The sequence below is a fragment of the Vibrio sp. TRT 1302 genome, assembly GCF_050113875.1.
In the GTDB taxonomy this organism is placed as follows: domain Bacteria; phylum Pseudomonadota; class Gammaproteobacteria; order Enterobacterales; family Vibrionaceae; genus Vibrio.
The window spans coordinates 1-56797 of the sequence record NZ_JBNJOF010000002.1 but is presented as its reverse complement, the minus strand read 5'-3'; the positions used below and the strand labels follow the sequence as shown (position 1 = coordinate 56797).

The 56797-nt window shown below is 45.5% G+C and carries 61 protein-coding genes; 26 read left to right on the top strand and 35 right to left on the bottom strand.

All coding sequences use genetic code 11. The features are described 5' to 3' along the window. Positions 1 to 147: 147 nt before the first annotated feature. Together ACQEXP_RS03050 and ACQEXP_RS03045 are read left to right on the top strand one after the other, a co-directional pair. Positions 148 to 729 (top strand): TetR/AcrR family transcriptional regulator, encoded by a 582-nt coding sequence (locus tag ACQEXP_RS03050; protein WP_269375605.1) that lies wholly within the window; start codon positions 148 to 150, stop codon positions 727 to 729. Positions 730 to 1007: 278 nt separating this feature from the next. Next, complete coding sequence (locus tag ACQEXP_RS03045) at positions 1008 to 1565, top strand: carboxymuconolactone decarboxylase family protein (RefSeq protein WP_426968130.1); 558 nt, start codon at positions 1008 to 1010, stop codon at positions 1563 to 1565. A 67-nt stretch (positions 1566 to 1632) separates the two neighbouring features. Here the strand turns inward: ACQEXP_RS03045 and ACQEXP_RS03040 are convergent, their stop codons facing one another. The 6 genes from ACQEXP_RS03040 to ACQEXP_RS03015 are packed head-to-tail and all read right to left on the bottom strand — an operon-like array spanning position 1633 to position 6917. Continuing rightward, entirely contained in the window at positions 1633 to 2292 is a 660-nt protein-coding gene (locus tag ACQEXP_RS03040; RefSeq protein WP_426968548.1) for an HAD family hydrolase, read from the bottom strand. A gap of 2 nt (positions 2293 to 2294) precedes the next feature. Next, on the bottom strand, positions 2295 to 3314 hold the full coding sequence (locus ACQEXP_RS03035) for an ABC transporter ATP-binding protein (protein WP_269375607.1): 1020 nt from the start codon (positions 3312 to 3314) through the stop codon (positions 2295 to 2297). Next, on the bottom strand, positions 3314 to 4099 hold the full coding sequence (locus ACQEXP_RS03030) for an ABC transporter permease (RefSeq protein ID WP_426968127.1): 786 nt from the start codon (positions 4097 to 4099) through the stop codon (positions 3314 to 3316). The genes ACQEXP_RS03035 and ACQEXP_RS03030 overlap by 1 nt, the downstream gene beginning before the upstream one ends. After that, positions 4099 to 4998, bottom strand: coding sequence for an ABC transporter permease (locus tag ACQEXP_RS03025; RefSeq protein ID WP_426968125.1), 900 nt, complete (start codon positions 4996 to 4998; stop codon positions 4099 to 4101). Before ACQEXP_RS03025 ends, ACQEXP_RS03030 begins: the two co-directional genes overlap by 1 nt. Next, the gene (locus tag ACQEXP_RS03020; RefSeq protein ID WP_426968123.1) at positions 4995 to 5819 is read right to left on the bottom strand and encodes an alkaline phosphatase family protein; all 825 of its coding nucleotides are present in this window, start codon (positions 5817 to 5819) and stop codon (positions 4995 to 4997) included. The genes ACQEXP_RS03025 and ACQEXP_RS03020 overlap by 4 nt, the downstream gene beginning before the upstream one ends. Before the next feature lie 12 nt (positions 5820 to 5831). Further along, positions 5832 to 6917, bottom strand: coding sequence for an ABC transporter substrate-binding protein (locus ACQEXP_RS03015; RefSeq protein WP_269375612.1), 1086 nt, complete (start codon positions 6915 to 6917; stop codon positions 5832 to 5834). Positions 6918 to 7128: 211 nt separating this feature from the next. Here ACQEXP_RS03015 and ACQEXP_RS03010 point away from each other — a divergent pair, with 211 nt between their 5' ends. Continuing rightward, positions 7129 to 7857, top strand: coding sequence for a UTRA domain-containing protein (locus ACQEXP_RS03010; RefSeq protein WP_426968121.1), 729 nt, complete (start codon positions 7129 to 7131; stop codon positions 7855 to 7857). A 14-nt stretch (positions 7858 to 7871) separates the two neighbouring features. On the opposite strand, the gene ACQEXP_RS03005 is transcribed toward ACQEXP_RS03010, so the two are convergent. Both ACQEXP_RS03005 and ACQEXP_RS03000 read right to left on the bottom strand, forming a co-directional pair. Further along, entirely contained in the window at positions 7872 to 8240 is a 369-nt protein-coding gene (locus ACQEXP_RS03005) for a VOC family protein (RefSeq protein WP_426968119.1), read from the bottom strand. 102 nt (positions 8241 to 8342) lie between these two features. Continuing rightward, entirely contained in the window at positions 8343 to 8843 is a 501-nt protein-coding gene (locus ACQEXP_RS03000; RefSeq protein ID WP_426968117.1) for an opioid growth factor receptor-related protein, read from the bottom strand. Between the two features lie 255 nt (positions 8844 to 9098). On the opposite strand from ACQEXP_RS03000, the gene ACQEXP_RS02995 reads away from it, so the two are divergent. Continuing rightward, positions 9099 to 9542 carry a hypothetical protein gene (locus ACQEXP_RS02995; protein WP_426968115.1) on the top strand — a complete coding sequence of 148 codons (444 nt, stop codon included), beginning with the start codon at positions 9099 to 9101 and terminating at the stop codon, positions 9540 to 9542. A gap of 126 nt (positions 9543 to 9668) precedes the next feature. On the opposite strand, the gene ACQEXP_RS02990 is transcribed toward ACQEXP_RS02995, so the two are convergent. The 16 genes from ACQEXP_RS02990 to ACQEXP_RS02915 form a co-directional block, all read right to left on the bottom strand. Next, positions 9669 to 10151, bottom strand: coding sequence for a GNAT family N-acetyltransferase (locus ACQEXP_RS02990; protein ID WP_426968113.1), 483 nt, complete (start codon positions 10149 to 10151; stop codon positions 9669 to 9671). Positions 10152 to 10284: 133 nt separating this feature from the next. Continuing rightward, positions 10285 to 10881: a DJ-1/PfpI family protein gene (locus tag ACQEXP_RS02985; protein ID WP_426968111.1), complete on the bottom strand. Its 597-nt coding sequence runs from the start codon at positions 10879 to 10881 to the stop codon at positions 10285 to 10287. A 64-nt stretch (positions 10882 to 10945) separates the two neighbouring features. Further along, positions 10946 to 11443, bottom strand: a complete 498-nt coding sequence (locus tag ACQEXP_RS02980) for a DUF2867 domain-containing protein (protein ID WP_426968110.1) — start codon at positions 11441 to 11443, stop codon at positions 10946 to 10948. A 100-nt stretch (positions 11444 to 11543) separates the two neighbouring features. Then, positions 11544 to 11948, bottom strand: coding sequence for a hypothetical protein (locus tag ACQEXP_RS02975; protein WP_426968108.1), 405 nt, complete (start codon positions 11946 to 11948; stop codon positions 11544 to 11546). 152 nt (positions 11949 to 12100) lie between these two features. Next, positions 12101 to 12469, bottom strand: a complete 369-nt coding sequence (locus tag ACQEXP_RS02970; protein WP_426968106.1) for a VOC family protein — start codon at positions 12467 to 12469, stop codon at positions 12101 to 12103. A gap of 100 nt (positions 12470 to 12569) precedes the next feature. Further along, complete coding sequence (locus ACQEXP_RS02965) at positions 12570 to 12950, bottom strand: hypothetical protein (protein WP_426968104.1); 381 nt, start codon at positions 12948 to 12950, stop codon at positions 12570 to 12572. A 46-nt stretch (positions 12951 to 12996) separates the two neighbouring features. Further along, positions 12997 to 13425 (bottom strand): GFA family protein, encoded by a 429-nt coding sequence (locus ACQEXP_RS02960; protein WP_426968102.1) that lies wholly within the window; start codon positions 13423 to 13425, stop codon positions 12997 to 12999. Positions 13426 to 13528: 103 nt separating this feature from the next. Beyond that, positions 13529 to 13933 (bottom strand): hypothetical protein, encoded by a 405-nt coding sequence (locus tag ACQEXP_RS02955; RefSeq protein ID WP_426968100.1) that lies wholly within the window; start codon positions 13931 to 13933, stop codon positions 13529 to 13531. Between the two features lie 494 nt (positions 13934 to 14427). After that, positions 14428 to 14781, bottom strand: a complete 354-nt coding sequence (gene rplT, locus ACQEXP_RS02950) for a 50S ribosomal protein L20 (protein WP_004401084.1) — start codon at positions 14779 to 14781, stop codon at positions 14428 to 14430. A 41-nt stretch (positions 14782 to 14822) separates the two neighbouring features. Next, complete coding sequence (rpmI, locus tag ACQEXP_RS02945; RefSeq protein ID WP_005377932.1) at positions 14823 to 15017, bottom strand: 50S ribosomal protein L35; 195 nt, start codon at positions 15015 to 15017, stop codon at positions 14823 to 14825. Positions 15018 to 15121: 104 nt separating this feature from the next. Further along, complete coding sequence (infC, locus tag ACQEXP_RS02940; RefSeq protein WP_269375890.1) at positions 15122 to 15673, bottom strand: translation initiation factor IF-3; 552 nt, start codon at positions 15671 to 15673, stop codon at positions 15122 to 15124. 3 nt (positions 15674 to 15676) lie between these two features. Next, complete coding sequence (gene thrS, locus ACQEXP_RS02935) at positions 15677 to 17605, bottom strand: threonine--tRNA ligase (RefSeq protein ID WP_426968098.1); 1929 nt, start codon at positions 17603 to 17605, stop codon at positions 15677 to 15679. 208 nt (positions 17606 to 17813) lie between these two features. Next, the gene (locus ACQEXP_RS02930; protein WP_426968096.1) at positions 17814 to 19316 is read right to left on the bottom strand and encodes an NAD(P)H-hydrate dehydratase; all 1503 of its coding nucleotides are present in this window, start codon (positions 19314 to 19316) and stop codon (positions 17814 to 17816) included. 75 nt (positions 19317 to 19391) lie between these two features. Next, complete coding sequence (locus ACQEXP_RS02925; protein ID WP_138973241.1) at positions 19392 to 19829, bottom strand: PAS domain-containing protein; 438 nt, start codon at positions 19827 to 19829, stop codon at positions 19392 to 19394. Next, a complete protein-coding gene (locus ACQEXP_RS02920) occupies positions 19829 to 20833 on the bottom strand; it encodes a response regulator (protein WP_269375627.1) in 1005 nt (334 codons plus the stop codon). Before ACQEXP_RS02920 ends, ACQEXP_RS02925 begins: the two co-directional genes overlap by 1 nt. A 317-nt stretch (positions 20834 to 21150) precedes the next feature. Beyond that, complete coding sequence (locus tag ACQEXP_RS02915; protein ID WP_138973239.1) at positions 21151 to 21612, bottom strand: TetR family transcriptional regulator; 462 nt, start codon at positions 21610 to 21612, stop codon at positions 21151 to 21153. A gap of 501 nt (positions 21613 to 22113) precedes the next feature. On the opposite strand from ACQEXP_RS02915, the gene ACQEXP_RS02910 reads away from it, so the two are divergent. Together ACQEXP_RS02910 and ACQEXP_RS02905 are read left to right on the top strand one after the other, a co-directional pair. Next, positions 22114 to 22407: a YfcZ/YiiS family protein gene (locus ACQEXP_RS02910; RefSeq protein ID WP_269375628.1), complete on the top strand. Its 294-nt coding sequence runs from the start codon at positions 22114 to 22116 to the stop codon at positions 22405 to 22407. Between the two features lie 122 nt (positions 22408 to 22529). Next, positions 22530 to 23135, top strand: a complete 606-nt coding sequence (locus tag ACQEXP_RS02905; protein WP_426968093.1) for a hypothetical protein — start codon at positions 22530 to 22532, stop codon at positions 23133 to 23135. Positions 23136 to 23196: 61 nt separating this feature from the next. Here the strand turns inward: ACQEXP_RS02905 and ACQEXP_RS02900 are convergent, their stop codons facing one another. Next, positions 23197 to 24297 (bottom strand): 1-acyl-sn-glycerol-3-phosphate acyltransferase, encoded by a 1101-nt coding sequence (locus tag ACQEXP_RS02900; protein ID WP_269375630.1) that lies wholly within the window; start codon positions 24295 to 24297, stop codon positions 23197 to 23199. A gap of 188 nt (positions 24298 to 24485) precedes the next feature. On the opposite strand from ACQEXP_RS02900, the gene ACQEXP_RS02895 reads away from it, so the two are divergent. Together ACQEXP_RS02895 and ACQEXP_RS02890 are read left to right on the top strand one after the other, a co-directional pair. Beyond that, on the top strand, positions 24486 to 25088 hold the full coding sequence (locus ACQEXP_RS02895) for an AraC family transcriptional regulator (protein ID WP_426968091.1): 603 nt from the start codon (positions 24486 to 24488) through the stop codon (positions 25086 to 25088). A gap of 94 nt (positions 25089 to 25182) precedes the next feature. Beyond that, on the top strand, positions 25183 to 27051 hold the full coding sequence (locus ACQEXP_RS02890) for a methyl-accepting chemotaxis protein (RefSeq protein ID WP_269375632.1): 1869 nt from the start codon (positions 25183 to 25185) through the stop codon (positions 27049 to 27051). A gap of 49 nt (positions 27052 to 27100) precedes the next feature. On the opposite strand, the gene ACQEXP_RS02885 is transcribed toward ACQEXP_RS02890, so the two are convergent. Further along, a complete protein-coding gene (locus tag ACQEXP_RS02885) occupies positions 27101 to 28453 on the bottom strand; it encodes an alpha-amylase family protein (protein WP_426968089.1) in 1353 nt (450 codons plus the stop codon). 212 nt (positions 28454 to 28665) lie between these two features. On the opposite strand from ACQEXP_RS02885, the gene ACQEXP_RS02880 reads away from it, so the two are divergent. Beyond that, complete coding sequence (locus ACQEXP_RS02880) at positions 28666 to 29337, top strand: DsbA family oxidoreductase (protein ID WP_426968087.1); 672 nt, start codon at positions 28666 to 28668, stop codon at positions 29335 to 29337. A gap of 33 nt (positions 29338 to 29370) precedes the next feature. Here the strand turns inward: ACQEXP_RS02880 and ACQEXP_RS02875 are convergent, their stop codons facing one another. Continuing rightward, complete coding sequence (locus ACQEXP_RS02875) at positions 29371 to 30267, bottom strand: DUF808 domain-containing protein (protein WP_426968085.1); 897 nt, start codon at positions 30265 to 30267, stop codon at positions 29371 to 29373. A gap of 181 nt (positions 30268 to 30448) precedes the next feature. On the opposite strand from ACQEXP_RS02875, the gene ACQEXP_RS02870 reads away from it, so the two are divergent. Continuing rightward, entirely contained in the window at positions 30449 to 31378 is a 930-nt protein-coding gene (locus ACQEXP_RS02870; protein ID WP_426968084.1) for a M14 family metallopeptidase, read from the top strand. A gap of 103 nt (positions 31379 to 31481) precedes the next feature. On the opposite strand, the gene ACQEXP_RS02865 is transcribed toward ACQEXP_RS02870, so the two are convergent. Next, positions 31482 to 33269, bottom strand: coding sequence for a M28 family metallopeptidase (locus ACQEXP_RS02865; RefSeq protein ID WP_426968082.1), 1788 nt, complete (start codon positions 33267 to 33269; stop codon positions 31482 to 31484). Between the two features lie 447 nt (positions 33270 to 33716). Here ACQEXP_RS02865 and ACQEXP_RS02860 point away from each other — a divergent pair, with 447 nt between their 5' ends. The 7 genes from ACQEXP_RS02860 to ACQEXP_RS02830 are packed head-to-tail and all read left to right on the top strand — an operon-like array spanning position 33717 to position 39405. Further along, positions 33717 to 34319, top strand: a complete 603-nt coding sequence (locus ACQEXP_RS02860; RefSeq protein ID WP_426968080.1) for a DedA family protein — start codon at positions 33717 to 33719, stop codon at positions 34317 to 34319. After that, positions 34303 to 35433, top strand: a complete 1131-nt coding sequence (locus tag ACQEXP_RS02855; RefSeq protein WP_426968078.1) for a D-alanine--D-alanine ligase — start codon at positions 34303 to 34305, stop codon at positions 35431 to 35433. The genes ACQEXP_RS02860 and ACQEXP_RS02855 overlap by 17 nt, the downstream gene beginning before the upstream one ends. 26 nt (positions 35434 to 35459) lie before the next feature. Beyond that, on the top strand, positions 35460 to 36008 hold the full coding sequence (locus tag ACQEXP_RS02850) for a hypothetical protein (RefSeq protein WP_426968076.1): 549 nt from the start codon (positions 35460 to 35462) through the stop codon (positions 36006 to 36008). A gap of 2 nt (positions 36009 to 36010) precedes the next feature. After that, positions 36011 to 36757, top strand: coding sequence for an NRDE family protein (locus ACQEXP_RS02845; RefSeq protein WP_426968074.1), 747 nt, complete (start codon positions 36011 to 36013; stop codon positions 36755 to 36757). Next, positions 36754 to 37194, top strand: a complete 441-nt coding sequence (locus ACQEXP_RS02840; RefSeq protein ID WP_426968072.1) for a YHS domain-containing (seleno)protein — start codon at positions 36754 to 36756, stop codon at positions 37192 to 37194. Before ACQEXP_RS02845 ends, ACQEXP_RS02840 begins: the two co-directional genes overlap by 4 nt. An 11-nt stretch (positions 37195 to 37205) precedes the next feature. Then, entirely contained in the window at positions 37206 to 37658 is a 453-nt protein-coding gene (locus ACQEXP_RS02835) for a hypothetical protein (RefSeq protein ID WP_426968070.1), read from the top strand. Between the two features lies 1 nt (position 37659). Continuing rightward, entirely contained in the window at positions 37660 to 39405 is a 1746-nt protein-coding gene (locus ACQEXP_RS02830) for a lysophospholipid acyltransferase family protein (protein ID WP_426968068.1), read from the top strand. Between the two features lie 16 nt (positions 39406 to 39421). Here the strand turns inward: ACQEXP_RS02830 and ACQEXP_RS02825 are convergent, their stop codons facing one another. The 3 genes from ACQEXP_RS02825 to ACQEXP_RS02815 all read right to left on the bottom strand — a co-directional run bounded on the left by ACQEXP_RS02825 (position 39422) and on the right by ACQEXP_RS02815 (position 42424). Beyond that, positions 39422 to 40429 carry a DUF2955 domain-containing protein gene (locus ACQEXP_RS02825; protein WP_426968067.1) on the bottom strand — a complete coding sequence of 336 codons (1008 nt, stop codon included), beginning with the start codon at positions 40427 to 40429 and terminating at the stop codon, positions 39422 to 39424. Continuing rightward, positions 40419 to 41483, bottom strand: a complete 1065-nt coding sequence (locus ACQEXP_RS02820; RefSeq protein WP_426968065.1) for an HlyD family secretion protein — start codon at positions 41481 to 41483, stop codon at positions 40419 to 40421. The genes ACQEXP_RS02825 and ACQEXP_RS02820 overlap by 11 nt, the downstream gene beginning before the upstream one ends. A gap of 152 nt (positions 41484 to 41635) precedes the next feature. Continuing rightward, positions 41636 to 42424 carry a helix-turn-helix transcriptional regulator gene (locus ACQEXP_RS02815; protein WP_331418205.1) on the bottom strand — a complete coding sequence of 263 codons (789 nt, stop codon included), beginning with the start codon at positions 42422 to 42424 and terminating at the stop codon, positions 41636 to 41638. A 98-nt stretch (positions 42425 to 42522) separates the two neighbouring features. Between ACQEXP_RS02815 and ACQEXP_RS02810 the strand changes: the two genes are divergently transcribed. Continuing rightward, positions 42523 to 43422 carry a DMT family transporter gene (locus ACQEXP_RS02810; protein ID WP_426968063.1) on the top strand — a complete coding sequence of 300 codons (900 nt, stop codon included), beginning with the start codon at positions 42523 to 42525 and terminating at the stop codon, positions 43420 to 43422. Between the two features lie 136 nt (positions 43423 to 43558). Further along, positions 43559 to 44470 (top strand): diguanylate cyclase, encoded by a 912-nt coding sequence (locus tag ACQEXP_RS02805; protein WP_426968061.1) that lies wholly within the window; start codon positions 43559 to 43561, stop codon positions 44468 to 44470. 50 nt (positions 44471 to 44520) lie between these two features. On the opposite strand, the gene ACQEXP_RS02800 is transcribed toward ACQEXP_RS02805, so the two are convergent. Then, positions 44521 to 46338: an MOSC N-terminal beta barrel domain-containing protein gene (locus ACQEXP_RS02800; protein ID WP_426968059.1), complete on the bottom strand. Its 1818-nt coding sequence runs from the start codon at positions 46336 to 46338 to the stop codon at positions 44521 to 44523. A 247-nt stretch (positions 46339 to 46585) separates the two neighbouring features. Between ACQEXP_RS02800 and ACQEXP_RS02795 the strand changes: the two genes are divergently transcribed. Together ACQEXP_RS02795 and pyrC are read left to right on the top strand one after the other, a co-directional pair. Beyond that, positions 46586 to 46744, top strand: coding sequence for a YqaE/Pmp3 family membrane protein (locus ACQEXP_RS02795; RefSeq protein ID WP_138973221.1), 159 nt, complete (start codon positions 46586 to 46588; stop codon positions 46742 to 46744). A gap of 172 nt (positions 46745 to 46916) precedes the next feature. Further along, positions 46917 to 47945: a dihydroorotase gene (gene pyrC / locus ACQEXP_RS02790; RefSeq protein ID WP_269375651.1), complete on the top strand. Its 1029-nt coding sequence runs from the start codon at positions 46917 to 46919 to the stop codon at positions 47943 to 47945. Between the two features lie 58 nt (positions 47946 to 48003). On the opposite strand, the gene ACQEXP_RS02785 is transcribed toward pyrC, so the two are convergent. The 3 genes from ACQEXP_RS02785 to ACQEXP_RS02775 all read right to left on the bottom strand — a co-directional run bounded on the left by ACQEXP_RS02785 (position 48004) and on the right by ACQEXP_RS02775 (position 51684). Then, entirely contained in the window at positions 48004 to 49218 is a 1215-nt protein-coding gene (locus ACQEXP_RS02785; protein ID WP_426968057.1) for an iron-containing alcohol dehydrogenase, read from the bottom strand. Between the two features lie 280 nt (positions 49219 to 49498). Next, positions 49499 to 49699 carry a restriction endonuclease subunit S gene (locus tag ACQEXP_RS02780; protein WP_138973218.1) on the bottom strand — a complete coding sequence of 67 codons (201 nt, stop codon included), beginning with the start codon at positions 49697 to 49699 and terminating at the stop codon, positions 49499 to 49501. 71 nt (positions 49700 to 49770) lie between these two features. Next, complete coding sequence (locus ACQEXP_RS02775) at positions 49771 to 51684, bottom strand: methyl-accepting chemotaxis protein (RefSeq protein WP_426968055.1); 1914 nt, start codon at positions 51682 to 51684, stop codon at positions 49771 to 49773. Between the two features lie 389 nt (positions 51685 to 52073). Here ACQEXP_RS02775 and ACQEXP_RS02770 point away from each other — a divergent pair, with 389 nt between their 5' ends. From ACQEXP_RS02770 to ACQEXP_RS02750, 5 genes are all read left to right on the top strand, one after another. Next, the gene (locus tag ACQEXP_RS02770) at positions 52074 to 53030 is read left to right on the top strand and encodes an AAA family ATPase (protein ID WP_426968053.1); all 957 of its coding nucleotides are present in this window, start codon (positions 52074 to 52076) and stop codon (positions 53028 to 53030) included. 11 nt (positions 53031 to 53041) lie between these two features. Continuing rightward, positions 53042 to 53965 (top strand): DUF58 domain-containing protein, encoded by a 924-nt coding sequence (locus ACQEXP_RS02765; protein WP_426968051.1) that lies wholly within the window; start codon positions 53042 to 53044, stop codon positions 53963 to 53965. Next, on the top strand, positions 53962 to 54435 hold the full coding sequence (locus ACQEXP_RS02760) for a DUF4381 domain-containing protein (RefSeq protein ID WP_426968049.1): 474 nt from the start codon (positions 53962 to 53964) through the stop codon (positions 54433 to 54435). Before ACQEXP_RS02765 ends, ACQEXP_RS02760 begins: the two co-directional genes overlap by 4 nt. Beyond that, a complete protein-coding gene (locus ACQEXP_RS02755; protein WP_269375657.1) occupies positions 54428 to 55396 on the top strand; it encodes a vWA domain-containing protein in 969 nt (322 codons plus the stop codon). Before ACQEXP_RS02760 ends, ACQEXP_RS02755 begins: the two co-directional genes overlap by 8 nt. Beyond that, the coding region (locus tag ACQEXP_RS02750; protein WP_426968047.1) for a vWA domain-containing protein at positions 55389 to 56797 on the top strand (1409 nt) is incomplete at its 3' end. The genes ACQEXP_RS02755 and ACQEXP_RS02750, both read left to right, overlap by 8 nt.

Here is a 56797-nt window from a genome sequence, read left to right as displayed (position 1 = left end):
AATCTAAGGTGTAATACAACAATAACTTAACTTAGCCTATTGTATCCTAAACAACAACCGTGACACCAAGTGATCACCTACTCGTTTTGACCGATAGGTACAAGCAAGTTATTATTGCCCCTAGACAGTTTGATGTAGAGATAGACCATGCCTTGGGAAAAATCGTTTGATATTGATGAAGCCGTTGACCGTGCCACTGAGTTGTTTTGGCAAAAGGGTTATCAATCAACCTCCCTGTCCGATCTAATCGAAGCCACGGGTGTACAAAAAGGCAGTTTTTACAACGCTTTCGGCAACAAGAAAAAACTCTTCACGATGAGTGTGCTGAAATACGAGCGTGAACAACGTCGAGACATCCTCGTCGAGTTAGAGCAACTTGATAACCCGTTACAGGCGATAGAAACATTTTTTGATATGCTCATTCAACAGAGTAACAGCGACGCTAAAAAGAAAGGCTGTTTTCTGATTAACTTGGCTTTGGACTTACCCAACCAAGATGAAGACATTCAAGCTATCGTGAAAAAAGGGCTTAGTGACACTGAAGCATTTTTTGAAAGGCAGCTTATCCGTGGACTCAAAATGGGGATCATTCCTGAACAGGTTAATCCAAAACGTGAGGCTTCCGGCTTGATGGCATTGCTAGTTGGCTTAAGAGTCCTTGCTCGTGGTGCCTACGATGCAGAAAGTCTTACCACGATAAAAAATCAAGCTCTACGCCTTATTCAATAAGCTTAGGTGTTAACTGCGGCAGATACACATCTGCCGTTCTCCTTGTATAAACATCGAAACTCTCCCCTCTTTCCACTCCTATCCTTTCGCCCCTTACTCGTCCGTATTTCATCAATTCTGACACTCAATACATCGCAAAAAATTTGCCTCAAAAAGTATTGACCAATCAGTACAAACAAGATTAAGCTAATTTGTACCGATTGGTCAAGACTATTAGCAAGTCAGAAAAACTGACTGAGTCACTCCCATTCGCTATTCAAAATTAAAGGAGAAAGAGAATGAGTAATTTCACAATACACTCAATTGAATCAGCACCAGCAGCATCGGCACCTCTACTTAAAAAAGCCCAACAAGCATACGGATTCGTACCTAACCTGCTATCCACCATGGCAGAATCTCCAACCATGCTCACTGGGTATTTGCAGTTAACAGATATCTTAAATCAAGGTGAGTTGACGGAAACTGAACGCCAAATCGTTCTAATGACCAACAACCGCTTAAATGGTTGCAAATACTGCATGGCGGCGCACACTACGATTTCACAGATGCAAGGCATCAATGCTGAGGTTATTGAAGCACTGCGCAACAATACGCCAATTGGCGACCCAAAGCTTGAAGCACTTCGTACTTTTTCGGCGGTGATTAATGACTCGCGCGGTTGGCCGACAGAGTTGCAATTAGCGGAATTTTTTGCCGCTGGCTATAGCAAGGCGGCGTTGATGGAAGTGATTGTCGCAACAAGTCTAAAAGTGATGTCGAACTACACTAACCACATCGCAGAAACCCCTCTTGATAAGGCGTTTTCGGCGAACGCATGGTCAGAGTCTGCGGCGTAGAATCGGTTTAGCTCACGACCATTCGCGGTAGTTAGCGAATGGTCGTTACCAAGCAGCGAGTATTCGGCTAAGTCCAATTCAGCACTTGCCAATCTGTAGACCTTGCACGGGCTCTCAAACGCGGACATGGGTTGACCAGATAAGCGTGATCTGCGTATTCACATAGCGGTAAATCGTTGATTGAGTCGGTATAGAAATGAATGTTGGAGTAAGCCTCGGGTTGTGAATCCAACCATTGTTTTAATCGAGTTACCTTACCCTCTCGATAGCTTGGAACACCTCTAATCTCGGCAGTATAGCGTCCGCCATCTTCAATGAGATCAATACCCAACGCCACGTCAATTCCCAAGCGTCGCCCAACCGCCTGCACAAGAAACGTGACGCTGGCAGAGATGATCACCATCTGAATACCTTGTTCTTTAAGCTGATCAATTAAAACTTTGGACTGTTTGAATTGCTTGGTGAGAATGTGGCGTTCTATGCACTCTTCCACCAGCACATTCACTTGCTCTATGGGTATATCAACCAAAGGAGACATGGAAAACTGTAGGTAATCCTCCATATCCATTTTCCCTTGAGCATAAAGAGCCATTAATCTCTGATCCTGCTCGATAAAATTGGGACTGGTCGCGATGCCTTTCTCAACCATAAACTCGTTCCAGATCATCGCACAATCAGCATTGATCAAGGTTTCATCCATATCAAATACATACAACGGCTTTGACATCATTACGCTCTCACAGGTTGAATTTCATTGAGATTAAACAAGAGTTCTAGTTGGCTACCATTGGCCAGTAAACGCTCAGATGAACGATTGAGGAGATCAACGGTAAGCTCACACTGGTCGACCTCAACCTGATAGCGAATCACATTTCCCAACAACTGATGGTTTTTAATTGTCGCCTTTTGCGGAGCAGATACATGGTTGCCATATTTGCGCCCCTGCTCTTTGACATAGATGGATTCCGGACGTATCGCTACCTTCCAATCGGTCTCGATATTGAATAGTTGCTTCGCTTTCGTCGCTTCAACCAAATTGTAATGCCCCATAAAACTTGCCACAAACTCGTTGGCTGGATGGGTATAAATCTCTTCCGGAGACCCAGCCTGAACAATTTCGCCTTTGTTCATTAGGAAAATGCGATCTGACATGATCATCGCTTCTTCCTGATCATGAGTGACAAAAATTGTCGTTAAATTCATCTCTTTTTGAATATCACGGATCTGTTGACGCAGATGTTTACGTATCTTGGCATCCAGAGCGGAAAGAGGCTCATCAAGGAGTAAGATACGCGGCTTAACGACTAACGCCCTAGCAAGAGCGACTCGTTGACGTTGCCCTCCTGAAAGCTGGTGCGGATAGTGTTTCTCTTTACCTTTGAGATCAACCAGTTCGATGACCCTAGCGACTTGGCGTTGAATCTCTTGCTTTGCCAGTTTTTTCATCTGCAAACCAAAACCTATATTGCCTTCCACAGTCATATTGGGAAACAACGCATAGGACTGAAACACCATGCCAATACCACGCTGCTGAGGTACCTGATGAGTAATCTCCTCACCATCCACCCAAATCTCTCCCCCATCAACAGGATTCAATCCTGCAAGGCTTCGAAGCAAGGTCGATTTACCGCAACCGCTGGGGCCAAGCAGCGTAATAAATTCACCTTGCTCAATAGTGAATTCAATCTCTTCGAATACGGTATTGTCAGCAAAGCGTTTAGTCAGATTATTTGCGACGACATAACTCATTATTTGACTCCTCGGCTAAAACGACTTGCCAGCCAAGTCAGGATAAAAATAAACAGGAAATAGGTCATCACCAGGGCGCTGGTAAAGTGGCCGCTGGTTTGACGCATGTTATAAAGGTAAATCTGTAGCGTTTCGTAACGCGTACCAACCAAGATATTGGCGAACACAAACTCGCCCAATAAAAATGATAAGGAAAGAAACAGCGATGCCATCAATCCTTTCTTCAAGTTTGGCAGAATAATCAGCAAGAACGCTTTGACGGTACTCGCCCCCAGAAGATGCGCAGCGTCCATCAAATCGTGCAGGTTGATTGCTTCGAAGCTATTCGCAATCGCACGATACATAAATGGCAGCGCAATAGTGAAGTAAGTACCGATCAGAATCCAAGGCGTGCCCACAAGAGAAATTTCACTGTCTGCGTAAAGCTGGAGCAATCCCACAGACGACACCACCGGTGGTACCGCAAAGGGTAATAAGATCATGATATTCATAACCTTATCTAGTTTCGGAAAGTAATAAAACACCACAAATATCGCAGGTAGAATCAACACCACGCTCAAAAAAAGTGACGCGATACAAATGAACAACGAGCGTCCAAATGCCTGCAAAAATCGTGGGTCACTCAGCAAGTTGAGATACCAGTCGAGCGTGAAGCCATCAGGCAAAATGGTGGCGCCCCAGCGGGATGACACCGAATAGACGAATGTTGCCAAAATCGGTATCAGCATGATGCCCACAATTGAATACACTACTGTTTTGTGAAATCGAGTATTAACGTTATGCATCACGACTTCCTACCCGCATAGCTTTTTGCAATAAGCCATTGATTGATCATGGTGATCAGAGCAAGCAAGGCCATTAAAATCACAGAAATGGCAGCCGCTAAGTTCGGCTCAAGGAATAAGTCACCCGAGACTAAGCTGGCAATACGAATGGTGATCACGTTGTAATTGCCCGAAGTCAATGCGTATACGCTGGCATAGGCGCCAATCGCATTGGCAATCAGAATGATGAACGTGCCAAGCAGTGCCGGAGAAAGCACTGGTAACGCGATTCTTGCCCAATACTGGTCTGTACGAGCTCCTAGGAGTGCAGCGGCGGCTTGCCAGTCATCACTGAGCGCGTCAAAAGCGGGATATAGCAACAAAACAGCCAGAGGGATCTGAAAATAAACATATATAGCCAGCAAACCCCACTTACCATACAGGTCGAAATCACCTAATAAGCCATACTGCTTCAGCAGCAAGGTCAACGCACCATTGGTACCTAAGATGATGATAAACGCGAATGACAAAGGCACACCCGAAAAGTTACTGCTCATATTGGTAAACGCAATAACACTATCTCGAATTCTCCCTTCAACACGGCGTAGCGAAGAGACCAGCACGGTCGCAATTGCTAAGCCGACAACGCTCGACCAAACAGCTAACCAAAGACTGTTATTAAAAGCCTGAATCATAAACGCTGAATCAAGCACTTCAATATAGTTATCAAATGCAAATTCGCCATCATAAATAAAACTGTTGATCAGCACCCAAACCATAGGAGCCAACTGAAAGAGATAGAAAAATAGCGCAAAAGGCGCCAGCCACAATGCAGGTTTGATACGCTCAACCCATCGATGCCAATGTGGCTTCGCTGAACTTGACTCTTGTGTACGAGTCGGTAAAACAGAACTGCTCATAATGCTAACAATTCCTGAGGATATGGCTTAGTGTGTTCGAGATTGAGCAATTGGCAAACCATGCCACAGAGCTCTGTTTGCTTTATTTTCCCTTCTTGATGGGTGAATTTATCCCCTATCAAAAACAGCGGTACTTGGCGTTCTTGTGGCAAGATTCCCCCGTGCGACCGATCGTCGTTCATTCCATGGTCACTGGTGACGATGACTTGATAACCGTCTACTAGCCATTGCCCAATATAGTTAGACAAAATAATGTCTGCATGGCGTGCACAATTGCGGTACTGGCTCGAATCTAAGCCATATTGATGGCCCATATCATCAATGTTCATCGGATGAATCAGCAAAAAATCTGGCCTATACGCTCGGCGCAAATGTTCCGCATCAAGAAAGAGAGCGTCATCGGGATAGTGGTCCCAGTGGTAAAAGCAGCCGTGCTGAATATTCATCGTTTCATCGTGTGTAAAACGATCTCTCACTGGTTCGTAAGGGGCTCGGTTATAGAGCTCGCTCATCCAATGATACGCTGCGGCGGCTGTCACCTTGCCTTGCGATTTCGCGAGGCTAAAAATCGACTCATGGTTCGACAATCGCACCACATTGTTATTCACAATGCCACTGTCAACGGGGCGCACTCCAGTCAATATACATTCGTAAAGTGGACGGGATAGTGAAGGCAGCTCGCAAAGCACGGGATACAATGTTGCACACATTTGCGAGCCTGAGTGGTGTTGTTCTAGAAGGCCATTGAGGTAGCCCATACAGTCACGGGCTACCTGATAATTCAGTCCATCTAGAACGACAAGGATAACCTTATTGTTCATAGTGACAGACTCTTATTGTTGGTGAATTAACACACTTTCCTGCCATTGACGTGGCAATTTACGCGCAGATTTTTCCCAAGCATTGAAATCCTTTACGGGATGCACATTGCTGTATTGGTCATTAGAAATCAACTTATCTTGAACTGACTTAGGTAATACGACGTTAGAGCGAATTGGACGAGCATAACCTTGAGCTAGGTTGATCTGCCCTTGGTCACTGAAGATATACTCGCGAGCCAGCTTAGCCGCATTCGGATTTTTAGCGAATTTGTTGATGATGGTGGTGTATCCCGAAATGACAGAACCATCTTGAGGAATGTTAACGGTGAAGCGTTGACGATCAATCTTGTCACGGTAGTTAAGCGCATTGAAGTCCCACAAAATCGCCACTTCCACTTCGCCTTTCTCTAGGTTAGCGATACTTGGGTCGGTGAACGATAAGCGCCCTTGTTTTGCCAATTCACCAAAGAATTTCAGTGCTGGTTCTAAATTAGATTCATCGCCGCCATTGGCAAATGCTGCTGCAAGAACGGCATTGTTTGCCTGTGCTGCAACACCAACATCTCCGACAGTTACCTTGTAGTCCCCTTTCAACAGGTCATCCCAAGATTTCGGAGCGTTTTTGACGAGATTATTGTTAGAGATAAATGAGATGGTGCCAGTGTAAGCCAGTGCCCAATGACCCTCTTTATCTTTCGCCCAATCTGGAATATCGCTCCAGGTTGTCGGTTTATAAGCTTGAGTCACGCCCTTCTTCACTGCGACACGTGCAAATGCAAAACCAACATCGCCTATATCCGCGGTTGCATTTTTCTTCTCGGCTTCAAACTTAGCGATCTCTTGCGCCGAGCTCATATCCGTATCTTGATGTTTCAAACCGTAGTTTGATTTCAGGTCTACCCATGTGTCTTTCCAGTTTGCCCAACTATCTGGCATTCCCACGCTGTACACCGCGCCTTCTTTTTGTGCGGCTTGGATCAGTGATTCGAGATCCGCCTGTTTTGCCATGGCTGGCATCGAGAGTGATACTGCAATCAGAGCAGCAGGTACCATTTTCTTAGCAGAAATAGCAGTTGAACGACTTAGCAAAGTTTTCATTGTCTCCATCCTTCTGGACTAGGTCAGTAAGTTCGAAATTTATCCTAGGCAGTGAATGTGACGATTTGGCGCAACTATTTTGACAGTTTGAATGAATTTCTATGGCAGATATATTTCATTTGGGCGCAATTTGATCAATTAACGTATGTCATATTTCTGTTATCTGTCCGACTTACATTGTCTCTAGCGCAACACATGGACTAGATCAGCAATGAGAACAACAGTGGCCCCTCAATTAGGAACCCAACTAGCAAGAATTAAAACCAGCATAAGAGCGCAAATCGAGTCTGGAATCATGTCTGAAGGCCAAAAATTGCCCTCTGAAAGAGAACTTAGCGAGTTATTCTCAACCACGCGCATTACGATCAAAGATGCATTGATTGCACTCGAAACGGAAGGGCGAATCTATCGCGAAGAGCGTCGTGGTTGGTATGTTTCTCCTAAACGAATTCGCTATAACCCTCTGTCCCGATCTCATTTTCATCAAATGATTCGCGAACAAAACCGTATTGCAGAAACCAGACTGGTTAATGTACGAAGTGAAATAGCAGCAGGTGAATATGCTCAAGCTCTAGAGGTCAACACAATCACACCAATTCATATCATCGAAAGACTGAGATGCATTGATGGACGAGCGGTGCTATTTGTCGAGAACGTTTTAAAGGCATCTTTATTTGAAGACATATTAAACGAAAACCTGACTATGTCGTTGACAGGCATTTATCGTGATAAGTTCGGCTATGAGACTTTGCGCTCACGCTTTGACGTCATTCCCACCTCAGCTCAAGCTCATGTCGCCAAGGCCCTCAATCTAGCAGAAGGCCAACCCGTACTAAAAATCTGTCGCGTGAACTACAAGCAAGACGGAGAACTGATGGACTGCGAGCTAGAGTACTGGCGACCAGACGCGATGATGATCTGCATCGATAGTGTCGAGTGAACGCGGCACTGACTCTATTGATAGACGCTCACTTCGATTAGGTTCGAATCGGGATCAAGGAAATAAACCGACTGAATTGGCCCTTGAGCTCCAGACTTCTCTACTGGGCCTTCAATTATCTCAATCCCCTGCGCTTCGAGATGCCGAACCACTTCATCTAACGACCAGTGGCTTATCAAACACAAATCTCCTGATCCCACACGCGCCAAGTTCCTTGGCTCCTGCCCCAATAATTGCAGATTGATTTTTTGCTGACCAAACTTGACCGCTTTGCGACCATTTGCAAAAGTCAGTTCCTCCATCTGAAGGACTCGCTTGTAGAAGTCCACTGAACGTTCAATGTCCGTCACAGTCAAAACAATATGGTCTATATGACTAATCAAAAGATATCTCCTTGTTCTTGTGAATAAACTTAGTGCTTATGTCGGTACCTTGATAGCGATACACCCAAGACAAGCACGAACTTCAGTGGGATAGACAGATGCTTACTCTTTTAAAGCGTTGCGCCAATATTGAAGGGTGGTCTCCGATACAGTACCAACTTCATTGGCAGAGGCCACTATAAAATCACACAAACCTTTTGCAACAGCTTGGTTGCCAAGCAGATGCAAGCTTCGAATCGCACGGGTTAACCTCAATTGGTTATGATCATGGCTTTTAAGCCATACATGATTGCTCGCGTTTAACGGCTTGACCGATCTCACCTCATGCCCGCTCCTCTCCATGCCCCAAAAATCAAGCATTAAGTCGAGAGCCTGAAGGTGAGTTTGACGAAGTTGCTCAGAGTTAGCAAAAATATCTCTGTCTACTTGAGTAACCAAAGGCGCATGTCGATTGAACTTGGTTCCTTCATCTGTCGGGAACAAGACTTGAATATACTTATGATCATGTTCCAACCAGAAGTGATCATAAGCTAGCAACTGCTCAATACTACGACCAAACTTATCCGGAATTTCACCGGACATAAAACGGGCGATCTCACTCATATTAGCTCCTAATGCATAGCATAGACTTTACAGTCTCATTCTTATTTGAGAGTCAACGACACGAAGTTATAAGGGGCATTGTGCTGTATATATCAATCTGAGTTCAACCTAAAAATATCAAGCGCTAAGAGTTTCTTCTGATGACCTTAGGCGGCCCGCTGCACTCATTGGCCATATCTGCATCACAATAAGTTTTCACTTATCATAAGTCCATGTTATACCAATAGTAAGCGTCACATCGTAAGGGAGTACTTCATGAAAATCACACCAATTATCACACTCAGCGCTGTCATTGCGCTTACACCATCGCTCGCGCTCGCCGCTAAACCTGAATGGGCAGGCAAAGGAAAACCAAACCTTGAAGAAATTAAAACTCAGAAAGACATCAACAAAGCCGAGCTTCAATTAGAAGAGCACCAAAAAGGGCTCGAAGAGCTGATAAAAGAGAAAAAAAACAAAGCGAAGAAAGCCAAAAATAACAAGGATAAACAGAAACTTGAACGCGAGATTGAGCAACTGGAAGAGCAACAGGGTGAAGTTGATGATCTCAAACAAAAACTGAAGACGAAAAAATCTGGTCTCGAAAAGCAAAAAGAGAACAAAGCGAGTCAAGAGCAAAAAGAGCTCGGTAAAGGATCTGAGCAAGGTCAAGCAAAACGCGAAGAGAACAGTAAAAAGTGGTGGAAGTTCTGGGAATAACCCAGTAGTTCACGTCAGTTTGATCTGAGAAGTTTCAGGGCAAAGCGTTCGAGCTCTGAAGCTTCACTACTTAGAGTGCGAACCGACAGAGGAATAGCCAAATCCCACGTGTATACCCCACTTTGCCTAGAGTTTTCTCCACATTAATTGCGCATCTTGACCGTAGCTTTTGCAGACCTTTTCTGACACTGCTTTAAAACCTTGCCTTTGCCAAAATGGCCTTGAGTTCTGGACAGAAACCAACCTAATTTCTTTGAAATCTAAACGAGTAGCAACATCGATCAGATGTTTCATCAGTTTTGAACCAATGCCTCGACCAGATGAGGAGCTTGATATCGCCAGATCATGAAGAAACAAAATGTTCCCTTCAGTTTTTTGGGGTAAGGCGTTAAATAGCTTCGGCGGTTGCTCACTATTCCAAGAATGGGATAGCAAATAACCCACTAATCGTCCTTCTTCTCGGCAAATAAAGCAGCAGTTTGGGGTTCTGCGCCACTTATCCTGAAGTACCTCAACACTCTCTGGCTCAACAAGCAGATAAACCTCTGCTTGCAGCTCTAGTATTTCAGGCCATGCCGCTTCCGTAATGATTTCTATAGAATTATTCAATTCAAGAAGACTCTCTACCCAACGCGTATTCGCTGTACTTTCCTAAGCCGTCACCCCCGACCCTAGATACTTTTACCACTGTATCCGTTGAATCACCTCACAAGCGCAACTGACCACTCGAGACCGTTTATTTTTAAAGATACTCACTCACTACGGACATGCAGTGGGTAACGGTTTGCTCTTTTTCACCGACGGGCGCAACGTAGTGAATAGCACTCTCAACGGCTTCTCGGCCGCCAAGTTTGCCAATCACCCAAGCCGCCAAGTACTGTGAGGACAAACAGCCTCCAGCTGTCGCAATGTTGCCTTGCGCATAAAAAGGTTGTTCCAATACCTTTACGCCTGATTCCACAACCCAGGGTTTCGTTGTTAAGTCAGTGCAAGCGGGAACATCCTGAAGTAGGCCTAACACAGACATCAACAAAGTACCTGAACACTGGCCTCCAATGAATTGCCGCGTGGGGTCGAGTTGTAGGTTAGATAGTAACTCTCGGTCTTGAGCTAGATCTCGCGTTTTGATGCCACTGCCAAACAGTACGACATCAGCACGTCTAGCAAATTCGAGATCTTGTTGAGATTCTATCGTGACGCCATTCATCGATGTGACTGACTTCGTCGGGCTCGTTATTTGAACGGTCCAGCCCTTCTCTTTCATCCGATTCAATATCCCCAAAGCGATAAACGAATCCAATTCGTTAAATCCATCAAAAGTCAGTATTGCAATATCCATATTTCCCTCGAATTATTCGCTCTCTAGCGAGTAGAAAACTCAACGACCCAATTTGACCTGCTAATCACACCCTGTCTAGTGTCTTCAATGAACTTGGGACGATAAGTTTATGAACTGGAGCAACAAAAAACATATACACTCGGCCAAACACATTATGCACGTGCACTACCGTTGTGGCATGGACTCGAATCTTGTCGTCCACAGCCTCGATTAAGAAAGAGACTCTGACGTCAAGGTGCTTATCGCTATCCTCAAGGACTATTTCTTCGTCGCTAAGGCTTTGCAGAGTAAAAATACCAATCCGTTCACCTTTCTGAATGCTTGCAGGGTCAATGACATTCGCTGCATCTTGGAGACGGCCTAAATGCTTCAAGCCACACATAGAGACGACACGGTTTCTCAATGCCATTAGCATAGACACCCAGCTCGGCGTCTTTGTGGCAATTTCAAGATAGACATCTAACGCTGTCTGGCCGTGGTTGGGAAGTTCTCGACTAAAACTATCGGCAAAATAAGCACCGCTCGCGTATTCATATAACTCAGAATCTAAGGGAACTGTCATCTTCTTTATCCTTATTCCGCCATCAACTGCCAATTGGAGTCTTTTCTGTCTCGTCGATACCCGAATGACCGACAACTCAGAATTACTTTCTATGTAATGTCTAATCTTCTGTTATTGCCGCTGATTTGCGTTTTTGTGCATTGTAGGTAGGAAAGAATGCCATGAAAGCAACAAACCCAAGACCTACCAATATCTGTGCGAAGATATTTAAGCTTTGGACTGCATCCGTTTTATCAAAAAAAGTGGCACTATGAACGGACAAAATTCCAATAAAAAATGGTGACCATTTCTGCTCTGGTGGAAAACCTAATGCCCCCACTTTCATCGCCAAATGATGAAAATAGACCGCAGCCGTACATTGTAGGAACAATAAGCCCAAGCTGACCGAGATTATTAGGACGAAATACTGTTCTTCATTTGCAGCTAAATACCACCCCGCCAGCGCTTTGATGATAAATGCGGCAGCCACTCCACGCAAAAAATACTCGTTCGTTTTGTCTAACATTGGTCGTTCCTTTGCCAAGCAATCATAACCAAACTAACACAACATTATGCATATAAGGACTATTTCATTAGGTTACTTTGCAAAAGGCTATCTGAGTCGAATGAGCGCGAAGATACGCCACAACATAAAGAACAAAGAAGATGTGGCTTCAGTTAGATAAATACAGCTTCCAGTTTGTTTCCATCATAGTCACGCACAAAAGCAGCGTAGTAATTCTCACCGTATTCGGGACGCAAATTCGGCTTGCCTGCACACGAACCTCCAAGCGCCAACGCGCTAGCGTAAAATCGATCAACCGCCTCTCGACTTGGCGCATTAAAAGCAATATGAGTTCCATTCCCAGCAGACGCCCCCTCCTTGCATGGACAACCGACCCAAAACTCTAAATGCTCGCCATAAGCCGCTGCTACATTTTCGATATAGTGAGAGCGTTTAATAGACAAAGTAGAAAGCAGTGAATCATAAAAAGCGACAGACTCGGTCACATTCGAAACACCCACTGAGACATGGTTTAGAATCACTTTAAATTCCCTTTTTAAATAAATTACGCAATCTGTTAAGCCAATTAAAATGAAAGTGATCAAACGTTGTAAATCACTCTGCAATTTTTATTGTTTTTGCCTAAAACCGCGTAAATGGTTTAGCAAATATCTGAAATTCGTCTGAATAGACTATTTTACCGGGATTAACTGTTCTTATTTGAGAAACTACGACACCTTTGCTTTCCACCAGAAACACGAACTCACGTACTTTAGCTATGTGTTCAGAAGCAGATTCAATAAACCAACTAATATACACGTCAGATTTTTGAGATTTCTGCTTATTTAAATAGTCCAAGGGAGATTCAAGGTTTTCATCAAACCAGCCCATGATCTCTGCGATATAATCAAGTTCATAGTCATAGAAATCATCTTGCTTTTTCATGCCGCTAATGGCCTGAAATATTCCTTTTCTCTGACATGAATCTTCATCAATTTCATCGACAACAAATCTTATGTACATTTTTATGCCTTAAATCAAGGGAGGGTATTGCGCTCAGACACCAGGGCTAAGATTTATTTTGAAGCTTGTCGTTCAAAACACTCATCGTTGGCATTTCAATAAACTGCTCTCCTGAATCACCGATTTTATCCCAGCTTGCCTTGGAGCCAACAAAGAGGTGAGCGGAAACCACACTACGAGGACTTTCATCTAGCAAACCGGCTGGAATCCAGTATTGCTGACCATTTTCCATAAGGTGCGGCACTGTGCTACCACAGTGTTTGCAAAAATCGGAACGGTATCCAGATGGAAGCTTAAACGAACTTATACAATCAAGGCCCTTTATCCATTGAAATTGTTCTCGATTCAAAAATGTTGCAGTGTCAGATGCCGAACCGGATAATTTCCGACACAATGAGCAATGGCATTGGTAAAAATTTGGTAGCTCCCCGGTAATTGAAAACTCTACATCGCCACATAAACATGTCCCAATCATCCATTTATCCTCTTTTAACCTGACACCAGATTTAAATCCCTGTGTCGTAAATATTAAACCTGATTCAAACCGAGTATCTCAAACACTCTGAAACACTCGTTGATTAGCCGTTGGTTGGGCGACTTATGGTTGTAAATTCAAAAACTATCGGTATTAACTTGCCATGCTCGTTAACCCAAATGTTATTGGTGAATTGATACACTATACCGTCTACGTGCAACGAAAAAACACCCTGTTCTTTCGGCTGAAATGTAACGTTTGGAGTATCAGTAATGAGGAACGCACTTGGCAATTTCTCTGACGTATTCGACTTGACGAAAAAATAGTAACTAAATCCAGTAGTAGCACCACCGGCATTATTTCTGTAGCCTACCAAAGTCTGCGAATCAGACAAGGGGACTTTTATAACCTCTTGATCAAGTTCAACGCTAGGCTCAAGCAAGTAGCCAACTGATATTGCGATTAGAACACCAATCAATATTAGGCTAATAGCCTTTACTTTTTGCATATTCAATACCTAGTGCAATGTTCTCAGCCACTGATTACTTTAGAAGGCCTAGAGATTCACCTAACTCTACCCAATCATATGCAGCTATGTCGATCAACTGACTGGCAGCGTTCTTACGTCCTAAAAAAATATCTAACCAAGCTCTGCCATATGAACCTCACGAAATTCTATTTTTCTAAACCAGACTAATTGCTCGTTAATCAAATGACAAAACACCCTATTGGAATATGCATAAAGATCACTTTGCAACCCTCTGTGAAAAACTGGTCGCTAGTATTAAAAGCTTTTCCGTTTAAACAGAAACAAATAGAGAGCTGATTATGAAGAAATCGCACTCCCGAGAGACGCAAATCGTAATATCCTGCGCGGAGTGTATAGGTTGTAGAGAGAGGTGATTCGGCGTGATAAGCCCGTTATCGACCCTTTAAAGAATTGAAGGTAGAAAAAAGGGGAGCCTAAGCTCCCCTTTTCTTAATCCTAATCACTAACTCTAATTAAAGAGCAGCTTTCGCCTTTTCAACTAGAACTGCGAATGCAGCTTTGTCGAATACCGCGATGTCAGCAAGGATCTTACGGTCGATCTCGATAGATGCTTTCTTAAGACCGTTGATGAAACGGCTGTAAGATAGACCATTTTGACGAGATGCAGCGTTGATACGTGCAATCCATAGTTGACGGAATTGACGTTTCTTGTTGCGACGGTCACGGTAAGCGTATTGACCAGCTTTAGTAACTGCTTGGAAAGCTACGCGGTAAACACGTGAACGTGCACCGTAGTAACCTTTAGCTTGTTTTAGAACTTTCTTATGACGTGCACGAGCTTGTACACCACGTTTTACGCGAGGCATTATGCTTCTCCTAAACTAAACGATTAATAAACTAAAAAGAATTATGCGTATGGTAGCATACGAATTACTGCAGCCACTTCACACTTAGGAAGGATTGCATTTGGACGTAGCTGACGCTTGTTCTTAGTAGTACGCTTAGTCAGGATGTGACGTTTTGTAGCGTGCTTGTACTTAATACCACCAGCAGTTTTCTTAAAACGCTTAGCAGCACCTTTGTTGGTTTTCATCTTAGGCATGATGAATAACTCCGCATTGTTGAGTTGTATAAACAATAGTAATTAGGGCGAACGAACCCCGCCGTTTTAACAACGGCAGGGTTAATTACTTGCAAAGCCGTTAATTACTTCTTCTTAGGGGCAAGAACCATGATCATTTGACGACCTTCGATCTTCTTAGGGAAAGATTCTACTAAAGCGATTTCAGCAGTGTCTTCCTTCAGACGATTTAGAACGTCAACACCGATCTCTTGGTGTGCCATTTCTCGGCCACGGAAGCGAATTGTTACCTTCACTTTGTTGCCTTCTTCCAGGAAACGCGTCAGGTTGCGTAGTTTTACCTGATAGTCTCCAATATCAGTTCCAGGACGGAATTTTACTTCCTTAATCTGAACCTGTTTTTGCTTTTTCTTCTGCTCTTTAGCAGATTTGCTCTTCTCAAAGAGGAATTTACCGTAGTCCATTACACGACATACTGGTGGCTCAGCGTTTGGACTGATTTCTACCAGATCCATGCCTGCTTCTTCAGCTGCTGCTACTGCTTCTTGAATAGAAACGACACCAACTGATTCGCCATCAGCGCCAGTTAAACGAACTTCACGAACGCCACGAATTTCACCGTTTAAACGATGAGCATTTTGTTTGGCCGGTACTTGGCCGCGTCTTCCGCCTTTAATAGTTTATTCCTCCAGATTGAGCTTACGGGTAGAGATCTCGTCTTGGATGTAGGAAATAAAATCATCCACTTTAAACTTACCGAGGTCTTTACCTTTACGAGTACGTACTGCGATTTCACCGGCTTCCATTTCTTGGTCGCCACAAACAAGCATATACGGTACACGCTTCAAAGTATGTTCGCGGATTTTAAAGCCAATCTTCTCATTTCTCAAGTCCGCTTTAGCTCTAATTCCACATTTTTGTAGTTTTTGTGCCACTTCCTGAACATAATCTGACTGTTTGTCAGTGATATTCATGATTACAGCCTGTTCTGGCGATAACCAAGTTGGGAAGAAGCCGTAGTATTCTTCGATCAAAATACCGATGAATCGCTCTAGTGAGCCCAGAATCGCACGGTGAATCATCACTGGCACTTGGCGCTCGTTATTTTCATCCACGTAGGTAGCACCTAGACGACCCGGTAGGTTGAAGTCTAGCTGAACTGTACCACATTGCCATGCACGGTCTAGACAGTCATGCAGCGTGAATTCAATCTTAGGTCCGTAGAATGCACCCTCGCCTTCTTGAATTTCGTATGGAATATCCATCGCTTCAAGAGATTGCTTCAGCGCTTCTTCAGATTGATCCCAGATCTCATCCGAACCAACACGTTTTTCAGGGCGAGTAGATAGCTTAACTACGATGTTTTCGAAACCAAAAGTTTGGTATGTATCGTAAACCATCTTGATACAGCTAGTCACTTCTTCTTGAATCTGACTTTCAGTACAGAAGATGTGAGCATCATCCTGAGTAAAACCACGAACACGCATAATGCCGTGTAGCGCGCCTGATGGCTCGTTACGGTGACATGAACCAAACTCAGCCATGCGAAGTGGCAGATCACGGTATGATTTCAGACCTTGGTTAAAGATCTGAACATGACCAGGGCAGTTCATCGGCTTAAGTGCGTAGTCACGGTTTTCAGAAGATGTAGTGAACATCGCTTCTGCGTACTTGTCCCAGTGACCAGAACGTTCCCAAAGAACGCGATCCATGATAAGTGGACCTTTTACTTCTTGGTAACCGTACTCTGTTAGTTTCGAACGAACGAATACTTCTAGGTCACGGAAGATAGACCAACCATTGTGATGCCAGAACACCATGCCCGGTGCTTCTTGCTGCATGTGGAATAGGTCTAATTGCTTACCGATTTTACGGTGGTCGCGTTTCGCCGCTTCTTCTAAACGAGTTAGGTGAGCTTTAAGCGCTTTTTTATCGTGGAATGCAGTACCGTAGATACGTTGCAGCATCTTGTTGTCACTGTTACCACGCCAGTAAGCACCCGCTACGTTCAGTAGGGTAAAGTGCTGACAGAATCCCATGTGTGGAACGTGTGGACCACGACACATGTCGACATATTCTTCGTGATGGTATAGGCCTGGGCGGTCATCACGTGCAACGTTCTCGTCCAAGATTTCCATCTTGTATGTTTCACCGCGAGCTTCAAATGCATCGCGTGCTTCCTGCCAGCTGACCTTTTTCTTGATCACTTGGTACTTAGTCTTTGCCAAGTCTTGCATACGCTTTTCAATCTTTTCAAGATCTTCTTGCGTTAGTGAGTGCTCTAAGTCGATATCGTAGTAGAAACCGCTATCGATAGTCGGACCAATCGCCATTTTCGCTTCAGGGAAAAGTTGCTTGATCGCATGACCTAGCAAGTGAGCGCATGAGTGGCGTACGATTTCCAGACCATCAACTTCATCTTTTACTGTGATGATTTCTAGGCTTGCGTCTTGTTCAATAAGGTCACAAGCGTCAACACGATTACCATCTACACGTCCAGCAATGGTTGCTTTCGCAAGACCAGGACCGATAGATTGAGCAACATCAAGAGTAGAAACTGGGTTGTCAAATTGACGCTGACTGCCGTCAGGAAGAGTAATAATAGGCATTTAACTGTCCTTTACAGTGGTGTTGCACACCAAGCAACACGTGTATTTTAAACGTATCTTTAACTAGAAAAACAAGGTGTTAAAGACAAGAGAATTTGTCCTTTTATATGCAAATACGGATGCACAACTCAGGAACGAGCAAGCATTGTAACGGATTAGCGTGAAATAACAATCGAAGTCACAGAAATGGCTGAAAAAAGTTCGATTTTTAGTCAGAAAGCCAATGATTGAGGACTGTGCGAGAGTGCTGCACCACATCACTCGCCAACAAGCCGATTTGGCCTTCTTGGCGTGCCAGCTCATCTGCCGCAGCGCTATGGAGCAACACTGCCACTTTCGCGGCATCAACCAAGCTAAGACCTTGAGCAAGCATTGCAGCGATGATCCCTGTTAGTACGTCGCCCATTCCACCTGTTGCCATACCTGCATTGCCCGCATGACAGACAAAGATATCCGTCTCGTCGCAAACCAAGGTACCAGCGCCCTTTAGGACGACGACACCGCCAAACTTCGCTTGTAACTCACGCACCGCCGAGAATCGATCTTGCTCGACTTGCTTCACACTGCATTGCAGTAATCTTGCAGCTTCTCCAGGATGCGGTGTGATAACTCGTAACGGATCCCGATGGCAATCAAAAGCCAATAGGTTGAGTCCATCGGCATCGACGATTTTGGGTTTATCGACACAGACCGTTGCTCGATAAATTTCTTGCGCCCATTCATCCTTGCCTAAACCAGGGCCAATCGCAATGACATCAGCCTCTGATATTGCATGGTGCAAAGTATCGTATTGATGGTTCCAAGCTTGAGTCATCACCTCAGGACAGCTGACCTGAAGAGCGATGGTGGAATAGGCATGGCACAGTGCTCGAATCAGCCCTGCTCCATTACGTGCGGCGGCGCTCGCACATAATCTTATCGCACCAGCAAAACCTTCATTGCCCCCCAAACAAAGCAAACGCCCATGATGCCCCTTATGGGCTGTCGGTTTTCGACGCGGCAATACATCACGCATATCATCGATATCGAGCAGAGAGCTAGACGCTTTTTCACACTGAAGAAATTCCCCGTCTACCCCCAATCCTGCGAAGTGGATTTGCCCTGTTACCTCACGCGCCTGTCCTGTCACCAAACCCTGTTTTACACCGATAAACGTTATGGTGTGATTGGCGCGTATCGCTTTGCCGAGCACACGCCCCGTATCGCTACACAGACCTGACGGAATATCAATGGACAAGGTAGGCAGATTAAGATGATTTACCCGCTCAATCAGGTTCTGGAGTGGAAGACGCACATCGCCCGCTAACCCCGTCCCCAGTAAACCATCCACCACCACTTCAACATCTAGCCTTTCTAGGTCAAGAGACTCAAGAGAGGTGAACTCTCCGCCGCAGTTCAGCCACTCTTGCTTAGCCTTTAGCGCATCCCCCGCGAGCTTTGACTCGTTCCCGTAGAGCGCAACGGTGACGTTCATGCCATCAGCTTGAGCGAGTTTGGCCACAACGAAACCATCTCCACCATTATTGCCACTACCAACGAGAATCAACAAACGTGAGGCTTGAGGATAACGTTGCTTGAGCAAGTCATAAACCGAACCGCCCGCTCGTTGCATCAAGGTGTACATCTCTACGCCAGCGAGTTGTGCAGCACGTTGCTCGCCTCGTTTGACTTGTTGACCAGTAAAAAGTGAACTAGGGATAGAGAGTTTCATAGTGTGTATCTTGGCTGGAATCGACTCTATAGCTTAGACGACAACGCCAAGGAGTTCCTTGGCGTTGTTGGCAAATTATTGATTTATTGACACCAGAGCTTCAGCGGTCGCGTCTTGAATCGAAAGAAACAAGGATCGGATTTCCCCTGTTGGGGTTCGCATCGGATTAAGAGTGATGTTCTGGTACATAAAATCTGCTTGCTGAGTCACCGGACGTACGTTGCGGCACTTAAACAAGTAAGGGCGCTGTTGCCAAGTGATAAAGCTTCGACAACCTAAATCATAGACTGGTTTGGTTTTCAATCTGAACCACTCCTGAGGGATTTCAGGGAAGAGCTCAAACAAGGACTTACCTATCGCGTCATGTGCTTGTACACCACTATGATGAGTCATGAAGCCATTCCAAACCTGAACGTTATGATCTTTGTCGAGAACGACCAGTCCTAAGTCGACATTCTGTACCATATCGACCATCCAATGGAATTGCTCAAATTCTGCTGGAAGATTTAACATCAGAAGTCCTCCATCAAATAAGCGAGTTTGTTATCTAACAACGGCAAAGACTCGTCGACAAACATAAACAGCAAATCACAACGAATTGAAGTGCCATCAATGTTGTAGCTGACTTCAAATGTCATGGTTTTCTTAAACGATCCTGACGTGGAAGAAATGACTGAATCGATCGAAATATGCTGCCCCAGCAGGACGGGTGAGCTTTGGAAAAAACGCACTTCTGCTTGTTGGCCAAGGCCATTGAGAAATGAGCCCACGAGGATGTTTGACACATCCATAAGCAGTTCCAACTCTTCGAGCTCTTCACTATCAGCGGGAACTTTCATCAATTTCTTGAGATCAGAAACACTCGAATCACTAAGTAAAACTAACGCTTCTCCGGCAATCCCCTCACCACTAAAGCCTTGGCAAACACCAGAAACCTGATCGTTTTCGGCGAGATCCCGCAACGCCATGTGAAGTTCACTGACTTCAAAAATATTGACGTTGGGTAGCGGTAAGTGAACAAACACATCGAAATGTCGCGCAAGCGCATCAGCAGCACGACCAATCGCAACGTTAGCGACTTCCATATAGACATCTCGACGACGCAAAATGGGTAGCTCGATGGAAACGGGCGTCACAATCCGAGGTTGAGTAACGGGTTCAACCAACTGTTTAAGAACGCCGTTAAGGATATCTTTATCTATGGGCTTTTGGACAAATGCCTTAGCACCAAGAGACATCACTCGTTCTTTAGCTTTGGGCTGAATATCGCCAGATACCACCACTACGGAGATATCGATGTTTCGATTCGCAATTTCCTCTAACGTACCAAAACCATCCAACTCAGGCATGGTCAGGTCGAGAAACATCAATTTAAATTCTTGCTTTTCCAGCTGTTCCAGAGCATCTAAGCCGTGCACAGCAAAGGAAATGTCAGCATTTAGCGAAGCAGGCAGTGAGCGAGCCATTTGCTTTCTCGCTAAAGCGGAGTCATCGCATATAAGGACGGGAAAAGTCATGCGTACACCTACTCCTCTATTGGTTGTTGTAACAATCACAGTGTAGCAGACCACCGAGTTACCAAATACAGCGCATTGATGCTTTATTAGCCAAACAGTTACAAAAAAAATTAATTAGCAACATTTTAATGGTAGACCACGTGAAAATTGACGCTCTACAAATGCACTCACAATGCTAAAAATAGTTTTGCTGACTCCGTTGCGGGGTGACTAAATCTTGGCGCTCGATGAACAAACGTATCAAGTTAAGAGAGAGAAGAAGAGAAATGGCGATTTTAAGATCAAAAAAGCCTTCCGAAGAAGGCTTTGACTATTGGCTATTTAGCCATGCGAATGAGTGATTTACCAATTAACCACTCCAGTTCTTTCGCACTACCCTCACCGAATTGTGTTTCAGCCATCTTGTACAAGCGGTCAATGCCATTGCTTGCAAACTCGTGTGTGCTCTGAGATGTAACAATATGGTGGAAAAGTAAGCGAAGGATGGCACGAAACTCTTCATTATCCAACGCTGCGATCCAACTAGATGAAAAGGCATCCAACCCATTATCGAACTCTACGTGATCAACAAACATCTTGAAGATTCGACCATCTAGTGCGGCGGTGAAATCGGTCTTCTTCGGAAAATGGTGGCTGATGCCGGTTCTCGAAACACCAGTTTGCTGGCTCAGTGTGGTGTACGACATTTTGTCATAACCGAGACGCAAAAGCTGATCAACAACCGCATCCATGATTTTCTGAATCGTGATTTCGGTATCTTCTTTACTACGCTTTGGCATGTTCAGGCTCTTCTCTCTGTAAATCCGTCTAAACTCATATCGAGTCAATTATTGACGCCAAGTGACCAGCTTTCACTTCAACCCGTCATGTAACAATAGAAACCATGTCTCATATGAAACACAAAGATCAAACAACGGCTAAACCGCATGAACTACCTAATTGTTGTGCAAGCTAATTATTTATAGAGACACTTTGTGTGTTTCTATAACCCACAGGGCATTATTTTTTTTTAATATAATTGTGAGCTATCGATAATCTTACAAATTGTTAGTTCTGACAACGAATTGAATGGCATTCTGACAAAATAATGACACCTATTTTCGTCATTAATTGATCTACCTCACACTCAAACAAGAACTATTCTCGAACAAAAGATTAAAAATTACTCAACTGTCAACATATCATGCTGTGCTTTCACTGAAACCTGACACAGTGCTTTTTATGGATAAACATCAAATAACTCGCTAATATAGCCACATTATTTGTAGGAGGATGTCTAAATGAGCACCGAACAAGATCAAGTATGCGAGGCATGTGGCTGCGCAGGCGAAATGGGTTTCATCATTAAAGAAGGCGATGATGTTGCTGAAGTAACCATCTACGCAGCAGGTAAAACCCTTTTAGAAGCTGAGCTAAACAAGTACATTGAACTCGCTCAGCAAGTGTGCGCGAATGTAGAGCACGAAGTCACGCCAGTTGATGACGAGTCATCAGAGTTAACCGCTCGTTTTAAATTTGAAGTGAGTGCAGAGAAACTGATTTTTGAGTTAAAAACTCGATCGCTAGCACGATAATCAGTGATTTATTCTTTATAAAACGGGCGCTTGTGCCCGTTTTTTTGACTTTGCTTGTCATTGTCATTGACCTGCTCTAGCCTAGAACTCATAGTGAACTAAAAGTACCTAATCTACTGGCTATGATTCGCAACCCACTTTACTTAATCCCATTGCTCTGCTCGCTGTGTTTTGCTGCCTACGCACAACCACTCGACCAGTTCCGTATTCTCAATCATCTCGACAACTACGGTAATCTGGATTTGCGTAATAAACCCTATACCGAGCTTCCCGCAGGACTTGTTGTCCAAGGCAACCTCAACATCGCCAAAACCCAAATTCAACAGCTCCCGCAAGGAATGGATATCCAAGGCAGCTTAGATGCCTCCAACAGTGGATTAAAGAAATTGTCAAAAGGGATTAATATTCGTGGATTTGCTAACCTTATCGGCTCCCAAATTACTCGTTGGCCCAGCGGGGTGAAAGTCGGCGGCTATATTAATCTAACCGATACTCCCGTCACCTCTCTTCCTCCACGATTCAGAGTAAAAGGCGATCTCAGTGTCATACGTACGCCACTCGAATCACTCCCAGAGGGCTTAACAGTCGATGGGAATTTGTATATAGGCGGTTCGAAGATCACTCAGTTTCCTGAAACGATGACGGTTAAAGGGAATATTTTCCTAGGTGGCAATCGCATTACTAAGTGGCCAACAAACTTGACGCTGGGTGGAGCCGTTGCTCCCTAGCCTCGGCCAATAAAAAAGCCCCATGCAGAACATGAGGCTTTAAAAACTCAACGCTTAGCCACTATGGGCGGTTCTTGACTGGGTTGGCATAACTGGCAACCAAATAAGGCTGGGCGTCCTTTGGTAGTAAGTTCAACTTTTCGGCCAACGTCTTTTTGACCTGTTCATCCACTTGTTCATTGCCGGCAGCAAGCTCATTAATTGGGAATAGCTTGTAGTTAGCATGAATCTGACGATCAATTTCTTGAGCCAGTGCTTCAGGTGTTTCAAAATCCTGCTCAATCACATCACCAAATGCGACATGCACGTGTCCTTTATCGCCAACAATACCTTGGATAATGCTTTCAATATCTTCGAACTCGCCTTTTTCGTAGCTTCCTACAGAATCTTTGGCATGCAATTCAATGGCTTTAGCAATATCACATGGGTCGTTTTCGTAAGAGATAGAAACCGGAACAATTTTTAGCGTCTTAATGTAGTCAGGAAATGAGAGCTTGAGCTTTCGACCTTCGACGTGGAACATTTTTAAGATTGCTGGATCTGTAAAATCGTTACCGTCTTTTGCGCGGCCTTCTTTCTGAGCGATCCAGATTGAGTGACCAGTATCCAAAGAGTGTTTGATATACCCAGACAAAGTGCCGAGGGCCTTCATCATTTCGCGAGGACCTTTCGCTGAACGTTTAACAATAAAGCTTTTGTTGAGCTTCATCAGTTCAGTTGCACAAGGCTTTTTCAGCAGGTTGTCACCGATAGCAATACGGACTGTCTTATGACCATTCTTGAACAGACCATAGTTAACCAGAGCAGGATCCATGGCGATATCACGATGGTTAGAAACAAACAGGTAAGCCTGCTCTGTATCTAAATTATCCAGACCACTGTAAGTCACGCCTCGAGTTGTGGACTTGAGGGTCTGATCTAAATACTTCTTAACCTCAAGTTGTATGGTCTCAACCGAATTGAGCTTCGACCATTTCATCTTCAGGTATATCTTAACCACTGGCGACATTAAGGTTTTAAACCAACCAGCGTGGTTTGAAAAGCGGTGCTGTAAAATCGCACTGATGAATTCTTCATCGTTAACTAAGCGGTCAATTGCCGCGGGAATTTCATCGTCATTGTAAGGACGAATCTCAATAAAAGGGTCTGTGTTTGTCGTCATTATTCTGTTCGTTAGGTAAAAAGCCGCACTATTCTACGCTGAGAAATGGTTCTTAGCAGCTACAGTTCTCGCAGAATCGGCAAGGTCAGACCAGACTGTTTATCGGAAATTGGGCGATACCTTCCACAAAGTTGGCTTTTTTAACAATAAGCGTTAATCTTAGCGCCCCTTTACTGATGAGCGACACCATGCACTACGCAATCTCTTTCCAATCTGAGCTTTACGACTTCCTTGTTTCTACATCACGAAAAAAGCTGCTGAAACATCAGCTTATTTGCGTTGAGAAGGGCTTGGCATTGGTTAAACTCGGTAAGCAAGAATATGCAGTAGAAGCGGGACAATCTTTCTGGTTACCTTTCGACGCCCTGACATCGATAACTTATACGCCGAAAACCCTCGTTCGTTCTGTGCAAGTGTCGTCACGTGTCACGTCTCAGTTACCTATGCAAGGTGGATATGTTGAACTCAATGAGCTAATGACAGCCGTGCTTAATCGACTCGCAACACTCGTCGCCAATCGAGAGGCACAACTCGACTTGCTGGCGGTTTTACGCCAAGAACTCACCTCTTTAAAACCGGTTCTAAAAGAGAGCAAACTAAGCCAGAAAATCAATCACTGGAAAGTGAATCAAACTTCTTCATTAGCCAATGAACTCCAATTAGTTCTAACGGTTAGAGAGGCATGTAAGCAGATGAAGTCTGGTAAAAAACGCGAACAAGTGGTCTCTACGCTATTCGATGGTAACGAATCGTTGTTGACAGGATTAGAGAAAACCATTCTCGGTCTCTAACTGATAGAAAAGTTTTAGTTTTTTCTGGCTGAATACTCATTTCATAACTATAGATCTATAAATAAAGAGTTTATATATAGATGAGGATCATGAAATGAAATTTAGCCATAAGATTGTGGCCGCTTCGTCTGTCCTGCTTTTAGCGACTGTTACACTTCTGACTCTTCAGCAATACTACATTGTTCGAAGTGAAGTGAAATCTCAGGTTACTTCTAGCGTCACCGAAATCGTTAACGGTGTCCGAGACACGACCGCATCTGAAATTAATGCTCGTAAAGCGATAGCCTCCTATGCCACAAGTATGCTTGAGCTTGACCTTTCACCTGACGCTATTTCCGAGGTTATCACCCGACCCGTGATAAAAGAGACTTTCCTCCTTGCTGGGTTAGGGTTTGAAAGCGACGGTTCACACATAGGTAACGAAGCATCATGGGACCCTGGTGCTGGTTGGGATCCCCGTGTCAGACCATGGTATATCGACGCAAAAAACTCTGGAAAGCTCATCATTACCGCGCCATACGCAGACTCTGGCACAGGTGAAATACTGGTTTCGATCGCCACCCCAGTGCGAGATAAAGGTAAATTTATCGGTGCGATATTTTATGACGTGAGCTTGGCCGCACTCGCTGAACTGGTTAACAAGGTCGATCTCTTTAACGCGGGGTACGTGTTTATCGTCGCCGGTGATGGCACGACCATTGCCCACCCAACGACAGCGTTAAATGGTAAGCCTATGAAAGAGTTCTTAGGCGATACACCGATTAAAGACCAACCTCAAGAAACCATTATCGATGGAAAAGAGTACACACTCGACTTCGCCAAAGTGCCCGGTGAAGATTGGTATATTGGTGTAGTACTTGATGAAGAGATCGCCTACCAATCACTTGCTGACCTGAGAAACAGCTCCATCATCTACACCGTGATTGCATTGGTTATCAGTATCGTCATCCTGTTGGTTTTGATCAAAACATTGATGCGCCCTCTCGATTCGCTCAGCGATGCCATTCAGGACGTAGCTTCTGGTCAAGGGGATCTGACACAACGTCTTGATACCAATACTGACAAAGAGTTCTCTATCCTCGCCAGTGGGTTTAACGATTTTACCAGCCAGCTACAGCAACTGATTACTCAGTCTAAAGCGATCGGTTCTGAAATTTTACGTGGCTCAGAAATGACTTCTGTCGGCTTGCAAGAATCGGCTTCAGCGATGCAAGACCAACTTCACGAACTGGAACAGTTGGCCACTGCGATGCATGAAATGGCGACCACGTCAGGCGATGTCGCCAACAATGCTCAAGGGGCTGCCGCTGCGGCAAAAGAAGCTGATGATGCAACCAGTATCGGGACATCTGTTGTAAGTGAAACAACCAGTGCTATCGACAATCTTTCTCAGAAAATTGATGAGGCAGTCGAGGAAGTTAAAGTCCTAGAGTCTGCAACAGACAACATTGAAACCATACTCAAAGTCATTAATGACATCGCAGACCAAACAAACTTGCTGGCACTCAACGCAGCGATTGAAGCAGCTCGTGCAGGTGAATCAGGTCGTGGTTTTGCGGTCGTGGCTGATGAAGTTCGTACGCTCGCGCAACGAACTCAGGAATCAACCACGGAAATCCGTAACATGATTGAGCAGTTACAGGCAGGAGCAACGTCTGTATCGAATGCTATGAATATGAGTAAGACAACCGCTAGCACCGCTGTCGAGAGAGCTCAGGAGGCTAACAGAGCACTCGAAAGCATTCGCGATGCCATTCAGCGAATCAGTGACATGAATATTCAGATCGCTTCAGCCGCCGAAGAGCAAAGCTTAGTTGCCGAAGAGATAAACAACAACACAGTGAAGATTAAAGACTTGTCCACTCAGGTTGCAGAAGCCGCAAATAATGCCAACATTGCTATGCAGGCTCAGACCGAAAACATTCGCGAACAAGACAGTATTTTGAACAAATTTACCGTCTAATCTCTACCTAGAAAGAGTAAGGCGCACCGTAACTGGTGCGCCTTTTGTATTAATCCGTAACTAACATCCGCGCGCTTTGTGCCGGTACATCAATATGACAGATGCCAGCCTTGGAAACGAACTTCTGTTTTGTCAGTAGATCAACCCAAGTTGCGCTGCCGCTTAGCTCAACGGTTTTAGCTCTGACCGATTTATTGAGAATAACCGTACCTTCATCTCCTCGAGCGAAGACCAGTAGGTCATCACCAGCCTCAATCATGGTCATCGGTTTAGCGTGCATACGATTGTGGAAATCAATTGCTGCAAGCATCTGCGGATCATTCCATGTCTTAAGCCAACGCGGTTGCTTATCTTTGCCTTGAATGCCACTGGTATCCAGATCGGTATAAATAAGCGGAACACCACCATCTCGTCCCAACAGATAGCAATAAGCTAACCATTCTTGCGCTTGGGTCATCACCAAATTTGCAAACACATCGTTATTGGGTATGTCATGAGTAATTGCGAACGTGATCGCTCGCGTCTCAGAGAGTGCCTGGCCAAAACAGTACGGGTCGACTAGACTCTTCAGACTGCCCTTTGGCTGCAACGCGTCATACAAGGTTTGAAACAGTGGAAAATCGTAAGCCCCCAGCCGCGTCTGAGCCAGATATGGCTCAAGGAACAGCTCATACTCTGGCTTAGTTGCGCCGCCGCTAGTAATGATTTCGCCAAAGATATGTATGTCCTGACAAATTTCATCAGTCCATACCTGTTTGAGATGCTCTAGCGTCATATGTTTCGCAGCGTCAATGCGAAACCCCTTCACTCCGAGTTCCTTCAAAGCCTTTAAGTAAGACTGCTGCTGCAAGATGACATTAGGACACACACGTAACGTTGGTAAACCTGGGTCGCTAGGGCCACTCGTAATGCGTCCGTTTTGGACTTGCCAACGATCTTGCCAGTCTTCAATACCAAATGCCTCAACAAAATCATCATGGTCAAACAGTGGCGTAGAGAGGTCTCCAAACAAACGTTGATTTTGATAGTACTCTTTGTTGGCTTGGTAGTCGTCTAGGTCGGCAGTAGACGGATACTGTAAATCGTTACGCACTGACGATTCGTTCGCCATATGGTTGAATACCACATCCGCATAGATGCCAATCCCATGCTGTTCTAGGGCATTAAGCATCGACTTAAACTGTTGGTAATTGCCCAATTGATTATCGATAACACGATAGTCTTGAGGCTGATAGCGTTGCCACCACTTTGTCCCCTGCGTTTTTTTTAACGACTTCATTGGTGGGGAGACCAGAACATATTTATAGCCCGCTTGCTGAATTTGGCGAGCTCGTTGTTCAACTAGAGGATAAGGCCAGTCAAACGCATGCAAAATTACATCTGTCGCGTGAGCAGTTAACATCACGATTTCCTTAACAATATACCTAGTTCAAGTTAGGCGTCATCATTGATTTCGCTATCCTACCAAAACACGACAGTCCACGACTTCAGCCTCAAGCCATTTTTTAACGTAGTAGTAACTGGGCGTAGAGCTGTTCAAATTGCGAAGTAATGCTCAAATCTTATCATTAAGGTCACTATACTTATCGATAGCAGCAGTAGAAGGACGTTGAGATGAACAAAATTCGAATAGACATCGTTTCAGATGTCGTTTGCCCATGGTGTATTATCGGTTACAAACGACTTGAGCATGCTCTTGCCAATCTCAGTGAGAGTATTGAAGCTGAGATCCACTGGCACCCATTCGAATTGAATCCCGCAATGGGCACCGAAGGCCAAAACCTGCGTGAGCACTTACACGAAAAATATGGCACATCTGAAGAAGCCAGTATTGCGGCGCGAGAGACCCTTACTCAGCTTGGCCGAGAGGTGGGTTTTAAGTTTAACTTTTATGATGGGATGAAAATCTACAACACCCGTAAAGCGCATCAGTTATTGATGTGGTCACAGAGTGAGCATAAACAGTTCGAACTTGAAATGGCACTGTTTGAAGCCTATTTCTCAGATGCAAAAGATGTCAGCGATCCACAAGTGTTGATTGAATCTGCTCAGTCCGTAGGTCTAGATGCTGAGCTGGCGGGTAACATCATTAATGATGACAGTTGGGCGGAAGCCGTTGCCTCAACAGAACAGCAGTGGCTTGAAGCAGGGATTAACGCGGTTCCCGCAATTATCATTGATAGAAAGCATCTCATTTCAGGAGCACAAACCAGCGAACTGCTCACTTCGGCGCTAGAGCAAATCACCAAGGGCGAAAGCAATGAGGGTGATGAAATCGAACAATAGGGCTCGATTGTCGAGCCCTGTAGAAATCGATGACTAACGTTTTAGTTTCGATATCACGTGCCAGATGGCAACGACGACAAGACCAGAAACCACACCAATCAAGCCGTTAAGCAATGAAGGAAACAGCGCTTTTGCCAATGACAGATTTGGGATGTCCATGATAATGGGTTCTATCCAATGGTGAATGGCGGGAACGTTATGGACAACGATGCCACCGCCAACCAAAAACATCGCCGCAGTTCCTACCACCGCCAATGCTTTCATTAGCTTGGGGGCAAAAGTGATCAATCCGCGCCCCAGTGCGGAACGAAGCCCTCGCCCTTGCGAGCAACGCTCTAGGTAAAAACCCAGATCATCAAGCTTTACAATTCCAGCCACCAGCCCGTAGACACCTATCGTCATAATCACAGCGATTAAGCTAACAACCAAAATTTGAGTTGTCGTTGACTGTCCCTGAACCGTACCCAGTGCAATGACAATAATCTCCGCTGATAAAATAAAGTCGGTACGGATTGCTCCAGCGATCTTGTTACGTTCATACTCTTCGATAGAAAGCGTCGTTTCAATGGTTTTATCTTCACTTTCATGCGGCTGATGAGTGAACTTCTCAATGATCTTTTCTGCGCCCTCGTAACACAAAAACAAACCACCAATTAGCAGTAACGGCATAATAAGCCAAGGGATGAAAGCGCTGATTAGTAGCGCGGCTGGAACCAGTATCAGCTTGTTGCGAAACGAGCCTTTCGCAACACTCCAAACCACCGGAATTTCTCGCTCAGCCGCCACCCCAGACACCTGCTGGGCATTGAGCGCGAGGTCGTCTCCGAGCACGCCAGCCGTCTTTTTGGCAGCCACTTTAGACATCAAAGCAACGTCGTCTAAAACCGTCGCAATATCATCAAGTAACGTTAATAAACTTGCACCTGCCATTGTTTCTTCTCATAGTAAATTAGGTTCAATGTAACTAAATGTAACACCGCAACTCTAAAGCTCAAACTCAATTGACGTCAGCACACAGTCAATCTTTTTATTTCAGCGATAGAACATTTGCCTGTACGGTTACAGCACTCTATCCTAGGTGCAATTTTCCAATAACAATAAAGGCAAGGTAATGCGCAGTACTTACACTTATCCAATCGGAACCCCTGGGCAAAAATGGGGCGAAGCGGAAAAAATCGCATGGCGTCAACAGACCACTATTAAACGTGAATATCAGCAAGAAGTCGTCCCTAAGATTCTCGCTCTTAAAAACCAATTTGATGTCGAGCAATATGGTGCGCTCTCTTATGACCCTGAACGCTACCCGCTTTTTTGCATCAAAACTAAAAACTGGGACATATCGAAACCCGTTGTTTTGGTGACTGGGGGTGTACATGGCTACGAGACCAGTGGCGTACACGGTGCACTCCAATTCGCCGCAGATGAAATGGCCACTTACAGTCAGCACTTTAATATTATCGTCGCCCCTTGTGTCAGCCCGTGGGGTTACGAAACCATCAATCGTTGGAATCCATTAGCTATCGACCCTAACCGTTCATTCTATGCCGATAGCCCAGCGGAAGAATCCGCCAATCTGATGGCGCTAGTCGCCTCTATCCAAGGCAACATCCTAGTTCATATCGACCTGCATGAAACCACAGACAGCGATGAAGACGAGTTTCGCCCTGCTCTGGCAGCACGCGATGGTATTGAATACATTGAAGGTATGATTCCCGATGGTTTCTACACGGTCGGTGACACAGAAAACCCTCAATCAGAGTTTCAAGCGGCGGTTATCGAGTCCGTTGCGAAAGTCACGCACATCGCGCCTGCTGATGAGAAAGGAGAAATCATTGGTTCCGCTGTCGTTCAGCACGGGGTGATCAACTACCCTATGGTTAAGCTGGGTCTATGTGGCGGCGTGACAAACTGCGTTTATGGCACGACAACAGAAGTCTATCCAGACAGCCCGAAAGTCACCAATGAAGAGTGTAATGATGCACAAGTAGCCGCGATTCTCGGAGGATTAAATTACGTTCTTAGTCAAGGAACTAGCGTCTAATCCATGAGTTAATCCTAGAAGAACATTGCTTTCTACTAGGAATAAAAAAGCCGCACCTTAGGCTCGCGTGCGGCTTTGATTTTCTATCTAAGAACAAACTTGCTTATTGACGGTCTTGGTCAAAGTCACCGTGGAAGTGGTCATGATCTGAGACACTGTCCGCCGCTTTTAACTTCTCTCCTACGCGCAGCTTGTTCTGAGGAACCAACAATGCGTCCATAGTACGCAGCGCTGGAACGACGTCAGGCTGTTGTTCTGGGAATACCGGCTGGCTGAATGCATAGTAGGTTGTCACGTACGCCAACGACTGAGTATTCACGTACAGCGCTGTCTGACTGATGTTATTCAGGTCATCACAGGCTTGGTGGTAGCATTTGTCATAAGCCACATCAATCTCACCACCAAATTGCTCGACTTCTTCTGCTGATTTCACATTTTCCGCCCCCGTAAACAGGCCACCGAATGCCACACCCCAATCTGCAAATCCTGCGTAATCTGAACGCTTAGAAAGTGCTTGTGGAACAGTAGCATGTGATTTGCTGCTGAAGAAACGATTGAACGTAGACTCTACATCAGAAGTACCATACGGCGGTTTAAAATCGCCCGTGTAGGCATTGTCTGGGCTATCTTTGGTATCCGATAGGTCTCCGTCCATAACGCCAAAGATATAGTTTGGAGAACCGATCATATCAAAGTTCAAGTAGAGCTTAACCTTGTTCAACTCATAGTAACGCGCGTCCACCAGATCGACTTGCTCTGGAGTCAGTGGACTAACATCATCAAGACCTAGCTCAGCACGAATTTCTCGTTCAGCTTGATCACGGAGAGGGGCGAAAAGATCATTGGTGTAGTATTCCGAACCCACTAAACCGGCTTCCTCTGCGGCCCACCAAGCAAAGCGAACTTTGTTTTTCACAGGAGCATTCAGATTTGCCAGTGTGACGGCATATTCAAGTAACCCAGCTGTACCGGAACCATTATCGTTGATGCCGGGACCTTCAGGAACAGAATCAAGGTGAGCGCCTAGCATAACCACCTGATTCTCATCACCACCTTTCGTTTCGGCGATGATATTCTGCGTCAGAACAACATCATCTTGTACGTTAAGCTGAAGGCTAACAGGCACGTCAGTCGTCTTGCTCAAGTCGTACCACTGTTTGCCTAATTCGTAGCGCGCGCCAAAAGCAGGTATCGTCGCTGTACTGTCGTTACCCAAAGTGCCATTCACCACGCTGGTACGGCCTTCTCCATTGCCTTGGTTAAAGACAATCACGCCTTTTGCACCCGCATTTTGTGCATTGACTACCTTAGTACTAAAACTACACCCACCACGCTGGATAATGGCAATCTTGTCTGCAACGTCTCTGCCTACAAAGTCCGATGATTCACAGCCATCAGTATCATCATAGTCTGGTGAATCAAATCGAAAATCGGGCGTCACAAAGGCTGCTTGCGCGGTTAAAGTACCGTTCGATTTCCCCGAATAGGACATCACAGCAAAATCAGCATCAACGCCTTCCCCTGCTTCTCTGACGCCAATCAAGCGAGCACCGTTGACACTCAGCTGTGTTCCAGCCAATTCCTCCCAAGCTCTAAAATCAAACTCTTGGATAGAAACTTGGTAGTTGTGCTCCTTCATCGTATCAACAATATAGTCGAGTGATTCTGCATAGCCCTGTGTTCCAGCCGCTCGTGTAACAGAACTTCCATCACTGGTTTTCGATGCACGACCTTCCAACTCGACTAAGTGTTCCACCACATCGTCTCGGTCAATTTTACTGCTGACGTATTTCGCTGCTTTCTCAGGATCATCCCAATAACACCCTGATAGCAGGGTGGTGCTGATAACCGTCGCGAGCATTGTTTTTGTTGTTGTGATGCTTACTTGCATTTGTGACTCCTTATAATAAACCGCATCACATAGTTACCGAACAACAAAGGTTACAAAAATGTTAACAAGCAACTAATTATCAAAATATGAAGCAGCTTCATATATAAAGTTTTTATTAGATTTATTAGTTACATATGTAATGAATTACAATCACATATTGAGAATCAATATCATCTGCCGTGTCGGAATGACGCGCTAATTTCATCAGGATTTACTAAGCATCCTAGATAAATCTTTAGGTTAAAAGATCTCGGTTTAGTCAGATTAATCTCCAAGAGCGCCTAGTAAATATCATCTATTGATGAAATTTTTCTTAACTCATCCCTTTCTTTAGCAAAGTGGCATTTAGAAATTCTGTGAATGTTATGACCACTTTACCTAGAAATGACTTATCCAAGTTATTTCTAGTTGGCACTGTTTTGGGCAAAGGATTGATGGGGATCAGTTATGGCAGATATATCAAAGGCCGTTGAAGTCTGGTTGCTTCAAGGCAATCTATCTCTCTTGGCGCTATTCCTCGGTATCGTCCTACTTTCATATCTGCTAGAAGATCTTGCGATCGTTACTGCGGCAAGCTTGGCCGTCGAGCAAACACTGCCAACGTCAATTGCCCTGCTCGCTGTCTTTGTCGGCATTAGCTCAGGTGATCTTGGGCTCTATATGATCGGCCAAGTGGCACAAAGAGTTCGTTTTCTTCGCTATCGCTTATTCCGTTATCAGCGGGCGAGAAGTCTGCGACACATATTGCATCGACGAGCGTTCATGACTCTATTTTTGGTGCGATTCATTCCGGGATTACGAACCGTCGGATTCACATTGAGTGGGTTTCTTGGTGTACCCAAAACCAAATTCTTGTTCGCCGTACTCACAGCAACCGCTTTATGGACGGTGCTTATTTTCGGTTCTTTCTTCCAACTTGGTAACGCGCAGTGGTTTCAACAGCATCAGTCAGGCTGGGTACTCATTCCACTGGGGGTCTGCCTGATGGTGCTTGTAAACAAACTTCTAACCAAAACGCTATTAAGGGATACCTATGATAGAGCTCGCTAACCTTAACGTCATTCCGCAGGGAATGGTCAATGCGGGAATGCCCGTTTTAGAGCAACCAAAGCGAGTGATCTCGCCTTTTGAATTCCTACCCGCATGGTTTTTCTACACTCCCGTTGTACTCCAAAGCGCCGTGTTGAGTATGGCACATCGAGATTGGGCACTGCCGCTTATTGCCAACCCTGCGATTAAGTTGAGTGGCATGGTGGGAGAATCCAAACACGATATATTCACCTCGGCAGGCGAGACAGCGAATCATTGGATTTTGCCCTTTATTACCTTGACCAAATCCTCAAACCACACTGATGGCCTACTTAATGAGTCGTTACAGAAACTCGATGCGGCGAACCTAAGCTATCCACTAGTGGCTAAACCTGATCTAGGTTGCCGTGGTGTCGGTGTCAAGCTGATTCATTCCAATCAACAACTGAGAGACTACATCGAAAGCTTTCCTCTCTCAGGACGCTTTCTGCTTCAGAAGAAGTCACCTTACAGCGCGGAAGCTGGTGTTTTCTACGTCAGACAGCCCGGTGAAACCAAAGGCAGAGTTATTTCGATAACGTTGAAGTATTCACCGTATGTGGTTGGAGATGGTCAATCGACCCTACAGCAATTGATTGAGAAGTGTCCGAGAGCAGGTAAGTTGCAGCATCTCTACCTACCACGCCACAGTGAGCACCTCGACCGCGTCATTCCAGCTAACAACCAATTCCAATTGGCGTTTGCTGGTAGCCATTCTCGTGGCGCTATTTTTCGCGATGGTAATCAGTTCATTACGCCAGCACTTGAGCAACAACTAGATAAGATCCTCATTGGATTTGAGGGTTTCAATTACGGCCGTCTCGATATCAAGTTCAGGGATATTCACGCATTAATGAATGGGGAATGTTTCGACATCCTAGAGATCAATGGTGCCAGTAGCGAAGCTGCGCATATTTGGGATAGCGATGCCCGCCTAAAAGATATTTTTTCGACGCTATTAACTCAGTATCGCCTGCTCTATCAAATTGGCGCTAAGCAAAAAAAGCAGGGACACAAAACACCAAGTTTGGGCGCATTACTTCAAGCTTGGCGAGAAGAAAAGCTGCTAACACAGCGCTACCCAATGACGGATTAACTGAATTGCTAGTTTAGGAACAAACGATGAAAAATCTAACGACAAGCTCAGAGAGTGACGCACAGATACATCCTTCCCTTGCGGTAATGGGATGCATCGAAACGCTAAATCAAGGCTATGAATTTCTCGAAACCCTCAGCGACGATGACTATCTCTTTATTGCTCATCCGCATGTAAACAGTTCTATCGGTGAACACTTTCGCCATTGGCTCGATTTATTCCAGGCGATCAAACTTGAACCGACATCCATTGACTACAATGTTCGTCGACGAGGCCACACAGTAGAACGCAGCATAGCGATGGCTAAGCAGGAGATTAGTGAGTTAATTGAATGGCTGTTTGGATTGCCAACTAGTCAGCTCAATCAGGCGGTTAACGTTGAAACAGAAGTCCTGCTTTCACGAACAAGCGTTGAGGAGATTTCGTCTACGCTAGTGCGCGAGCTTACCTTTGCGGCTTTGCATGCAACCCATCACTTTGCCATGGCGAAAGTCGTCGCCTCACTGCGCGGTGTGCAATCCGATGATCATTTCGGTGTCGCACCAACCACCGCCACCTATCAGAGGGCACAATAACTATGTGCACACTATCTTGGGTTTACCACGGCAATACACACTATGAGGTTTGTTTCAACCGCGATGAACAACGAACTCGCCTGCCAGCTATCGAACCACAAAGTGTATTGATTGATGACGTTCACTGCTTAATGCCCATCGACCCTGTCGGTGGTGGCAGTTGGATCTCAACCAATGAGCATGGTTTAACCGTCTGCCTGCTCAACTTTTACCAAGGAAAGGTGCCAAACGGCAATTTGACCAGCCGCGGCTTGGTCATCAAACAACTTGCAAGTTGCTGTTCTAGTCACTCTGTTGATCACCGTCTTCTATCAATGCAACTAGGCTCCTTTGCCCCATTTACTTTGGTCTCTTTTGACACTCATCGGACTGCGAATGAAACGGTGCTTTGGACCTGGGATGGAGAAAGTTTAAGCCGTTCGCACGCGGTTGCTCCGATTGTGTCCGCGGCAGTGAGCTTTACCCAAGCGCATGACTACCGCCGAAGATTGTTTGAGCGTTTGGTTACCCGATTACCGATTGAGCTAGTGGGCCAAGAATTTCATCTAACCCACGACACCACCAGCCCTCATCTTTCGCCATTAATGGCAAGAAATGATGCCAGAACGGTAAGTTTTACTTCCGTTGTCGTGTCTTCTACCAAGCAAGAAATGCATTACCAATCTATCGACAACCTTCGCAATGTGGACTTCAACACCCGTCTTACTTGCCTAAAGCATGACACTGTCGAACAAGGAGTTTTTAAATGAAAAAGTTATTTGGTCTAGTTATTCTTTTACTGAGTTTTTCTTCATACGCCGCAGATGAGGTATCTACAGGCATCTTTAGCAACAAGGCTGTCAGTGGTTACGATACCGTGGCTTATTTTACTCAAGGTAAGCCCATTAAAGGGGACAGCAAATGGCAAACCCAATATAAAGGTGCAGATTGGTACTTCTCTTCACAAGCCAACCTAGACACTTTTATCGCCGATCCAGAAGCTTACGCTCCTCAATATGGCGGGTACTGCGCTTGGGCGGTATCAGCAAAAAATGACTTCGCACCCTCTGACCCAAATCAGTGGTCAATCGTCAATGGCAAGCTCTACCTTAACTACAACGCCGAAGTCAAAGCCTTATGGGATGCCGATCGTACCGGTCACATCTCAACGGCTGACCAAAACTGGCCAACCCTCATTAAACAGTAAGGCGGATTCCTATGACGTTCCCCCCTTTGCGACATATACCGGCAATATTTATCGCTTTTGTTTTCGTTCAGTCACTCTTTTTTAAGTTTTCGGGTTCTTACGAAACAGAGCATATTTTTGGCACGCTCGCTTCATGGTCAGGTATGGCATGGTTTGGGCTTTATGGTGGCTATCTGATCGGTTTTGCTGAACTGATTGCCTCCTTGCTCCTGTTCACTCGCCTACATGGTATCGGCGCAGCGATGGCGGCAGCGATAATGACCGGTGCGATTGCATTCCATCTGCTCACCCCTTTGGGTGTTCTCATGCCTGAGTATAACGCTATGGGCGAAGTGGTAGGCAATGATGGAGGCTTGTTGTTTGGCATGGCCTGCCTTGTTTGGCTTTCTAGCCTCTTCCTACTTCTACGCGATCTACAAGACCAAGGTAGCGTTACTCACCGCCTTGTTAACCGAGGAGCTTAGTATGATTGATAGTCCATTCCGATTACCCCGTAAAACACCATTTGGCATTGGCGAATCCGTCGTCGAATGGGCAACAGGCCTTTCGAAGCTTGATTCACTCTATCGGCAACAAGCGCTGCCAGAGGACAGTTTTGAATTTATGAACGAAGCCTTAGCTCGTATAGGAACTCAATATCAGGTGGATCACGGCAGCCTTGAAAATATTCCCACTCAAGGCCCCGTATTGATTGTAGCCAACCATCCATTTGGCGGTATTGAAGGCATCATCCTCGCATCTTTGGTTTCAAAAGTACGCAAAGATGTCAAAGTCCTGGCTAACGAGTTATTAAAACGAATTCCTGAGCTTAATGATTTATTCATCGGTGTGGATGTATTTGGTGGTGAACAAGCCAAACGAACTAACCGACGAGCAATCCAAGAAGCTAATCAGCACCTTTCACAAGGAGGCGTGTTGATACTTTTTCCTGCCGGAGAAGTCTCTTCATGGCAAGCGAATGAGAATAAGATTACCGACAAAACTTGGAGCAAATCAGTCGCCAAATTTGCCAAACATGCTCAAGCGACCACCGTTCCACTGTTCATCCAAGGTATGAATAGCAAGTTGTTTTATCAGGCAGGGCGAATTCACCCACTATTAAGAACAGCCATGCTGGGAAGAGAGCTCCTAAATAAATCCGGTGAAACGGTTTCCGTTTCGGTCGGCAATCCTATCCCCTACACAGAGATAAAAGACTTCGCTAACGATGATGAGATTACCCAGTACTTTCGTTTAAATACCTATCTAATGGGGAGCATGGCCAACAAACGGCCTCCTACTCCCTTAGATGCCCCTCTCGAGCCAATTATCGCGCCGGTTCCGGTAGAACAATTACACCACGAGTTGTTAAGCCTCGAACAGTACAAGCTACTGGAACAAGGCGACTTCGATGTCTATTGTGCTCCAACCCCAACCATTCCGAATATGATGCGAGAAATTGGACGAGTACGAGAAGAAAGCTTTCGAGAAGTGGGAGAAGGGAGCGGTAAAAGTTGCGATCTAGACCATTTTGACACCCAATACTACCAGCTGTTTGTTTGGAACAGAGTCAACCGAGATCTTGTGGGCGCCTATCGTTTGGGATTAGTCGATGAATTGATTCAACAAGGGGGAATTGACGCCCTCTACTCTTCTAGCTTATTTAAATACGATCACGCATTTATAAGCAGCCTCGGGCAGTCTATTGAACTGGGCCGTTCAGTCGTCGCTAAACAATATCAGCGTAATATGCACTCCTTGCTACTACTGTGGAAAGGGATTGCGGCGTTTGTTTATCGTCACCCACAATACACGCATCTGTTTGGTCCGGTCAGCATCAGCAATGACTACAGTCCCGTCGCGAGGCAGCTTATTGCATCCGTGATGACCGTTCATTACTACGATAATGACAAAGCTAAGTTGGTCGCACCAACAAGCCCTCTAGAAAAAAGCGGGCAGGAATTCTGGCGTCCTGACATGCTAAGTTCGTTGTCTAAGCTCCCTATTCTGTCAAAAGTTCTCACTCGACTAGAACAAGGAATGGGGCTCCCCGTGCTGCTAAGACAATATTTGGGAATGAACGGTAAGTTGGTCTGTTTTAACGTTGACCCAGCCTTTAACTACGCCCTTGATGGACTAATTGTGGTTGATCTAGTGTCTGTCCCTACAAAAACTCTAGGTAAGTACATGGGTAAAGAACAAGCGAGCCAATACTTGAACAAACATTTGTGAAGAAAATGAAGCTCCTCTACTGAGGAGCTGAATAAGGTTTGGGTCTGACTTGGGTGAGGTTCAAAATGACAGTTGCGAGAAGAATCGCTACTGAAATAGAGATAAGGCGTGTCACTTCAGAACTGATAGGTTGCTCACCCTGATAAGTGAGTAACTGGTTTAGCAACACAATAAAGTTAGTAAACAAGAGTTGATAGATGCTGAGTCTGCACTCACGTCTGATCGCAAAACACGCCAGTTTCAGCCCCATAAAACAGGTCACACCAATCAAGGCCCATTGTGGCATTGCTAAGTAGTTTTGCGCTGCCATTATCGGCAATGTGGCTAAAATTCCGACTAGGGTTGCGACCAAACGGTTGTTACGAAAAATACGCTGATCTCGTGATACCGGTATTTTAATCATGCTGCCCAAAGTAATTGCGATCAGTAACGTTTGCGAGCTTCCTGTTCCCACAAGGACGTACATTGCTAACACAAGCGTTGTCGCCTTAAATGCAATCAAGCCTAGATGTGTTTCTGCCCCATCCATGTCTTGTTCATCTGGCAAAATATCTTTCTGATCGCCGGGGAATAGTAAAAAACTCGCGTAAGTCACGATAATAGCCGTGAGGAACGTCTTTAGCATCAACCAAGGTAGATTTGAAACCGAAATATCAAACTGTAAATTGACGATAAAAGTAATGATCACGAACAGAAGCAAGAAAGTCGCAAGCATATCTTTTGGGTCATTGTGACTTCGGTAAAAACTCCAAAATAACATCAACCAGCAAAACAAGCCGAATCCCGTGGGAGAATCAAACAATACCTGCCCCAACAACACCACTCCCAAGCTGACTACCAACACAACCGCCAATAGCTTCAGTAACATATCAAGTGGTGGCTTGGATGGCATAATGGTGAGAAAAATCACCACAAACATCGGCGCAAGCACTGGTAAAAACTCACCTTGATAAATCAGGTAATAAAGCAGCAGAGTGGGTGCAAGCACCAATCTTAATACTGGGTTCGCTGAACTACGAAACATAAGTCCAAATACTCAAAATTCGCATCCAGATACCCGCTAAAAACTCTCCAAAGCCGCTCTGCTCTGTATAAAACGCAACGGTTGCTTGGGAGCCATAACGGATGTTGGTTAACTGTTCAATGTCATCAAACACGACATTGATTGGATAACGTTGAGGGGCGATATTGCCTTGACTCGAATTCAGAAAACCGGTCGCAGGATCGATATTGTTTGTACCTCCCGTACCCCATCCAATACTCTCTACCTTACCGTTTAGGACTCTTCCTGGCAGTGCATCAAGCACTATCTTTACTGTTTGACCTTGCTTGATAAACTCCATCGAGTTTTCACGCACCTGTGCGGAAATCCATACGCTGCGAGGATCTAAAAAAGTTAGAACCGGTGAACCTGCCACCACATATTGCCCGACAGTAAGCTGCATGTTGGTCACCACACCGTGTGATGGCGCTAACACTTGTGCCTTTCTTAGATCTAATTCGGCTTTCTCAAGACCCGCCATCGCGGCAAGGATTTGAGGGTTGTTCTCGCCCGTCGGCCCGAGATTTTGCTTTGCTTGAACCAAAGAAGCTTGCGCTGCTTCGAGTCCTGCTTGAGCTCGCTCTTTTGCCTCAATCGCGTTATCTAGATCTGACTGACTTAACACACCACGTGCCGCTAGACTTTCCGTTCGAGTCGCTTGCTCACGAGCATTATCTCGCGCTGCAAGTGCATCAACCACTTTTGCTTGAGCCACTTCAACGGCAGCAGTATTGGCTCCAATATTCTGGCCTGCAATCGCCAAATTTGCTTGAGCAGAAGCGAGCGCTATTTGATAATTACGCGGGTCAATTTTAAACAACTCTTGACCTTGCTCTACAATTTGGTTGTCCTCAACCCCTACCTCAACAATATTGCCCGAAACCTCAGGTGCAATACGCACCAAGTAAGTATGAACTTTAGAGTCTGTGGTAATAGGCGTCACTCGATCCGCCCACAAACTGTAGAGCCAAATAGCCAATACCACTGAGATGATATAAATACTGAGTTTACGAGACGATTTTTCCGCTGCTGACATACGCTTCTCTAGTCATTAAATTAGAACAAAATATCATCGACAATGAATTCACTCGATGTACTTTCGATAGGATTTATTTTGCAAAATAAATTGCTTACAAGCCACTACCAATATTGAAATATAGCGCAGTTTTTTCTCCTCTTGAAATGAGGTTAAAGTAAGCGGCTCTTGTACTGTTCTGGTGTTAGGCCTGCGTATTTCTTGAACATAGCTATAAATGGGCTGGCTTGGTTGTAACCGAGCGTTAAAGCGACCTCTTTAACTGAGTGTCCTTTACGTAGTAACTCCATTGAGTATAAGTAGCGGACTCTCAGTCTCCACTCGGTAAAGCTCATTCCAAGCTCTGCCTGACAATGCCTAGCGAGCGTCCGCTCTGTGGTGTGCACACGCTCAGCCCAGAGGGAGAGACTGGTGTTGTCAACGGGATTCTCTTCCACCGCTGCCAGTATCTTAGCGAGATATTTATTGTCGGTTGAAGGCAAGAAGTGGTGCTGAGTGTCGCGAGTCGCCAACTGGTCGAGCAACACCTGCACCAAACGTTTGTCAGAGTCAGTTTTCGCGACATTTATATCCCGCTGCCGAAAGTCTTCCACGATGGCAGAGACAATAGGCGTCACTTTTATCAAGCTGGTGCATTCGGGGAAGTTCTTAGTAAACGCCTGAGCAATATTGAGCGAACAGTATGAGAGAGGTTTACGGTTATAGCTGGTGTGCCTTACGCCCGCTGGAACCCAGATTGCCAAATGTGGCGGAGCAAGGAAACGGGTACCTTCCGCCTCCATTTCCAAAATCCCACCACTGATTAACTGCACTTGTCCCCAAGGATGGCTGTGCATTCGCGTTTCCGTATTAGAGAGAAATGCCTCGAAATTCATAAACACATCTGATGGTGCTTTATCGATTGATAACGAGGGATGAAGGTGTTTTGCTGATTTTCTCAAACCTGTCTTCCTATGACTCACAATGTCTTTTTAAAGATATATATATTTATATCGACCTGTCAAACTGTTCACTGTCTAATTCATTTCTTGGTGCTGGCATGGTTTACCTACTCCCTCTTTTTACGGTTTTTATTTGGGGCGGAAATGCGATCGTAAATAAGATGGCCGCTAGTACCATTGAACCGAGTGCAATGAGTTTTTATCGTTGGCTAGTGGCGATCGTTCTTCTCACTCCTTTCTGTCTGCCGAATGTCATCAAGCACTGGCAAACTATTCGTCCTTATTTAGCGAAACTGGCGTTTCTGGCGATGCTTGGCATGGTGCTCAATCAGTCTCTATCCTACTACGCGGGTCTAACAACGACCGCCTCGAATATGGCATTGATTACCTCTCTTGTGCCTCTGCTAGCCATATTTCTTAGTGTACCGCTGTTGGCAAAGCCTATCTCGCCGCTCAGTATCGTAGGAGGCGTGCTGGCTTTGGCCGGGCTAATGTTTATGCTCGGTAAAGGCGATGTAAGTTTTTTCCTCCATCAAGACATCACGCCGGGCGATGGAATTATGGTTTTGGCGTCAATATGTTATGCCGCCTACTGCGTCCTGCTAAAACGTTGGAAAATGCCTCTGTCAAACTGGACTATGGTTTACATGCAGGGCGCTCTCGCATTACTAATGCTTACACCACTCTGGCTTTCCAGTGAACAATTGCTCCCTTCTCAGCAAGCTATCCCTCTAATCGCCTATGCGGGCCTTGCGGCTTCTGTCGCCGCGCCTTGGATGTGGGTCAAAGCAATTGACTTAATTGGTGCAGATTCGAGTGCAATGTTTATGAATCTGATGCCAGTTGTTTCAATTACGTTGGCGGCGTCATTGCTAGGCGAAACGGTTCGTGATTACCATGTCATTGGTGGTCTCCTAACCGTGTCGGGGGTACTGCTATCTCAGTTGAAACTGCGAAGTCGCGCTTCAAAAATCGTCCAAAACATTGAGCAAATCTAGGTACTGATACAAAAATAGGTATAAGGTTATTAAAGAGGTTCTGTTAAGCCCAAGGTATAGGGGACGACTTGCCCTTTTCCTTTAGCTCTTTGAGTTATTGACGATTGACTCAGCCTCACGGCAGCTAGGAGGTCAAATGATCAAGCTAGAGCACATAGACGATATCGATAACCCAGCCAAATTCGCCCTTCATGAAGTGGTGCTCAATGAAATTGGATCTTACGTTTTTATCAAGAATCGTAAGGGAGAGTATCTGTATGCCAATCAACTAACCCTAGATCTTTTTGACACCTCGCTTGAGAATCTAAAAGGTAAAACCGATGCGGATTTCTTCCACCCCGATTTGTTAACCGATATATTGCGCAGCGACAACATGGTGTTTGAACACGCGCAAACCGTGGTCAATGAAGAACGTGCTCAAGCTATTCCCGATGGTAAAGTCAAAATCTATCGCGCCATCAAAAAGCCTATTTTTAGTAGCCAAACGCAAGAAGTCATTGGTCTTATCGGTGTCTCAACAGATATCACTGATCTGGTTAACATGCGCGAGCAGTTAATCGAACAAGCCAACACTGACGAGCTCACTAAACTGTGTAATCGACGCAAGCTGTGGGAGTTTTTAGCCGACTCCTATCAATCAGCCAAGCTGCATCAATTCCCACTGAGTTGCATCATTATCGATATCGACCATTTTAAACAAGTAAACGATGAATATGGACATGATTTCGGAGACAACGTGATCGTAGATTTGGCAGATATAATCCGTCATAACCTAAGAAAATCAGACTGTTGTGGCCGAATTGGTGGCGAAGAGTTTCTCATTGTTCTCAATCATACCGCGGCCGAAGAAGCCTATCAGATAGCAGAGCGACTTCGCATCCAATTTCTTCAGTCCTCACTCAACAACAAAAACAAGCCCTTTTCACTCAGTTGTGGGGTGACACAGCTTGAAGATATGGATAGTGAGTTTCTCGATCTCTACCGCCGAGCGGACAATGCACTGTATAAAGCCAAGCATCAAGGCCGTAATCAAAGTGTCCTAGAATGAAAAAAGCAGCCCTATTCTCGGCTGCTTTTTATCTCTGACAGAATGAACGTTTAACTTACCACTTCAACATCTGTTTGCGGTACGCTACAACATGCAAGCACTACCCCCATATTTCGCTCATGCTCTTGCAGCGCGGGCACGTCGGGTTGATGAACAACACCTGATTCCACTGTGACCTTACATGCACCACACAGACCAGCACGACAACTATTAGCGATTGGCGCTCCCGCATCTTCCGCTTGTTCAAGCAGTGTTTTCTGATTATCCCCTTTGAAAACGTGACCATTAACGCTTAGCATCAGTTCTTTAACTGGCTGCTGAGAAATCTGGCTCACCCCGAACGCTTCTTGGTGATAGTTTTCTTCCGGTAGTCCTTTTTTAATCAGCAAATTTCTTGCTTTTTGCATAAAGCCATCAGGACCACAAACAAATACTTGGCGGGATTCCGCATCCTTGATCTGTTTGAGGTGAGTTAGGGTTAAACGTCCCTTTAAGCCGAACCAATCGATAGGTGCCTGAGAAAGGGAGATGAGCACCGTTAAACCAGGATGTTGACGACGTAAATCATCCAACTCCGACTTACATGGAATGTCCTCTACACTACGGCACTGGTGATAAAACACCACGTCATCCAGCTGATTATGATCTGCCAAATAGCGCAACATCGATAGCATAGGTGTGACACCGCTGCCAGCGGAAAGCAACAACAACGGCTGGCTGGACTTATCACCCAAATGGAAACTGCCATCTGGCCTTTCGCAAGTTAGCGAATCACCGAGCGCAAAGTTGTCAGCCAGCCAGTTGGAGACACGCCCACCATCAATACGCTTAACTGATATTGCCAGTCGACCAGGTCTTGAAGGGCTAGATGATAAGGTGTAGCGGCGTGCGATGGTCTCCGCACCAATTCTCAATGTAATCGGCAGATGTTGACCTGGCTGATAAACAGGGAATTCTCCATGCTGGGGTTCCAACCAGAAAGTGATGAAATCTCTAGCGATCTCTTCGCGTTCAACGCATGTCATCAGCAAAGTTTTTGGACTGTTGTCGGGATAGAACTCTTTATCTTTGTATTCCAGCACTTCAACTTTATCGCCCTGATGAATCACACCTTCATTAAGAGCAACGAGGTTCTGGCCGAAAAATACCCCGCCACGCTCATTTGCACGAAACTGTGACAAGGTATTCAGTGGTTCTTTACTTGCTCTAAACTCACCTTTGTCGACATCAACCGTGGTCAGGATGCAACGCTCACAAGGCTTCACCGCTTCAAACTCGACTTCACCAATACGTATACGTTTCCAACCATCTTCAGCAAAAGGCTCGGTACCAGAAACCACTAAGTTAGTACGAAACTGATCCATAGAATGAGTTTCAGGACTACGTCGGTTGAGCTCGGATAGCGATGCTTCACTGATCACCAACAAAGGGTATCCATCGGCAAAACTCACGTTATGGCCGAGTTTTTCACGCACACGATTCGACTGTTCACCGCAATAAAGCAGTTCCACACGCTGGCCAAGGACGTCACTAAACCAATCATCGGCAGCATCTGTCGTGGTGTAAGCAACGAAGTTATCACTCCACACCTGTGCTGGCGCTTGTTGCATTTTAAATTCTGAGTAGCGAATTCGTAGGTTTGAATATCCCTTCGCAGTAAAGATAACACCATCTGGCGAGAGATTCGCTTGGACTCTAACCATCTGTGGGTACTTGCGTGCAGTGACCATCGAACCATCCGCCAAGGCAAGCATAAAACGGCGATCGAACATCAAACCTTGCTTTTCAACCCAAGAAGTTGAGAGTGACAAACCGCCAACGGATTTGACCGGATAGACATTGATTTGTGAAAGAATAGGTGCTGACATTGCTTATCCTAAGCAGTAATTATTGTTGCGGTATTATACCTAATTCCGTTTGATTTAATTGAGTTTATTTTACAAAAAACCAACAAGCACTGAGCGTCTCAAAAATGACATCTGCGCTTAAAACACGTAAGAATACACTGAATATTGTCGTCTGCTAGGCTAATAGAATAGACATCCTGTCGCGGAACGAGATAATGCCGAACAGGTACAAACCGATCGATTCAATTTATTGGAGTTAAGTAGACTTATGAACAAACTAGTGATGATCCTACTGTGTATTTTCCTACCACCTTTAGCAGTTTTTCTCGATAAAGGCTTGAATAAAGACTTCGTCATCAACCTGATTCTGACGTTTTTCTTTTTCATTCCAGGTTCGATTCACGCACTATGGTTAACAGTTCGCTAACCACAACCGTTGAGGCGAGTAATTAGCCAACCAATAGCTTCCACCAAAAAAGAAGATGAAATAGAAAGCGCTTTGCTCTATCATCCTGTCGCCTAAGCGTAAGCGTTTGCCTTCAAGGTTTTCGCACCGGTTAGGCTCCAATCAGACAACTTTTACAATGGTGGGAGCAAAAATGACAACACTTACGATCACACGTCCTGACGACTGGCATGTTCATTTACGTGACGGCGAAGTTCTAAAGGATACCGTGCGAGACATTAGCCGCTACAATGGACGCGCGCTAATCATGCCAAATACAATCCCACCTGTTACCGATACCGATATGGCTCTGGCTTACCGTGAACGCATCATGGCAGAGAAGCCAAGTGAACAGTTCGAGCCTTTAATGGCACTTTACCTAACAGATAACACAACACCTGATGAGATTCGTAAAGCTAAAGCATCTGGTGCCGTAGTTGCCGCTAAGCTTTACCCTGCTGGTGCCACAACCAACTCGGATTCAGGAGTGACGAATGCAAAGAACATCTACCCTGTTTTAGAAGCGATGCAAGAAGTGGGAATGTTACTGCTGGTACACGGCGAAGTCACTCACCACCATGTTGATATCTTTGACCGCGAGAAAGAGTTCTTAGACACTGTACTGGCACCTATCGTCAATGACTTCCCTAATCTAAAGATTGTTCTTGAACATATCACTACAGCCGACGCTGCAAACTTTGTGAAAAATGCGAATGACAACGTCGCGGCGACGATTACTGCTCACCACCTACTTTACAACCGCAATCATATGTTAGTAGGTGGCATCAAGCCTCACTTCTACTGCCTACCGATTCTTAAACGCAATACTCACCAGCAAGCTCTAATTGAAGCAGCGACAAGCGGCAGCAAGAAGTTCTTCCTTGGTACGGACTCTGCACCACATGCAAAAGGCATGAAGGAAGCGGCTTGCGGTTGTGCGGGATCATACACAGCACACGCAGCGCTAGAGCTTTATGCAGAAGTATTCGAACAAGAAGGCAAGCTAGAGAATTTAGAAGCATTTGCTAGTCATAACGGCCCAGATTTCTACGCGGTACCACGTAATACGGATACCGTCACTCTAACTAAACAAGAGTGGCCGGTGGCCGAGTCTATGCCTTTTGGCAAAGATGTTGTGGTGCCAATTCGTGCGGGTGAAACCATCGCGTGGACTGTGAAGTAATAGCACGTTAGTCTCGTTGAGTCACAACAGCCCTCATAGCTTAGCTTGAGGGCTGTTTTTATTTCGCCGTGGATATCGCAAGCAGCATTTTCTCACACTCTTCTTGCTGCATGTACCTAGGAACCGGATAGTTCCATCTCGCTTCGTGTAACGATTGTTTGGCCAGTTCATTGACATGCTCATGAAGAATATTGTCAAAATGAGTCGGCAGATCCAATTTATGTTGTAGCGACTTTACATACTCAATTAGGGCCTGTGCCTTGTCTCGATCAGGGGTGTATGGATTAGTGAGGTTCAACGCAGACGCAAGTTCGGCAAGGCTCGACTCCGCTTCGTTTTTGGAAAACTCTAATACATGGGGTAAAACCACCGCGTTGGCCAGCCCGTGTGGCGTACCGTACTTAGCGCCGAGGGTATGAGCAATGGCATGAACATAACCTAAACTGGCTTTGGTAAACGCAAGCCCAGCGTAGTAGGACGCCAATGCCATGTTTTGGCGTGCGGTCGCATTCTGACCAAATCTCACCGCTTTTTCTAGGTTCTCGTCTATAAGGGTTATGGCTGCAAGTGCATAGCGATCTGTTTCCGCGGTAGCGTTGCAGGAAATGTATGCTTCAATGGCGTGAGTCAGCGCATCCATGCCTGTTTGGGCTGTAATTGAGGCAGGTAGCGCCAGCATCAAAGAAGGGTCAAGCGCTGCCGCAATCGGCACCAACTTAGGATCCATAACTGGGGTTTTCTTATGGGTAACTGGATCAGACACAACCGCTGCAACGGTGACCTCAGAACCTGTCCCTGACGTGGTGGGAATCACGAAAATTGGTGCTGGCGATTTCCAAACTCGCAATAATCCAACCAGACGTCGCACTGGTTTGTTATTGGTCGCACACGCAGCAATAACCTTTGCACAATCTATTGGCGAGCCTCCACCAATCGCGACCACACCTTGGCACTGCTGCTCTCGATAGATGGCTAATCCAGCATCAACTTGATCATAGGTAGGATCAGGGAGGACGTCACTGAAGATGACGCACTTGACGCCAACTCGCTCAAATTCAAAAGCGAGTCGTTTGGCAAAGCCTAGTTTGACGATACCGGCATCCGTCACAATTAGAACCTTACCAATGCCCATGATGGAAACGCTGTGACAAAGCTGCTTTAAGGCATCCTTACCAATAAATAGTGTTGGTTTCGTAATGGGCAACACTTTAGCGGCAATTCTAAGCCCCAACATATAGAGCCTATGTAGCCAATAGTAGAGTTTCTGTTCCATCAGATATCTCTAAGTGATTGAATTGATACTTTTAGCCTAGACTTTACAAAGAGTTATCTCTAGTAGCTACGTCTATTTTTTTGAATTTTATGACTTAGGCTAGATATGCGATAAAAGACGCCCAACCCAGGTAATTTCACCGAATGCGATCAAATCATAAATAGTGAAAAACAGCGCGGAGATCAGCGCCAGCTTAATTAAACGATATACAATAAACATCTTTGTTTCCAAACGTTAAAAAGCCGCACTCGGCGGCTTCTGAATCAGTCATCAATACACATTAATGCACTGGCTTATCATTCTTAGCGTAGAACTTACCAAAGTACTGCTCTAGGACTTCTGGGGTCAATTTACCTTCGGCTTCAAGCTTCTTTAACTCTTGTGCAATCGCTTTTTGCTCATCAATCGACGGTAATGCCACTTCTGGCTCGTCACCCATTTCCTGAGCCATCTGTTCTAGCTCTTTTTCGAAATCACTCATGATCTCACTTACCTTATAAAATACAACTGGGGCTAAGTTTACCCACTTAGCCCCCGTTATGCCAGTCTACATCAGAGTTTAAAGCTACCCACCATTGTATCCAGACGCACTGAAAGCTCTTTAAGCTCAGCACTTGCTGCCGCTAACTCTTGCGCGGTTCCTGTGGTCATTTCATTGATAGCATTGATCTCTTCAATGTTCTGATTGATGGTATGAACAACCGTCGATTGCTCTTCTGTCGCGGTAGCTACCTGAGTATTTCGGTCCGAGATGTCATGGATACGCTCTGAGATATTGACCAACACTTCCACAGCTTCATCAGACGCAGAGACACCTTCTCCGGTAACGCTCTTACCTGCTTCCATTGCCGATACGGCATCTTTTGCATCACTTTGAAGCTGGTTGATCATTTTCTGTATCTCTTCCGTCGAATCAGCTGTACGGCTAGCGAGATTTCTTACTTCATCGGCAACCACCGCAAAACCACGTCCCTGCTCGCCTGCACGTGCCGCTTCAATTGCAGCATTAAGCGCCAATAAGTTGGTTTGCTCAGAAATGTCGCGAATCACATCCAGAATTGAACCGATCTCTTGAGTCGTTGATGCCAGCTGTTCAACCACTTGGCCTGTATTTTCTATATCCAGCGCTAAACGGCTGATCGCATCTTTAGCCTTAGAAACAACATTCTGACCCACTTGGGTATTGTCCGATGCTTGTGACGCTGTATCCGCGGCTGTCGCTGCATTGCTAGCGATTTCGCTAATCGTCGCACCCATCTGGTTGATCGCTGTCACTACTTGAATGGTCTGATCACGTTGAATCTGACTGTTATCATAAGTGGTATTGGCTTTGCTCGACACCCCATCCGCCGCCGATTGTAACGCGTGGCTGGTTGAAGCAACTTCCTTCATCGATTGATGGATTTTCTCAATAAAGTCATTGAAACCTTCCGATAGTTGACCGATTTCGTCATGGCCTCTGATCGCGATACGCTGAGATAGATCACCATCCCCTTTTCCTAGGTCAGCAAAACGAGAAGCGATTTCACGAATTGGACGCGCAATACTATTCGCTAAGAAAATTCCCATGAAAATAAATAGCGCAGCAACAACAATCGTTGTAATCATCATCTGCTTTGCGACCGCATCCAGATCAGCAAACACCTCATCAACTGGCACTACACCAATAACGAACCAGTTCATTGAAGGAATGTACATACTAGCGACAAAAACGCGTTGCCCTTCGTAGTCTGACTCAATCAGATTGAAACCAGACTTACCCAGTAATGAGCTAGACTCACCACCAAACAGCTTGGCTAATGAAGACTTCGCTTTACTACTATCACGATGAATTTGTACATCGCCTTTCGCATCGGCTAGAAATACAAATCCGGATTTCTCAATGGTAAAACCATTAAGTAACTTCACCATGTCATCCATCGACTTAGATAATCCAGACATGGTAAGACCGTTAGCCAGTTGATAGTTGGCAAACATTTTCACATCGCCATTGGCTTCTTGGAAAATACTGACTGACGTCGCATTACCTGATTGTTTAAAGCCAAAGAACCAGCCATCTTGCTGCTGATTTAACTGACGTAGAAAGCCATTTTGGTTCCAGTAGTAAGCTGTATTTCGGTTCGCTACAGAAGCGTCATTCAACTTGTATTGGCTACGTACATTATTCAGCTGTTTGATTAGCCTCGCTTCAACATCAGGAGAGATAGAAGTAGTATCAACCGCTTGTTTAATAAATTCGTTGTTGGCTATCTGTTCTGCAGCCAATAAAAGTTGGGTAACTTCGCGGTCAATTTCACTATTAATTTGTTCGAGCATCGAAGGCAGTTCGATATCAACTAAGCGGTGCTCTAGTACTTCACGCGCCTGTCGCTGAGCCATAACCCCAACAATGATGGTCGAGGCCAATACTGCAAAAGTAATACCTGCAACCACCTTCTGTTTGATACTAATCGAGTTCAATTTCATATTCTGCGCCTTTCCAAGCCATTCTACATTCGTTGATATCTTGGTCTGTAAACTTCGGTGTTATCACCAAAGTGCCATCCCTAATTTAGACCCTTCCCATGAGATTAGCATATCGACTGACAGTCAGTTTTCTTTATAAATTAATCAATAAGAATGAAATGCAATTTTTCTTGATGAGAGATTCGACGTACAACCTAACTTTGCACAAATGAAAACTTGCAACTGAGATTTTCACCCCCATATTTTAACCAACTGAAATACATACATTTGTCGAGATGCTACTATCGCAGCCTGCTGATATATTCACCTCTTGACCGAGGAGATGGATTTCACACGGAACTTTTTCAGTTAGCGAGCTACTAAGTGAAAAAATAAGGAGAAGCGAAATCATGAACGCACACGCTCTACAACACCTGCGCGATTATTTGAATAGCCAAATTATTGGCCAGAGCGAACTCGTGAATCAATTACTTGTCGCCCTACTCGCAGATGGCCATATTCTTGTTGAAGGGCCTCCTGGGCTTGCCAAAACACGTGCGGTAAAGTCTCTTGCTGACTGCATCGAAGGCGATTTTCATCGTATCCAGTTTACTCCGGATCTCTTACCCGCAGATCTCACGGGTACTGATATTTTTAGGCCAGAAACTGGCGAATTCAGCTTCCAAGCCGGACCTATTTTCAACTCATTGATCCTCGCGGATGAAATCAACCGCGCTCCTGCCAAAGTGCAAGCTGCGATGCTCGAAGCGATGGCAGAAAAACAGATAACGGCAGGTCGTAAAACCTACCCATTGCCAGAACTGTTTCTCGTGATGGCAACCCAGAACCCAATCGAGCAAGAAGGTACTTATCCTCTACCGGAGGCGCAGCTTGACCGTTTCTTGATTCACCTAGACGTGAGTTATCCTGACGCAGAAAGCGAACTGGCAATTTTGCGCCTGAATCGTGGTGAAGCTAAAGGGAATAACAGGGTTACGCCCCCCTCTTTATCTCAAGCGGATGTTTTTGCTGCGCGTCAAGCTGTACTGGATATCCATATGGCAGAAACCATTGAGCAGTACATCATTCGTTTGGTTATGGCTACAAGAGAGCCTTCCAAATACGATGATACGTTGGCGCAATGGTTGGAAATGGGTGTTAGCCCACGAGCCACCATTGCACTTGATCGTTGTGCACGTGCTTATGCGTGGCTCAATGGCCGAGACTACGTGTCCCCGCAAGATGTTCAAGCCATGGCCTACCCAGTGTTACGTCACCGTTTACTACTCAGCTATCAGGCTCAAGCAGAAGGCATCGAAGCGAACAAAGTCATTAGCAAGTTGTTGTCTTTAGTTGGCAGTGCTTGAGGCGTTAAGGTATGGACACTAGATTACCTCCCTACAGCGATGGCGTAAATCTCTCACTAGATGAACTGATGTACTACAAGCAACAGTGCATCAAGTGGTTGCCACCTGGCAAAAGTTTATGGTCACAGATGCTCGGTCAGCATCAAAGCCGACAACTAGGAAGAGGGATGGATTTTAGTGAAGTCCGACAATACCAAGCGGGCGATGATATTCGCACCATCGATTGGCGTGTGACCGCTCGCACCGGCAAACCACACACAAAACTATTCTCAGAAGAGCGTGAAAAACCTATCATCCTCTACATCGATTTATCACCTAGTATGATGTTCGGTTCGACACTATTGCTGAAGTCGGTTCAGGCCGCGCATATGGCAAGTCTAATCGCTTGGCTGAGCGTAACTGAGCAAGATCGTATAGGCGCGGTAATCGATACTGGGGAACGTCTTGTCGAACTCAAACCTACAGGGAGAAATAAGGGGGCGCTAACGCTCATTCAGTCGTTGATAACACTCCATCAACAGCAATTAAAACAAAACAGCAAGATTGACTATGGCTTTGAGCAGGGCCTAAGAGCGATTGCGCGTCTTTGTCCAAAGGGTAGCGAAATTATCATACTGAGTGATTTCTCTCGTTTTACACCGACATTGGAGCCACAACTCAGTCGCCTGACTCAACACAACCGCGTGCGATTAGTGCAAATTGTCGACCCACTCGAACGCGGCGAAACCGCTTTTCGTGGTAGCGAGCAAGTGTCTGATCAACGCAATACATTATGGCTAGATTTTTCATCAACTAAGACCCGCCAAGGTATAGGGCAGGCTTTCGAACAACAGCAGCACTATCTTAAGCAACTAACACAGAAGTTAGGCATCAGTTTTTCTACGCTCTCTAGCGATGCTGCTCTTACTCAACAACTACACGGATTTCAAAAATGAGCAACGAGACTCAACAATCACTTTTACCTCTTAACGCTATGCACCTCCCAGAACCACCAGCGTGGTTGCCTTTAGCCTGGGGATGGTGGGCTAGCATAGCTGGTGTCGCCTTATTGCTCATGGCCAGTTTGTTAGTCATTCGCTGGAACAGAAAACGCTTGGCCCCCAAGAAAACAGCACTACGTCTTTTGGCTCGAGGCCAAAAACCTTCTGAGGCGTTCGAGTTAGTCAGACAAGCGGCACTCTGCTACTACCCTCGAGAAGAGATAGCCCAACTAACGGGCAAGGAGTGGTATGCATTTTTAGACAGCGAAGCGGGTGGTTCTCGTTTTGGTGATAACTACGATTTGTGGCAACAGGCACTCTACACTTCTCAACCCATCGACAATGCACCGGAACTCATTCAGCATTGCAGTGACTGGGTTGAGCAGGCACTGCCACCGAAAAAAAGGAGAAGAAAGCGTGGCTAACGTCAGCTTCGTTTGGTGGTGGGCCTTGTTGCTGGCACCACTGCCGTTGTTGATCTATTTTTTGCTGCCGAGTATGAAAGCTTCGGCCCCGATTCGCCTGCCCTATCTTCCGAAATCATCCAGTGGTCAGGTTCCCAAAAATAGAGTGGCAAAGCTGCTTGCTGCTCTCTTTTGGCTTACGTTCATCATCGCCTTAGCCAGGCCGGTTTGGTACGGCGAACCTATCACCAGCCAGCCTAAGCACCGAGATTTGATGCTGTTGATCGATCTTTCCTACTCTATGAGTCAAAAAGATATGCAGAGTCAAGACGAGTATATCGACCGTCTTACCGCAGTTAAAAAAGTGGTCTCAGATTTTGCTCAACAACGCAAAGGCGATCGGCTGGGATTGGTGCTCTTTGCTGATCATGCTTACCTACAAACGCCATTAACATTAGACAGAGTTTCAATATCCCAGCAAGTGGATTCACTAGTACTGCGCCTGATTGGTGATAAGACCGCCATTGGCGAAGGTATCGGTTTGGCAACCAAAACCTTTATTGATAGCGATGCGCCACAGCGAGTGATGGTACTTCTTAGTGATGGCAGTAACACATCAGGTGTACTCGACCCTATTGAAGCCGCACAGATCGCCAAGAAATATCAAGCAACTATCTACACCATTGGTGTTGGTGCAGGCGAAATGATGGTGAAAGAATTTTTTATGACCCGAAAAGTCAATACCGCCCAAGATCTCGATGAAAAGACTTTGCAGCAAATTGCGCAAATCACGGGAGGGCAATATTTTCGAGCCCGTAACGCCAGCGAGTTGGCAACCATTTACGATACCATCAATAGCCTAGAACCGATAAGCAACGCATCGCAAACTTGGCGTCCGCAAAAAGAGTGGTTTGGGCTACCACTCTCAATAGCGCTGCTTAGTTTCACACTCTTGTTGGTACTAAGGAGAGATCATGTCTGAGTTTGTCGTTCTCTATCCGTGGTGGTGGTTGGCACTTATACCATGGGCGATGGTGATCTTTTGGTTAGTCAAAAGAACTCGTACGCAAACACTTATTGCTCCTCACCTTGCCGCAGCAATGGGAGTGTCTGCACCGGCTAAAAAAACCGTGAGACTCTATATCACAGCCCTTTGTGGAATCGTGGTGATTGTTGCTCTTTCTGGGCCCAGCATGTCCAAACAACCCCGCCCTAGTTATACAAACAGTAGTGCCCGCGTCCTTGTGATGGACATGTCGATGTCGATGTATGCTACCGACATCAAACCAAACCGTTTAACTCAGGCGCGCTTCAAAGCGACAGACCTTTTGTCTAGTTGGAAAGAAGGCAGTACAGGACTCGTCGCATACGCTGGCGATGCCTATCAGGTCAGTCCCATGACCAGTGACAGTAAAACCATCGCTAATTTACTGCCAAATCTTTCCCCTGACCTGATGCCATATCCCGGCGCTGACGCCGCCGCAGGAATAAAGCTCGCGATCGATATGATGACTAATACTGGCTTGGCTTCCGGTGACATCGTTCTGATAACGGATGATATCGATGATGTAGAGCAACGAGCCATCTCCAATCAGTTAGCCGGCACGCCATGGCGACTCGTTATTTTGGGGGTCGGCACTCGTTCGGGCGCACCCATCAAGCTTTCTGATGGTTCTCTCATGACCGGTAGCAGCGGACAACCTGTAGTCGCAAAAGCCAACTTCGACAATATGCGAGCGCTAGCTTCTCAGTTGGACGGCTACTTTGTACCCGTTCAGGCGACAAACAGTGACGTAGAGAGCATTATTCTGGCGACTTCCCGTGTCGATGGAGCCAGCACTGCGTTAGCCGATCAAACGATTTCAGAACAAATCAACCAAGGTTATTGGCTGCTGCCTCTCCTTGTTATTCCTGCGCTTCTCGTATTCAGACGTGGTGTGTTTTTCGCAGCCACACTGATACTGTTGCCAGCTTTGTCACCTAAGCCAGCACTCGCCAATCCTTGGCTTAATGACAATCAAAAAGCGATGGAGCTATATAACAAACAAGAATATGCGGCGGCTGCCGAACTGTTTGAAGACAGTCAATGGAAAGGCATTGCCCAATATCAGGCTGGTGATTTTTCGGCTGCCATTGACTCCTTACAAGATGCTCAAGGACTAGCGCAACGATACAACCTCGCCAATGCCTATGCACAGAACGGTCAACTCGACCAAGCTGCCGAGATATATGAACAGATCTTAACTGAACAACCTGATCACAAAGATGCCAAACAGAATCTGGACATAGTGCGTAAAAAGCAGCAACAGCAACAGCAACAGCAACAGCAACAGCAACAGCAACAGCAACAGCAACAGCAACAGCAACAGCAACAGCAACAGCA

Coding starts and splice junctions, on each gene's coding strand:
- ACQEXP_RS02865 (WP_426968082.1), bottom strand. CDS start 33,269: ATGCAAGTAAGCATCACAACAACAAAAACAATGCTCGCGACGGTTATC.
- ACQEXP_RS02820 (WP_426968065.1), bottom strand. CDS start 41,483: ATGTCAGCAGCGGAAAAATCGTCTCGTAAACTCAGTATTTATATCATC.
- ACQEXP_RS02765 (WP_426968051.1), top strand. CDS start 53,042: ATGGACACTAGATTACCTCCCTACAGCGATGGCGTAAATCTCTCACTA.
- ACQEXP_RS03015 (WP_269375612.1), bottom strand. CDS start 6,917: ATGAAAACTTTGCTAAGTCGTTCAACTGCTATTTCTGCTAAGAAAATG.
- rplT (WP_004401084.1), bottom strand. CDS start 14,781: ATGCCTCGCGTAAAACGTGGTGTACAAGCTCGTGCACGTCATAAGAAA.
- ACQEXP_RS03000 (WP_426968117.1), bottom strand. CDS start 8,843: ATGAGTGAGATCGCCCGTTTTATGTCCGGTGAAATTCCGGATAAGTTT.
- ACQEXP_RS02860 (WP_426968080.1), top strand. CDS start 33,717: ATGGCAGATATATCAAAGGCCGTTGAAGTCTGGTTGCTTCAAGGCAAT.
- thrS (WP_426968098.1), bottom strand. CDS start 17,605: ATGCCTATTATTACTCTTCCTGACGGCAGTCAGCGTCAATTTGACAAC.
- ACQEXP_RS03045 (WP_426968130.1), top strand. CDS start 1,008: ATGAGTAATTTCACAATACACTCAATTGAATCAGCACCAGCAGCATCG.
- ACQEXP_RS02995 (WP_426968115.1), top strand. CDS start 9,099: ATGAAAATCACACCAATTATCACACTCAGCGCTGTCATTGCGCTTACA.
- ACQEXP_RS02890 (WP_269375632.1), top strand. CDS start 25,183: ATGAAATTTAGCCATAAGATTGTGGCCGCTTCGTCTGTCCTGCTTTTA.
- ACQEXP_RS03035 (WP_269375607.1), bottom strand. CDS start 3,314: ATGAGTTATGTCGTCGCAAATAATCTGACTAAACGCTTTGCTGACAAT.
- ACQEXP_RS02870 (WP_426968084.1), top strand. CDS start 30,449: ATGCGCAGTACTTACACTTATCCAATCGGAACCCCTGGGCAAAAATGG.
- ACQEXP_RS02915 (WP_138973239.1), bottom strand. CDS start 21,612: ATGCCAAAGCGTAGTAAAGAAGATACCGAAATCACGATTCAGAAAATC.
- ACQEXP_RS02780 (WP_138973218.1), bottom strand. CDS start 49,699: ATGAGTGATTTCGAAAAAGAGCTAGAACAGATGGCTCAGGAAATGGGT.
- ACQEXP_RS02785 (WP_426968057.1), bottom strand. CDS start 49,218: ATGGAACAGAAACTCTACTATTGGCTACATAGGCTCTATATGTTGGGG.
- ACQEXP_RS02775 (WP_426968055.1), bottom strand. CDS start 51,684: ATGAAATTGAACTCGATTAGTATCAAACAGAAGGTGGTTGCAGGTATT.
- ACQEXP_RS02850 (WP_426968076.1), top strand. CDS start 35,460: ATGAAAAATCTAACGACAAGCTCAGAGAGTGACGCACAGATACATCCT.
- ACQEXP_RS02875 (WP_426968085.1), bottom strand. CDS start 30,267: ATGGCAGGTGCAAGTTTATTAACGTTACTTGATGATATTGCGACGGTT.
- ACQEXP_RS02895 (WP_426968091.1), top strand. CDS start 24,486: ATGCACTACGCAATCTCTTTCCAATCTGAGCTTTACGACTTCCTTGTT.
- ACQEXP_RS02925 (WP_138973241.1), bottom strand. CDS start 19,829: ATGTTAAATCTTCCAGCAGAATTTGAGCAATTCCATTGGATGGTCGAT.
- ACQEXP_RS02980 (WP_426968110.1), bottom strand. CDS start 11,443: ATGACAGTTCCCTTAGATTCTGAGTTATATGAATACGCGAGCGGTGCT.
- ACQEXP_RS02900 (WP_269375630.1), bottom strand. CDS start 24,297: ATGACGACAAACACAGACCCTTTTATTGAGATTCGTCCTTACAATGAC.
- ACQEXP_RS02770 (WP_426968053.1), top strand. CDS start 52,074: ATGAACGCACACGCTCTACAACACCTGCGCGATTATTTGAATAGCCAA.
- pyrC (WP_269375651.1), top strand. CDS start 46,917: ATGACAACACTTACGATCACACGTCCTGACGACTGGCATGTTCATTTA.
- ACQEXP_RS02905 (WP_426968093.1), top strand. CDS start 22,530: ATGATTCGCAACCCACTTTACTTAATCCCATTGCTCTGCTCGCTGTGT.
- ACQEXP_RS02835 (WP_426968070.1), top strand. CDS start 37,206: ATGACGTTCCCCCCTTTGCGACATATACCGGCAATATTTATCGCTTTT.
- ACQEXP_RS02965 (WP_426968104.1), bottom strand. CDS start 12,950: ATGTACATAAGATTTGTTGTCGATGAAATTGATGAAGATTCATGTCAG.
- ACQEXP_RS02840 (WP_426968072.1), top strand. CDS start 36,754: ATGAAAAAGTTATTTGGTCTAGTTATTCTTTTACTGAGTTTTTCTTCA.
- ACQEXP_RS03020 (WP_426968123.1), bottom strand. CDS start 5,819: ATGAACAATAAGGTTATCCTTGTCGTTCTAGATGGACTGAATTATCAG.
- ACQEXP_RS02920 (WP_269375627.1), bottom strand. CDS start 20,833: ATGACTTTTCCCGTCCTTATATGCGATGACTCCGCTTTAGCGAGAAAG.
- ACQEXP_RS02975 (WP_426968108.1), bottom strand. CDS start 11,948: ATGTTAGACAAAACGAACGAGTATTTTTTGCGTGGAGTGGCTGCCGCA.
- ACQEXP_RS02960 (WP_426968102.1), bottom strand. CDS start 13,425: ATGATTGGGACATGTTTATGTGGCGATGTAGAGTTTTCAATTACCGGG.
- ACQEXP_RS03030 (WP_426968127.1), bottom strand. CDS start 4,099: ATGCATAACGTTAATACTCGATTTCACAAAACAGTAGTGTATTCAATT.
- ACQEXP_RS02880 (WP_426968087.1), top strand. CDS start 28,666: ATGAACAAAATTCGAATAGACATCGTTTCAGATGTCGTTTGCCCATGG.
- ACQEXP_RS02910 (WP_269375628.1), top strand. CDS start 22,114: ATGAGCACCGAACAAGATCAAGTATGCGAGGCATGTGGCTGCGCAGGC.
- ACQEXP_RS03040 (WP_426968548.1), bottom strand. CDS start 2,292: ATGTCAAAGCCGTTGTATGTATTTGATATGGATGAAACCTTGATCAAT.
- ACQEXP_RS02855 (WP_426968078.1), top strand. CDS start 34,303: ATGATAGAGCTCGCTAACCTTAACGTCATTCCGCAGGGAATGGTCAAT.
- ACQEXP_RS02810 (WP_426968063.1), top strand. CDS start 42,523: ATGGTTTACCTACTCCCTCTTTTTACGGTTTTTATTTGGGGCGGAAAT.
- ACQEXP_RS02825 (WP_426968067.1), bottom strand. CDS start 40,429: ATGTTTCGTAGTTCAGCGAACCCAGTATTAAGATTGGTGCTTGCACCC.
- ACQEXP_RS02800 (WP_426968059.1), bottom strand. CDS start 46,338: ATGTCAGCACCTATTCTTTCACAAATCAATGTCTATCCGGTCAAATCC.
- ACQEXP_RS02930 (WP_426968096.1), bottom strand. CDS start 19,316: ATGAAACTCTCTATCCCTAGTTCACTTTTTACTGGTCAACAAGTCAAA.
- ACQEXP_RS02760 (WP_426968049.1), top strand. CDS start 53,962: ATGAGCAACGAGACTCAACAATCACTTTTACCTCTTAACGCTATGCAC.
- rpmI (WP_005377932.1), bottom strand. CDS start 15,017: ATGCCTAAGATGAAAACCAACAAAGGTGCTGCTAAGCGTTTTAAGAAA.
- ACQEXP_RS02985 (WP_426968111.1), bottom strand. CDS start 10,881: ATGGATATTGCAATACTGACTTTTGATGGATTTAACGAATTGGATTCG.
- ACQEXP_RS03050 (WP_269375605.1), top strand. CDS start 148: ATGCCTTGGGAAAAATCGTTTGATATTGATGAAGCCGTTGACCGTGCC.
- ACQEXP_RS02795 (WP_138973221.1), top strand. CDS start 46,586: ATGAACAAACTAGTGATGATCCTACTGTGTATTTTCCTACCACCTTTA.
- ACQEXP_RS02885 (WP_426968089.1), bottom strand. CDS start 28,453: ATGTTAACTGCTCACGCGACAGATGTAATTTTGCATGCGTTTGACTGG.
- ACQEXP_RS02955 (WP_426968100.1), bottom strand. CDS start 13,933: ATGCAAAAAGTAAAGGCTATTAGCCTAATATTGATTGGTGTTCTAATC.
- ACQEXP_RS02805 (WP_426968061.1), top strand. CDS start 43,559: ATGATCAAGCTAGAGCACATAGACGATATCGATAACCCAGCCAAATTC.
- ACQEXP_RS02830 (WP_426968068.1), top strand. CDS start 37,660: ATGATTGATAGTCCATTCCGATTACCCCGTAAAACACCATTTGGCATT.
- ACQEXP_RS02845 (WP_426968074.1), top strand. CDS start 36,011: ATGTGCACACTATCTTGGGTTTACCACGGCAATACACACTATGAGGTT.
- ACQEXP_RS03025 (WP_426968125.1), bottom strand. CDS start 4,998: ATGAGCAGTTCTGTTTTACCGACTCGTACACAAGAGTCAAGTTCAGCG.
- ACQEXP_RS03010 (WP_426968121.1), top strand. CDS start 7,129: ATGAGAACAACAGTGGCCCCTCAATTAGGAACCCAACTAGCAAGAATT.